Genomic DNA, 46512 nt, shown 5'->3' on the forward strand with positions numbered 1-46512 from the left:
CCGATGCCGATCGAGAACAGCTCGAAGACGCTCACCGTCACCGCTGCTCACCCCAGTCCTGGGTAGAGCGGGTGGGCACGGGCGAGCGACCGGACCTGGTCGCGCAACCCGCTGATCGCCTCGTCGTGGACGGGGAGGTCGGCGGGCAGCAGCAGGGCGCGGGCGATCACGTCGGCGACTGCTGTGAACGCCTCGGTGCCGAACCTGCGGGTGGCGAGCGCGGCTGTCCCGATCCGCAAGCCGGACGTCACCATCGGCGGGCGGGTGTCGAACGGCACCGCGTTGCGGTTCACGGTGATCTCGACTGCCGCGAGCCGGTCCTCGGCCTGGCGGCCGTCCATGCCCTCGGCACCCAGGTCGACCAGCACGAGATGGACGTCGGTGCCGCCGCTGACGACGCCGATACCTGCCTCGGCGACGTCGGGGCGGGTGAGCCGCTCGGCCAGGATGCGCGCGCCCTCGAGTGTGCGCCGCTGGCGGTCGGCGAACTCCGCGGTGGCAGCCATCTTGAACGCGGCCGCCTTGGCGGCGATGACGTGTTCGAGCGGCCCGCCCTGCTGTCCGGGGAACACCGCCGAGTTGATCCTCTTGGCGATCGCGGGGTCGTTGGTGAGGATGAGGCCACCGCGCGGTCCGCCGAGGGTCTTGTGTGTTGTCGACGTCGTGACGTGCGCGTGCGGCACCGGTGAGGGGTGGAGTCCGGTGGCGACGAGCCCGGCGAAGTGCGCCATGTCGACCATGAGGTAGGCGCCGGCCTCGTCGGCGATCTCGCGGAACCGGGCGAAGTCCAGGTGCCGCGGGTAGGCAGACCAGCCCGCGATGATCAGCTGGGGTCGGTGCTCCTCGGCCAGCCGCGCGACCTCGTCCAGGTCGATCCGGAAGTCGTACGGGGAGACCTCGTAAGCGGCGGCGTCGTAGAGCAGGCCGGAGAAGTTGATCCGCATGCCGTGGGTCAAGTGCCCGCCGTGGGCCAGCGAAAGCCCGAGGATGGTGTCGCCCGGCTTGATCAGGGCCTGCATGGCTGCCGCGTTGGCCTGCGCGCCGGAGTGCGGCTGCACGTTGGCGAACCCGGCGCCGAACAGGGTCTTGACGCGGTCCAGCGCGAGCGTCTCGATCTCGTCGACGAACTCGCAGCCGCCGTAGTACCGGCGACCCGGGTACCCCTCGGCGTACTTGTTGGTCAGGACCGACCCTTGGGCCTGCATCACCGCGAGCGGGGCGTGGTTCTCCGATGCGATCATTTCCAGCCCGTCCTGCTGGCGGGAGAGCTCGCGGCCGATCAGCGCGGCAACCTCGGGGTCGAACTCCGCGAGGGGCTGGTCGAGGACGGTCTCGGACACGTCGGTCACCCCTCGTTCCGGGCGCGGTATGCGGCCGCATCGAGGACCTCGCCCAGCGACGCGACCTCGACGGTGAACAGCCAGCCCTCGCCGTAGGGGTCCTCGCCCACGAGCGCGGGGTTGTCGGCGAGCGCCTCGTTGACCGAGACGACCGTGCCGTCGGCCGGGCTGACCAGCTCGGAGACGGACTTGGTCGACTCGATCTCGCCACAGGCCTCGCCCGCGGTCAGCTCGGTGCCGACGGCCGGCAGGTCGACGAACACGATCTCGCCGAGCGCCTCGGTGGCGATGGCAGACAGGCCGACCCGGACCTCGCCGGACGCGGTGGCGCCCGGCTCGACGGCGATCCACTCGTGGTCGGAGGTGTAGCTGAGGTTCGCGGGGACGAGATCGGGAGAAGTCATCGGGGGGTCCTCTCGGGACTGATGTCGGACGGTTCAGGCGCGCTGGTAGAAGGGCAGAGACGAGACGGTGTAGGGCTGGCTGCGGCCGCGGACGTCGACGCGTAGCTCGGTGCCCACCTCCGACAGCCCGCGGTCGATGTAGGCCAGCGCGATCGGCACGCCCAGCGTGGGGGACAGGACACCGGAGGTGACGACGCCGACGGGCGCGTCGTCCGCGCCGAGCACCGTCGCCCCCGCCCGGCCCGCGCGGCGGCCAGTGCCGGTGAGGCCGGCGAGGACCCGGGCGGGCTCGTCCTCGGCCAGAGCGGCGAGCGTGTCGCGACCGACGAACTCCTTGTCGAGGGCGACGACGCGGCGCAGCCCGGCGGCGAACGGGTTGGTCCCGGCGGTGAGCTCGTGGCCGTAGAGGGCCATCCCGGCCTCCAGCCGCAGGGTGTCGCGGCAGGCGAGGCCTGCGGGGTGCAGTGCGTGCTGTCCCCCCGCGGCGAGCAGGGTGTTCCACAGGGCCGGCGCGTGTTCGTCGGCGACGTAGAGCTCGAAACCGTCCTCACCGGTGTACCCGGTGCGGGCGAGCAGGACGTCGATGCCGGCGATCGTCGCGGGCTCCGACGCGTAGTAGCGCAGGCTCTCGAGGATCGACGCGACGCCGGGCTCGGCGCTGCGCAGCACGTCGGGCGAGCGCGGGCCCTGCACGGCGATCAGCGCGGTCTCGGCCGAGTGGTCGGTGACGTCGACGTCGAAACCCTTGGCGCGCGAGATCAGCTCGGCGGCGTCCTGCGCGGCGTTGGACGCGTTGACGACGACGAGGAAGCGGTCGTCGGCGAGGCGGTAGACGACGAGGTCGTCGAGCACGCCGCCGTCGGGCGCGCAGAGCAGCGAGTACTTGGCGCGGCCGACCGTCACCGCCGACAGCTTCCCGGCGAGCGCGTGGTCGAGCGCCTCGGCGGCCTGCGGGCCGACGAACTCCACCTCACCCATGTGGGACAGGTCGAACAGGCCGGCCGAGTTGCGGACGGCGTGGTGCTCGGCGAGGTCGCTGTCGTAGCGGACCGGCATCCGCCAACCGGCGAAGTCGGTGAACGTCGCTCCCAGGCGCTCGTGCTCGGCGTCCAGCGGGGTGCGGACGAGGTCGTCGTTCGCGGTCATGACGTCTCCAGGGCAGGCGCGGCGAAGGCCTCGGGCAAGGGGCAGGAGCAGACCAGGTTGCGGTCGCCCTTGGCGCCGTCGATGCGGCCGATCGGCGGCCAGTACTTCGCGCGGCGCAGCTCGGGAACCGGGAACACCGCTTGCTCACGGGTGTACGGACGGGTCCAGTTCTCGACGAGGACCACGTCGGCGGTGTGCGGCGCGTTGCGCAGCGGGCTGTCCTCGAGCGGCCAGGTGCCGTCGCCGACCTCGTCGATCTCGCCCTTGATGGCGATCATCGCGTCGATGAAGCGGTCGATCTCGGCCAGCGACTCCGACTCCGTCGGCTCGATCATCAGCGCGCCCGCGACGGGGAACGACAGCGTCGGCGCGTGGAAGCCGTAGTCGATGAGGCGCTTGGCGACGTCCTCGGCGGTGACGCCGGTCTGCTTGGTGATCGCGCGCAGGTCGAGGATGCACTCGTGCGCGACCAGCCCGCCCGGGCCGGTGTAGAGCACGGGGTAGTGCTCGTCGAGGCGCCGCGCCAGGTAGTTGGCCGACAGGACGGCCGACGCGGTCGCCTTCGTGAGGCCGTCCGGGCCCATCATCGCGATGTAGGCGTAGGTGATCGGCAGGATGCCGGCCGAGCCGTACGCGGCCGCGGAGACGGCGCCGCGCTTCGGGTCGAGCGGGTCACCGGGCAGGAACGGCGCGAGGTGCGAGCGCACCGCGACCGGGCCGACGCCGGGGCCGCCACCACCGTGCGGGATGCAGAACGTCTTGTGGAGGTTCAGGTGCGAGACGTCGCCGCCGAACTCGCCCGGCTTGGCCAGCCCGACGAGCGCGTTGAGGTTGGCGCCGTCGATGTAGACCTGGCCGCCGGCCTGGTGGACCAGCTCGCAGACGGTGCGGACCTCGGTCTCGTAGACGCCGTGCGTCGACGGGTAGGTCAGCATGATCGCGGCGACGCGGCCGCTGTTGGCCCCGAGCTTGGCGCGCAGGTCGTCGAGCTCGATGCTGCCGTCGGGCGCGGTGGCCACGACGACGACGCTCATCCCCGCGAGGACGGCCGACGCGGCGTTGGTGCCGTGTGCCGACGACGGGATGACGCAGACGGTGCGCTGGTCGTCGCCACGGCTGCGGTGGTAGTCGCGGATGGCGAGCAGACCGGCGAGCTCACCCTGCGAGCCGGCGTTGGGCTGCAGCGACACCTTGGCGTAGCCGGTGATCTCGGCGAGCCAGTTCTCGAGCGTGTCGGTCAGCTCGGCGTAGCCGCGGGTCTGGTCGGCCGGGGCGAACGGGTGCAGCGAGGCGAAGCCGGGCTTGCTGATCGGCTCCATCTCAGCGGTCGCGTTCAGCTTCATGGTGCAGGAGCCGAGCGGGATCATCGTGCGGTCGAGCGCGAGGTCGCGGTCGGACAGCAGCCGCAGGTAGCGCAGCATCGAGGTCTCGGAGCGGTGCGCCGAGAAGACCGGGTGCGACAGGTACGGGCTGGTGCGCTTCTCCGAGGCGGGCAGCGCGGCCGCCGCGTCCGCGACGGCCGAGGCGCCGAACGCGGCGAGCACGCGGGCGACGATCGCGTCGGTGGTGACCTCGTCGCAGGCGACCGCGACGTGGTCGGAGTCGGTGTGGCGCAGGTTGATCCCGTCGGCGGCGGCGGCCTCGACGACCGCGAGCGCGCGGCCGGGGACCTTCGCGGTGACGGTGTCGAAGAACTCGCCGTGTACGACCTCGACGCCCGCGGCGCGCAGACCGGCGGCGACCGCGGCGGCGTGCGCGTGGACGCGCTCGGCGATCTCCCGCAGGCCCTCGGGGCCGTGGTAGACGGCGTACATCGACGCGACGTTGGCCAGCAGCGCCTGTACGGTGCAGATGTTGCTCGTCGCCTTCTCGCGACGGATGTGCTGCTCACGGGTCTGCAGCGCCAGGCGGTAGCCGGGGCGGCCCGCGGCGTCCTGCGAGACACCGACGAGGCGGCCGGGCAGCATCCGCTCGAGTCCACTGCGGACGGACATGTAGCCGGCGTGCGGGCCGCCGAAGAACAGCGGGACGCCGAAGCGCTGGGTCGAACCCACCGCGATGTCCGCACCGAGCTCGCCGGGCGGGGTGAGCAGGGTCAGCGACAGCAGATCGGCGGAGACGGTGACGAGCGCGCCCTTGTCCTTGGCCGCCGCGATGATCGGGCGCAGGTCACGGACGACGCCGGAGGCGCCGGGGGCCTGCAGGACGATTCCGAACACGTCGCCCTCGGCCAGCGAGGCGAGCGCCTCGGGGCTGGAGAGGTCGACGACGTCGACCGGGATGCCGACCGGCTCGGTCCGGGTGTGCAGGACCGACAGCGTCTGCGGCAGGGTCTCGGAGTCGACGACGATCCGCGCGCCGGCCGGGGCGGCCTTGTTCGCGCGGTTCATCAGCAGCACGGCCTCGACGACGGCGGTGGCCTCGTCGAGCAGCGACGCGCCGGCGACCGGGAGGGCGGTGAGGTCCTCGACCATGGTCTGGAAGTTGATCAGCGCCTCGAGGCGGCCCTGGGAGATCTCCGGCTGGTACGGCGTGTAGGCCGTGTACCAGGCGGGCGACTCCAACATGTTGCGGCGCAACACCGGCGGGGTGACCGTGTCGCTGTGGCCCAGGCCGATCATCTGCACCATGGTGCGGTTGCGCCCGGCGATGCCGTCAAGGGCCGCGAGGGCGTCCTGCTCGCTCAGCGCAGCCGGCAGCTTCAGCGACTGGGACGCGCGGATGCCCTGCGGCACGGCGGCGTCGACGAGCGAATCCAGGTCGGCGTGACCGACCACCTCGAGCATCTTCTGCTCGGCGTCGGGGTCGGGACCGATGTGACGGTCGGCGAAGATCGACATACGCTCACTCCGAGGTCGGGGGGACAGATGGCACCTGTCGTGCACCGTCTCCCCGCTCTGTCTTCGGACCTGAGAGATTTCGTGGGGGTGACCCCACTTGCCCCGTCGGTGGTCCACCCGGAATTCCGGGAGGAACGCTTTCCAGAGTTGCCTCGTCACAGCGGTACGGCAGCCTGAGAGATTCCCGGGGAGGATTGCTCCTACGGCTCTGGAACGGACCAGATCTCCCGCTGTGATTCGAGCAGCGTATGCAGTTGTGTGGCGCACACTATACGCACACTCGGCGGAAGCCCGGCAAGAGCGTGCCTCCGGAGCGGGCACTCGAACGCCGGTCCAGGCAGGTCAGCCCTGTGCACAGGGACCCGAACGGGCGGCGTCGGGCTCAGCTCCGACATCATGCGTGACCGTCGGCCACCACCGCTGCGTCCTACCCGCGCGGCGCGTCGGGCATCCGGTGAATTGTCCCGATGAATTGTCGTGGACATGTTTCTACCGATCACCCAGAATGGTCGGAAATTGCACCCGCAACGCATGTGTCACCCGCAGCGGGTTATCGCGCTGCCCGTGGGTATTCGCCCGCGGCCGTCCCCGCCTTCCTGGCCCTTCCGCGACGCCCCCTCTCGGCTGCCGCCCCGTGCCCGACGGTCAGATGATCGCCATGCCGACCGACACCGCGGCGACAGCCGGGGCAGACAGGGCAACGACACCCGGCCCGGCGACACCCCTGTCCGGCGACGTCCGGTCCGACGACACCGGCCCGGGGAGCGCGCCGCGCCGCCCGGGCCGGGACCGCCTCATTCGGACAGGAAGCCGCCGGACTGCCGCTCCCACAGCCGCGCGTAGCCGCCGCCGCGCGCGAGGAGCTCGGCGTGCGTGCCCTCCTCGACGACACGGCCCTGGTCGAGCACGATCAGCCGGTCCATGCCTGCGACGGTGCTCAGCCGGTGTGCGACCGCGATCGCGGTCCGGCCCTCCATCAGCCGCCACAGCGCCTGCTGGATCAAGGCCTCGCTCTCCGAGTCCAGCGCACTCGTCGCCTCGTCGAGCAGCAGGATCGGCGCGTCGCGCAGGATCGCCCGCGCGATCGCGACCCGCTGCCGCTGCCCGCCGGAGAGCTTCACGCCGCGCTCGCCGACGAGCGTGTCGAACCCGTCGGGGAGTCCCTCGACGAACTCCAGCACGTGCGCCGCGCGGGCCGCGTCGTGGATCTCCCGGTCGGTCGCGTCCGGGCGGCCGAACGCGATGTTCTCCCGCAGCGTGCGGTGGAACATCACCGGGTCCTGGGGCACCGACGCGATCAGTCCGCGCAGGTCGGCCTGCGACAGCCGCGTGACGTCCTGCCCGCCGACCAGGATCCGGCCGCCCTGCACGTCCATCAGCCGCAGCAGCAGCCGCGCGATCGTCGTCTTGCCGCCGCCGGAACGGCCGACGAGCCCCACCCGCTCCCCGGGTGCGACCACCAGGTCGAGCCCGTCGAACAGCGGCGCGTCCTGGCCGGCGTGGGTGAACCGGACGCGGTCGAAGGTCACGCCCGCGGGCCCGCCCGCGACCGGTTCCGGATCGGGGTCGTCGACCACCGTCGGATCGTCGAGCAGCAGCTCGGCGAACTGGGCGGCCTCGGTCAGCGACCGTTCGAGGTGCCGGTAGGTCTGGTTGAACTCGAACAGGATCCGGGTGGTCTGGGTGAAGTACGCGACCGTCACGACGACCGCGCCGACTCCAGGACCGCCCTCGCGCAGCGCCACCAGCAGCGCCAGCACCAGGCCGGCGACGTTGGTGAGCACCGACATCGGCGCGACCAGGGTGTCGATCCGCAGGTTGTTGTAGTCCCAGGCGCGCAGCGTCAGCCGCTTGTGCTCGGCCACCCGCCGCCGGTGCTCGGCGGCCTCGCGCAGCTCGGAGGCGTAGGCGCGCACCGCGTCCATGTTGGTCAGGGTGTCGGCGACGTGCCCGGACAGCCGCGTCCACGACACCTCGCGGGCGTCGACGAGCGCCTGCCGGCGCCGGATCAGCGGCACGACGACGACCGCGGTCACGACGATCATGCCCACCAGCACCACGACCAGCCACGGGTCGTAGCGCCAGAGCACCACCGACGCGAACGTCAGCGGCAGCAGCTGCGCCACGATCTGGAAGGCCAGGGTGTCGACGAAGTCCTCGTACTGCGACGCGAAGCTCAGCACGCGCTTGGTCAGCGACCCGGAGAAGTTCTCGTGGAAGAACGCCGCGTCCCTGGCCAGCAGCGCGTCCATGCCGTCGACGTAGAGGTGCTCGATGCCCCCGGCGTCGGCCCGGTTGAGGCAGTGGACACCGACGCGCCAGAACGCCTGGCCGACGAGCAGCGACGCGAAGAAGCCGAGCACCAGCGGCAGCACGGTCGCCGTGGTGAAGGCCTCGCCCGCGGCGAGCTTGTCGACCAGGGCCGCGACGGCCAGCGGCGGGAGGTAGGACAGTGCGATGTTGCCCATCGCCGGCAGCAGGAGCGCGGAGCCGGTGAGCAACTTGTGGCGAGCGAGCTCGCGTCCATAGATTCGGGTGGCCAGGCGCAGCGCAGCCGCACGGCGCGACCGGACCTCCGGCCCGGCGGGGATGCCGGTCGGTGGTGCGGGCGCTGCCGCGGGGCGTGCTTCGGCCGGAGCGGACACAGGTCTCCTCACAGACGGTGGACGGGGGGAACCGGAAATCCTCCGCTTCCGGCGCGGCCGGGTCCACCGAGTTTCACGACGACGTCGCGGCCGGGTGCCGGACGGCGCCGAACGGACCGCGACGTCGGCGCCCGGCACGGTGTACACGACGAACGGTGGAGTCTAGGGTCATCGTTATCAGTCATTCAGTCGACGAGGACTGAAGCGAGACGCGACGAGGAGGCACCGCGTGGCTCGGATCCGGATGTTGTCCGCCGAGGAGTTCCCCGAGGACCTGCGCGACCTGGCGGAGTCGCGGACCCCGCTCGAGCTGGGCAACCTGCGGTTCTACGCACACCGCCCCGAGCTGGCCCGCGCCTACGCCACCTACATGGCCGAGCTGCGCCGGCCCGGCCTGCTGTCGCGGCGGCTGGTCGAGCTGCTGCGGCTGCGGGTGGCGTTCCACAACCAGTGCCGCAGCTGCATGGCCGTGCGCTATGCCGACGGCGCGGCCGAGGGCGTCGACGAGAACCTGGTCTGCCAGCTGGCGAGCCCCGACGACCCGACCGCCGCGCCCGACCTCACCGACGCCGAACGCGCCGCGCTGCGCTTCGCCGACCTCCTGGCGACCAACCACCTCGCCATCGACGACGCCGCGATCGCCGACCTGCGCGCGTACTTCTCCGAGGCGGAGGTCGTCGAGATCGGGATGAACGTCGCCGCGTTCGTCGGCTACGGCCGGCTGTCGATGGCCCTGCACATGGTCGACGAGCTGCCGGAACGGTTCCGGTCGGCATCGGGAGCGGTGGTCACACCGTGGAGCACCGACGGCGAGGACGACGCCGTCCTCATCGGGGGAGCAAAGGCATGAGCGCAGCGCAGATCGACCTCACCGGCCGCGTCGTCGTCGTGACCGGGGCGGGTCAGGGACTGGGGGAGTCCACGGCACACGTCTGTGCCGGGCTGGGCGCGTCGGTCGTCGTCCTCGACGTCGACGGGGCCGCGGCGAAGCGCGTCGCCGGCGAGATCGGGGACGCGGCGCTGGCCGTCGAGGCCGACGTCGCCGACGAGGACCAGATGGCCGCGGCCGCCGCCGCGACCGTCGCGCGCTTCGGGACGGTGCACGGGCTGGTCGCCAACGCGGGCGTCATCAGCTGGACGCCGATCGAGGACCTCGACGTCGCCGAGTGGGACCGGGTCATGGCCGTCAACGCGCGCGGGCTCTTCCTGGGCGCCAAGCACTTCGGCCCGCCGATGCTCGCGCAGCGCGCCGGCAGCGTCGTGACGATCAGCTCGGTCGCGGGGACCGTGCCCGAGGCCCGGGCGGGCGCGTACGCGCCGAGCAAGGCCGCCGCGATCATGTTCGCCCGCCAGCTCGCCGTCGAGTGGGGCCCGCGCGGGGTGCGCAGCAACTGCGTGAGCCCCGGGATCATGCGCACGCCGATGTCGGAGAAGTTCAACTCCGACCCCGACGCCCTGCGTCGCCGGCTGGAGATGATCGCGAGCCGGCGCATCGGGGACCCGTCCGAGGTGGCCGCCGTGATCGCGTTCCTGCTCTCGGACGCGTCGAGCTTCGTCAACGCCCAGAACCTCGAGGTCGACGGCGGGATGATGCAGATGCTCATCGACGTCCTGCCGCGGCCGGGTGTGCCGGAGACGAAGTCGTGACCGCGACGATGACCGACAGCCCGCTGTTCATCGAGGTCCGCTGCAACGAGTCGACGATGCGCGGGGCCAACCCGCACCTGCCGTACTCGACCGAGGAGATCGTCCGCGAGGCCGTCCGCGCCCACGACGCGGGAGCGGCGATCATCCACTGGCACGGCCGCGACCCTGACACGGGCGGCCCGGACAACAGCGTCGAGACCTACCGGGCGGCCAGCGAGGGCATCCGCGGCGCGACCGACCTGATCACCAAGCCGACGCTGGGCTACATCAGCCAGACCGGCGTGGAGGACCGGGTCAAGCACCTCCGCGCCCTGGCCGACGACCCGTGGCTGCGCTTCGACGCCGCCGCCGTCGACTTCGGGTCGCTCAACATCGACACCTGGGACGGGCAGCGGTTCACCCCCGGCGACGGGGTGTACGTCAACAGCCGCAACGACATCGAGGCCGTGCTGCGGATCCTCGACGACATCGACACCTACCTGACGACGGTCGTCTGGGACATCGGCCAGATCCGCACGGCGAAGTGCTTCCGGGAGATGGGGCTCGCCCAGGCACCGACGTTCTGGGAGCTCGTGTTCACCGGCGACTCCCGGCCGTCGGGCGCGGGGACGAACCTGCTGGCGCTGCAGGCGATGGTCGCGGAGCTGCCGCCGGGGGAGCCGTGGCAGCTGATGTGTTACGGCGGCGACGTGCTCCCGCTCGCCGCAGCGGCGATCGTGCTGGGCGGGCACGTCGCGATCGGGCTGGGGGACCACGACTACGCCCGCTTCGGCACCCCGCACAACGGTGAGCTGGTGGCGAAGGTGGTGGCGCTGGCGGAGACGATCGGTCGGCCGGTCGCGACCCCGGCGCAGGCCCGTGAGCTCCTGGGGATGCGCCCGCTGCCCGCACGCCCCGGAGCCGCGGCCCTGTCGCACCCCTGAAGCACTGCCGCACCCGTGAGTGGTGATGGTCGCCATGGCGACCATCACCACTCACGGGCCCGCGGGCACGTTCCCGGCGGCGCACCAGGCGCTGCCCGGGTGCGGGGACTGCCGGCTCACGCTCCGCGGTTCTCCGACGAAGCCAGCAGCACCGGGTAGCTGTCGTGGCGGCGCTGGGCCGTCGGGGCGAAGACGGGCGGGCGGTCCGGGTCGGGCCGCACGCCCAGCTCCCGCAGCCGCGCCAGGATCCGCAGGTGCACGCCCGGGGTCACGGCCGTGCCCGTCACGACGGCCCGGCCCAGGCACAGGTGCGGCCCGCTGCCGAACGTCAGCCCCCACGGCCGGGCGCGCTCCGCCACCGCGCGGCCGGGCCGGAACTCCTCGGCGTCGGCCCCGAAGACCGCAGGGTCGCGGTTGGCGGCGTGCAGGTCGACGGCGACGTGCTCGCCCGCGCGGACGAGCCTGCCGTCGCGCAGGGTCACGTCAGTGAGCGCACGGCGCAGGAGCGCGACCGTCGGCGGGTAGAGCCGCAGGGTCTCGGCGAGTGCGGCGGGGAGCACGTCGTCGGGCACCGGCCGGCGCGACAGCTCGTCGACCACGTGGACCAGCAGCGCCGCGTTGTTCAGGGTGGACGCCGCGAGGAACAGCACTACCTCGCGGACGGCCGCCTCGTCGTCCCACTCGTCGGGACGGCCGGCCATCAGCGTGGCGAGAGTGCCGGCGGCGCCGGGCAGCGCCGGGAACTGCGTGACGAGCGCGTCGCGCGCCGCCAGCCCCTCGGCGAGCACGACCGCGTGGTCGCGTGTCGACCACTCGACCGTCACCGCCTCCAGCAGCGGACCGAGCAGCGCGAGCAGCCGGGGCGTGCGCGCGCCCAGGTCACCCAGCCCGATCATCGATGCCGCGAGCTGCAGGAACACCGACCGCCCCAGCGGGACGAGGTCGTCGCCCTGCGCGCGGATGCACTCGTCGAGGGTCCTGGCGACGACGTCGTCGTAGCCCGCCAGCGCCGTCCGCGACATCAAGGGGGCCAGCAGCCGGCGTCGACGCAGGTGGGCGGGGCCGTCCATGACCAGGACGGTCCCGCCCACGAGCGGCGCGCTCTCGTGCTTGGACTCCTGCGCGAACCGGCGCGACGTCAGGATCTCGTCGGCCTCGGCGTAGGAGGTGATGCGCGCGAGTGTCACTCCTTCTCGATCACACCCAGCAGCTCGAGCATCCGGGTCGGGGTCACCGGCGTCTCGGTCACCCGCTCGCGGCCGACCTGCGCGAGCGCGTCGTCGATCGCGTTGAGCAGCGCGGCCGGGGCGAGCACCGTGCCGCCCTCGCCGACACCGCGCGAGCCGACGACCTTGTCGGACTCGAACTCCAGGTGCTCGATCTCGATCTCGGGCAGCTCCGGGGCCGAGGGCATCAGGTAGTCCATGAACGTCGCGGCGAGGTACTGCCCGTCGTCGGCGTACGCGGAGTGCTCCAGCAGCATGCCGCCGACGCCCATCGCGATCCCGCCGATGACCTGGCCCTCCACGACGGCCGGGTTGATCATCTTGCCGCAGTCCTCGACGACGAGGAAGCGCTTGATCTCGATCTTCCCGGTCTGCTGGTCCACCTCGATCCAGCACGCGTGGCTGGCCTGGGAGAACCCGCCGCCCTCGCCGTCGTAGTTGGCGACGAACTCCATCTCGGTGTTGGTGCCCGGGGGCATCTGCTCCGGCGCGAGCCAGCAGCCCATGGCGATCTGGGCGATCGGCACCGACGCGCCCGGGGCGCCCTTGACCGAGACGACGCCGTCGGCGATGTCCAGGTCGTCCACGCTGGCCTCCAGGATGTGCGAGGCGATCTCCAGCAGCCGCTTGCGCAGCTCGCGCGAGCCGTAGACGACCGCGCCGCTGGCCATCGTCGCGGCCCGGCTGCCGCCCGTGCCGAGCATGGAGAACGGCGTGGCGTCGGTGTCGCCGTAGACGATGCGGATGTCGTCGAAGCCGACGCCGAGCTCGTCGGCGATCAGCTGCGACAGCGTGGTCTCGTGGCTCTGCCCGTGCGGGGTCTGCGGGGTGAACGCGGTGACCTTGCCGTCGATCTCGATCCGGATGCGGCACGGCTCCGAGCCGAACGGGAAGCCGACGGCCGCCCAGAACTCCTGCGTGCCCGGCGCCGGCTCGATGAACGTCCCGACGCCGAAGCCGAGGAGCCGGCCCTCGGCACGGGCGGCCTCCTGCTCGCGGCGCACCGCGTCCAGGTCGACCATCTCCACCAGCTTCTGGAACGTCTCGGCCGCGGTGACGTTCTCCAGCGTCACGTTGGTGATCATCTTCGTGGGCTGGTCGTCGAGCGTGATCAGGTTGCGGTTGCGCACCTCGACGGGCGAGATCCCGCAGGTGTGCGCGATCTTGTCCATCAGCCGCTCGCGCACCAGCGTCTCGACCGCCCACGGCCCGCGCAGCGAGATGTAGGACGCCTTGTTGGTCGCGACGATGTGGTGCCGGAACTGGTAGGCGGGCAGCTTGTAGGGGCCCGGCAGGGTCGTGCGGACGAGCCCCGCGTAGACGGTCGCGGGCGGGTTGATCGGGTAGGCGCCCGCGTCGAGCTTCATGGTGACGCGCAGGCCGAGCAGGGTGCCGTCGGCCTTCACCGCGGCCTCGAGCGTCAGCTGCTCCTCGCGTGCGGCGCCTGCCGCGACGAGGTGCTCGTTGCGGTCCTCCACCCACTTGACGGTGCCGCCGATGGCCTTGGCCGCCGCACAGACGGCGACGTCCTCGCGGTACGCGGAGAACTTCAGCCCGAACCCGCCGCCGATGTTGTTCGCGGTGACCCGGAACTGGTGGATGGGGTGGCGGATCCAGCCGGCGAGCAGGAACCGCAGCGTGTGCGTGGTCTGGGTGGAGGCCTCGTAGGTGAGCTGGCCGCTGCCCGTCTCGTAGGTGGCGACGCCGCCCCGGGTCTCCATCGGGTTGCACGCCCAGCGGTGCTGGTCCAGGGACTGGGTGACGACGTGGTCGGCCTGGGCGAACGCGGCCTCGATGTCGCCGAAGAGCTGCTCGTCGGTGTGCACGACGTTGCCGGGCACGTCGTCGAACAGCTGTGTGGCACCCTCGGCGAGCCCGGCGGCGGTGCTCATGACCGGCTCGAGCAGGTCGTACTCGATCTCGATCAGCGCTGCCGCGTCCTCGGCGATGTAGCGGCTCTCGGCGACGACCAGCGCCACCGGCTCGCCGACGAACCGCACGACGTCGCGGGCGATCGCGGGGTAGGAGGGGCTGTTCAGGCCCGGGATGGGCTGGGCGAAGCTCAGGTCCTCGGTGATCGCGCTCATGTCGGCGCCGGTGAAGACCCGCACCACGCCCTCGACCTCGCGGGCCGCAGACACGTCGATCGACGTGATCCGCCCGTGCGCGACGGTGCTGCGCAGGAAGTGGCAGTGCAGCATGCCGCGTTCCTGCACGTCGTCGATGTAGCGACCGGTGCCGGTCAGGATCGTGCGGTCCTCCTTGCGGTGGACCCGCGCCCCGACGAGCCCGGAGATCGCGCTGCCGCCGGCCATCAGGCGTCCTTCCCCGTGTCGGAACCGGCGCCGGCGAGTGCGGCCTCGGCGCCGTCGACGATAGACTGGTAGCCGGTGCACCGGCAGATGTTGCCCGACAGCTCCTCGCGGATCGCGGCGCGCGAGCACGGCACGGACCGGCCGGCCTTCTTCTCCTCGCACATCCCGTAGATCGACATGACGAAACCGGGGGTGCAGAAGCCGCACTGGAACGAGTGGTTGTCGCGCAGGGCCTGCTGCACGGGGTGCAGCTCCCCGTCGGGGCCGGCGAGACCCTCGACGGTGGTGATCTCGCGGCCGTCGGCCTGGACGGCGAGCTGCGTGCACGAGCGCTCGGTGTGCCCGTCGACGACGACGGTGCACGCCCCGCACACCCCGTGCTCGCAGCCCAGGTGCGTCGCGGTCAGGCCGAGGTCCTCGCGCAGGAAGTCGGCGAGCGTACGCCGGACCTCGACGGTGACGGTGCGCTTGCGGCCGTTGACGGTGACGGTGATCTCTCGGGTTTTCATCGGGCCTCCCGGGCGCGCGCCGCCGCGGCGGCGACGGCCTTGCGGATCAGCACGCCCGCGACGTGCTTGCGGTACGCGGCGGACCCGTGCAGGTCCGACGAGGGGGACAGGTCGGCGACGGCGGCGTCGGCCGCCTCGTCGAGGATCGAGTCGTCGACGGTCCGGCCGGCCAGCGCGGCCTCGGCCTTGGTCGCCCGCACGGGTGCGAGGTCGACCCCCGAGATCGCGATCCGCGCCTCGGCGACGGTGTCGCCGTCGAGCCGGACCTGGGCGGCGACGCCGGCCATCGCGAAGTCGCCGTGCCGGCGGGCGACCTCCTCGTAGGCGGCGCCGGTGGCCGGCCCGACCGAGCGGACCCGCACCGCGGTGAGGATCTCGTCCTCGGCGAGCGCGGTGGTGAAGAACCCGGTGAAGAAGTCCGCCGCGGGGATCGTCCGCTCGCCGCCCGGACCGCGCGCGACGAGCTCGGCGTCCAGGCACGCGGCGACGGTCGGCAGCTCGGCCGCGGGGTCGGCGTGGGCGATGCTGCCGCCCACCGTCCCGCGGTTGCGGATCGCCGTGTGCCCGATCAGCGGGATCGCCTCGTGCAGCAGCGGGCACGCGGTGCGCACGACGTCGGACAGCTCGGCCTCGCGCTGCCGCACGAGCGCGCCGACGGTCAGGTATCCGGCCTCCTCGGTGATGCCGGTCAGCTCGTCGAGACCGTTGATGTCGACGATGCGGCCGGGCTGGGAGAGCCGCAGGTTGAGCAACGGGACGAGGCTCTGTCCGCCCGCCAGCACCTTGACGTCGCCGTCGTCGGGCGCGGACAGGGCCTGGATGGCCTCCTCCAGCGTCGCGGGTGACACATAGTCGAAGACGGGGGGCTTCATCGGCGCCCTCACCTCTCTGTGAGATCGACCGCTCTGAGGGGATATTGTTATCAGAGATTGGTGACGGTGGACAGCACCGGGTCCCGATTCCGACGATGCGGACCGAGCCGAGGAGGCGGTCCGCACCTGCGGGGTGTGGCGTGCCCGGCCGTCACCGGCAGGCCGTTCGTGCGAGGGGACGTGGTCGACAGTGGACGAGGTGCAGGACCTGCAGACGGTCGTCGCGGGCGACGAGTCGGGGCGGGTGGTCGCGATCGACTCCGCCTACCACGTCGACGAGCGCAACACCGGACGCGACGTCGTCGTCTCCGCCTCGTACTCCGGCGTGCTGCCGGCCCGGTTCGTGGCCGACCGCCGCCCGCGCGCCGCGATCGGGCTCGACTGCGCGATCGGCCCCGAGGGCGCCGGGATCGCGGGCCTGTGGTTCTACGAGGCCCTCGGCATCCCCGCCGCGACCGCCGACGTCCGCGACGTCCTGCTCGGCGACGGCGTCGACGTGCACCGCAACGGGGTGATCAGCCGCGTGAACGCCGTCGCGGCCGCGTGCGGCGTCGTCCCCGGGATGACGGTCGCCGACGCGGCCGCGCTGCTCCTGCGTGCCGAGCCGGTCACCCGCGCGCCCGACGAGATCACCAACCGGACCGTGATGGAGTCCGGTCCCGACGGGCGGGCCGTCGTCTGCACCGACTCGATCGCCTTCGGCACCCCGGCCGACCGCGACACGAACGTGCTGGTCACCGCCGGACACACGGGCCGGTCGAGCGTGCCATACCTGCGCGAGTTCCGGCCGTGGGGGTTCATCTGTTCCGACGGCGGCCGGGGCCGCGACGACTCCGGCATCGCCGGTCTCGCGATCGTCGAGGGCGACGGGCTCGCCGGCGCCACCGTCGACGCCCGCAGCGCGATGATGGGCGACGGGCTCTCCAGCTACCGCGACGGCGTCATCAGCGCCCGCAACGCCCTCGCCGCGGCGTGCGGCGTGGAGATCGGGATGCCCGCGCGCGAGGCCGCGCACCGGCTGCTGCACCGCGCGCCGTGATCACCCGGTTCGGGCTCGCGCCCCGCAAGGCGGGCTGCACCGTCGCGCGGTTCCAGCAGCACTGGCGCGACCGGCACGGCCCCGTCATCGGCGCCCTGCCCGGCCTGCGGCGGTACTGGCAGAACCACGCGGTCGCCGGGTCCCCGCTGCCGTGGCCGGGTTTCGATGCCTGCTCGGAGATGGACGCCGACGACGTCGCCGCGTTCGACGCGGTCTTCGCCCACCCGCACTACCTCGACGCCGGACGCGCCGACGAGCGCCGGTTCGTCGACCGTTCGCGCGGCGGGGCCGTGCTGACCGAGCGGGTGTCCGGGGCTGCGCCCGCGGCCGTCACCGGTGTGCGGGTGCTGACGTTGTTGCGCACGGCGCCGGGCGTCGGGCCCGGCGAGCTCGCCGCGGTCCTGCGCCTGCCGGGCCGCGGTGGTCACGCGACCGCGGTCGAGGCGTTCGTCCGGCTTCCCGAGCTGCCCGGGGTGGTCGACGGCGTCGAGGCGCTGTGGTTCCCCGACAGCGCCGCCGCGCTCGCCCACCTGGGCTCGGCCGCGGCGGAGGCCGACCGGCGGACTCTCGCCGGGATCGTCGTCGCCACCGAGCGCGTCCTCGCGGCGGTGCACGTGGTGGCGCTCGACGGCGGTCAGGCGCGGGCGCGCTCGTAGGCCTGCCAGGTGGGCAGCGACTCCGGGATGTCGGCCGTGGCCGGCTCCGTCCCCGGCCAGCGCCGGCGCAGGGTCCCGGCCAGCACGTCGGGCAGCTCGGCCAGGGGCGCGGCGTAGAGCTGCAGCGCCCGGCGGGACACGAACCGCCAGCACCCGTCCTCGCGGCGGTAGACGTCGAGATAGCGCAGCGCGACGACGAACGGCGTCGGCAGGATCGCGAGCTCGGCGTGGGCGGACACGACGCCCGTCGCGTCGTCGGGTCCGGTGAACTCGATCGTGTGGCTGTGCGGGTAGTGGTAGGTCATGCCGTAGCGGTCGAGCTGGCGCCGGTAGTAGTCCATCACCGCGTCCCGGCCGGTCATCGGGCCGTCGGTGGAGTCGAAGACGGCGTCGGCGGTGTAGAGCGCGGCGAGCCCGTCGACGTCGCGGTCGTCGAGCAGCCGGCCGTAGCGGGCGACGAGCTCGCCCAGCTCGGCGCGGTCCTCCAGACGCCGGATGCGTGCCTCGAGGTCCTCGTCGCGCATTGCTGCCCCGCTTTCGTTGTCCGGTCGAATCCAGGGTGATAGTAATCATTGTATGGCGGAGGATTCCGAGGATGTGACGGTCGAGCGGCGCGGCGACGTGGCGTGGGTCCGGCTCAACAGGCCGGACCGGATGAACGCCTACGACGCGGCGATGGGCCGGGCGCTCACCGACGCGGTGCGTGGCGCGGCCGACGCGGGGGTGATCGTGCTGACCGGGACCGGTCGCGCCTTCTGTGCGGGCGGCTACCTGGCCAACCTCGCCGATCCCGATCCCGAGGAGCTGCGGGGCATGTTCTTCGCCTCGCTCGAATTGTTCGACGTCATCCGCACCTCGCCGCGGCCGGTGATCGCCGCCGTCAACGGCGCCGCGGCGGGCGGCGGCAACGAGCTCGTCGTGGCCTGCGACCTCGCGATCGCCGCGCGCAGCGCCAAGCTCGGCCAGACCGGTCCGCGCGTCGGCAGCGCGCCGGTGCTGGGCGGGACGAACCTGCTCGCGATCTCGGTGGGGGAGAAGCGGGCCAAGGAGATCTCGATGATGTGCCGGCGCTACACCGCCGAGCAGGCCCTGCAGCTGGGGTGGCTCAACGCCGTCGTCGACGACGACGACCTGGAGGCGGAGGTGACCCGCTGGGCCGACGAGCTGCTCGCCCTCTCGCCGCGCTACCTGGAGATCGCGAAGATCAGCTCGAACGTGTGGTGGAACGCCTGTCGTGACAGCTACGTCTCCGGGCTCGGGATGCTGGTGCAGGCCATCGGGTCCGACGACATGCGCGAGGGCGCGGCCGCCTTCATGGAGAAGCGGGCGCCGCGGTTCCGGGACCCGCGATGAGGACCTACCGCGACCTGCGCCCGACCTTCCCCGACCGCGCGACCTGGACGCTGCCCGCGGTGCTGCGCCACCGGGCCGCGACCCACGCCGATGCCGTCTTCCTCGACGTCCCGTTCCAGGGCACGCAGCTGACCTACGCCGAGACGCTCGACGCGGCCGAACGCGTCGGCGGGGCGCTGCTCGCGGAGGGCTGCACGCAGGGCGACCGGGTCCTGATCATGGGGGCCAACAGCGTCGAGTACCTGCTCGCGTGGCTCGGTGCCTCGGTGGCCGGGCTCGTCGAGGTCCCGATCAACACCGCGTACCGCGGCACGTTCCTGGAACACCAGGTGCGCACCGTGGCGCCGCGCGCGGCGGTGGTCGACCCCGAGTTCGTCGACCACTTCCTGACGCTCGACGCCGCTCGCGCCATCAAGACCTTCTACGTCACCGGAGCCGCCGACGCGGCGATCGCGGCACTGCGCGCCGCCGGCTGGGAGGCACACCCCTTCGCGGCCCTCACCGGTGCCGACCGCCCGGGGTCGCTTCCCGACGTCGCCGCCTCCGACCTGGCGGCGATCCTGTTCACCAGCGGCACGACCGGCCTGTCCAAGGGCGTGATGATGCCGCACGCCCACTTCCACTTCTTCGCCGACGAGTGCGTCTCGCTCTGCCGGCTCACCGACGCCGACGCCCACATGGCCGTCGGCCCGCTCTTCCACGGCAACGCGCAGTTCCTCGCGTGCTATCCGGCGATGATCGTCGGCGCCCGGTTCGTGCTGCAGCAGCGCTTCAGCGCCTCACGCTGGGTCGACCAGCTGCGCGAGTCCGGCGTGACCGTCACGAACTTCATCGGCGTGATGATGGACTGGGTGTACAAGCAGCCCCGCCGTCCCGACGACGCCGACAACCCGCTGCGCTGCCTCTACGCCGTCCCGCTCGCCACGTCGATCGCCGCGGACTTCAAGGCGCGCTTCGGGATCGAGGCGTTCGTCGAGAACTTCGGGCTCACCGAGATCGCGATGCCGATCCTCACCCCCTACGGCGAGGAGCGCCCGCCGGGCGCGGCCGGCCTGCTCGTCGACGAGTACTTCGACGTGCGGCTGGTCGACCCGGAGACCGACGAGGAGGTGCCCGTCGGGGAGGTCGGCGAGCTGGTCGTGCGTGCCCACCTGCCGTTCACGATGACGACGGGCTACTACGGCATGCCCGAGCGCACCGTCGAGGCCCAGCGCAACCTGTGGTTCCACACCGGCGACGGGCTGCGCCGCGACGCCGAGGGCTGGTACTACTTCGTCGACCGGCTCAAGGACGCGTTGCGCCGGCGCGGGGAGAACATCAGCTCCTTCGAGGTCGAGCAGCCGGTCCTCGCCCACCCGGGCGTCCTGGACTGCGCGGTCGTCGGCGTCCCGGCCGACGCCGAGGCGGGTGAGGACGAGCTGCTGCTCGTCGTCGTCCCGGAGGCGGGCGTGCCGCTGACCGCGGCGGACATCTGGGAGTGGTGCGAACCGCGGCTGCCCGCCTTCGCCGTCCCGCGCTACGTCCGCATCGCCGACGCCCTGCCGATGACCCCGTCGGGCAAGGTCCGCAAGCTGGAGCTGCGCGAGACGGGTGTCGACGCCGCGACCGCCGACCGCGAGTCCCCGTGAGCGGCGATGGTCGCCATGGCGACCATCGCCGCTCACCGGGTTCCGGCGCGCGGCGGCCTCCCTATCGGGAGCTACTCACAGCCGCTCGGCCACCAACAGCCCCAGCGTGATCGCGCGGCTGAGCGAGAAGCCGCTGTTGTAGGCGGTGCCCGACGACGTGAACGCCGCCGCGGCGCCCGCCGCGTGCAGGCCGGCGACGGGTGCGCCGTCGGCGGTGAGGACCTGGCCGTCGGGGTCGACGGCGATGCCGGTGAGCCCGATCCCGGTGCTGACCATCGTCAGCCGCATCCCGAAGAACGGCGGCTCGTCGACCGCGCCGAGGTTGGGGTGCGGCTGCTGCGTGGGATCGCCCTGGAAGCGCTGCCACGTCGTGTTGGTGCCGCGGCCGAACTCGAGGTCGTGGCCGCTCGCGACGTCGGCGCTGAACCGGGCGGCGGTGGCGGCGAGGGCCTCGCCGTCGATGCCCAGCACGGTGCCCAGCTCCCGCAGCGTCGGCGCCGACGACACCACCTCCGGCGGGTAGGTGCCGCCGGGTGGGGTGGGGCCGAGCCCGTAGCGCCGGTGGTGGCGGGAGTCCCAGATCATGAAGCAGGGCAGGTGCGGGCTGCCCGGCTGCAGCGTCTTCTTGACGATCTCCCAGTACACCGCGTCGTCGCAGAACCGCCGTCCCGACCGGTCGACGACGAACGTGTGCGGCAACGAGTGCTCCCGCGCGACCTGGAACCCGGGGTAGCCGTCGACCGGGTAGCCCACCTGGACCGGCACCCGGTTCGCCGGGATCTCGACGACGGCGCCGCCGGCCTGCCGGGCCAGCCGGATGCCGTCACCGGTCAGCGTGCGGGGCGCGACGCTGCCGCGGTCGGCGGGCTTGAGGCCGAGGAAGTCGTGGGCGAGCTCGTCGTCCCAGTCGTAGCCGCTGGTCGCGATGACGACGTCGCCGTCGAGGATGCGCCGCGCCCCGTCCGGGTTCTGCGCGACGACACCGGTGACGTGACCGTCGTCGACGCAGAGCTCCACCGCCGCGTGCTCGAGCAGGATGTCGACGCCGCGCTCGACGGCCGCGGCGAGGAACCCGGCGACGACGCCGGTGCCGAAGGTGAGGCGGTCCTCGCGGGACAGATCGTCGGCCTCGCGGGCGGCGCCGAACGCCGACGCCCGCAGGCCCGCGCCGAGGATCTCGGCGTAGGTGGTGCCCACCGGGAAGTGCGGCGAGACCCGCAGCCGCTCGCGCCACGGGCCCAGCCTGCGGGCGTCGTAGGCGGCGGTGAGGTAGCGGCCGGTGGGGCGCGACCCGGGCGCGTCCTGGTAGTAGTCGGGGTAGTCCGGGATGATCTCCCAGGTCACCGCGCCGGCGTCCTCGAAGTACCGCGCGGCCCGCGGGGCCTCGGTGAGCCAGCGGTGCAGGGCGGCGTCGTCGATCAGTTCCGGGTGCGAGGCGCCGACGGCCCTGACGTAGCGCTCGGCGTCGCCGAGGTCGTCCTGGATGCCTTGCGCCGCTTCGAGATGGTTGGCCGCGACCCACACCTGGCCGCCGGAGAAGGACGCCGCGCCACCCGCGAGGTCGCCCTTCTCCAGCACGGTCACCGCGACGCCGCGGTCGGCGGCGGCGACCGCCGTCGCGAGGCCGGCGAGGCCGGCCCCGACGACGACGGCACGGCGCATGCCGCGGTGACCTACCGTCACTGGCACGTGGGATCGCCCTCGGCGCGGAACACGCCCTGGGTGACCTTCGCCAGCACGATGCAGGTGCTCGCGGTGCGGTCCTGCGCGGTCAGCGTGATCGGCGGCATGATGCCGCCCACCTGCAGGTCCTTCGTCTGCTGCAGCGCGGCGAGGAACGAGTCACGGGTGAGGTCCTTGCCCGCCCGCTGCAGCGCGTCGACGATGATCTTACCGCCGACCCAGCTGTTGAGCGCGTACATGCTCTGCGACTTCCCGGGCTCGTACTTGTCCATCGCCGCGCGGAACTCGTTGGTGCCCGGCAGGTCGCTCTGCGGCGGGGCGTACGGGTTCACGGTGATGACGCCCTCGGCGAGCGGGCCGACGAGCTTGGCGAGGTCCGGGCTCGTGTTGCCCAGCGAGCTGTACCAGGTGGGCTTGTAGCCGACCTGGTCGGCCTCCTTGAGCGCCACCGAGATCTGGTTGACGTTGCCGATGAAGACGAGGTCGCTGACGCCGTCGGCCTGCAGCTTCTGCAGCTGCGGGGCGTAGGTCGTGGCGCTGCGCTCGAAGCTGACGTTGTCGGTCAGTACCGTCTTGCCCTTCTTGAAGCCCTCGGCGACCTCCGACGACGTGCCGTCGTTCTGGTAGAGGATGCCCCACTTCCCGGCCGCCAGTTCCGGCTGCCCGGCGGCGTAGTTCGACAGCAGCTCGAACTGCGACGACAGCGGCAGCATCGAGGCGAACGACCGGTCGTAGGTGGCCAGCTGCGTGCTCAGCGCCATCGGGAACAGCAGCGGCACGCCCGCGGCCTGCAGGGTCGGCATCCCGGCGAGGGTCGTCGCCGTGCCGTTGTTGCCCCAGATCCCCAGCACCGGCTGCTGCGTGGCGAAGTAGCGCGCCCCGGCGACGGCCTGCTTCGGGTCGTACTGGTCGTCCTGGACCGAGAGCGCGAGCTTGCGGCCGTTGATGCCGCCCGCCGCATTGACGGTCTGGATGAGCGCGTCCGCGCCGGCCTGGCCGTCGACTCCCAGTGCCGCGAACGGGCCCGTCATCGGCGTCACCATCCCCAGGGTGATGGTGTCGGCCGTGATGCCCGGCGCGTCGGCGCCGCCACCACCGCCCCCCGAGTCGGACGAGGCCACCGTGGCCCCGCCACACCCTGCGATCACGGTCGCTGCAACGGCCGCGACGGCCACACCCAGAACTCGACGTGCACGACGCATCGGTCGTCCCTCCCCGGCGGCGTCGCTGCCGCCTCAGGCCAGGAATCTATGTTAATAGTAGACGTAGACTAGGAGCGCCCGAGTGGCCTGCGCAAGATGCCGGGCCGGGCTTTCGTCGCGCCCAATCCATGTATATCGTTATCAGCCGAATCGGGCGGCGTGTCTCGTCGCCGGAGGACGGGAGGTCGACGATGACCCGATGCGTCAGCCCCGGGTGGGCTCGCCGGGGGTCGCGGTGAGCACGCTGCTGCAGGCGATCGTCAACGGGCTGATGACGGGCAGTGTCTACGCCCTGCTCGCCCTGTCGATCGCGCTGATCTTCAAGACGATGGACACGGTGAACTTCGCCACGGCGTCGATGGGCGCCTTCTGCGCCTTCCTGTTCTTCCAGGTCGGCACCGTGCTCGGGCTCGGCTGGGGTGCGGGCCTCGCCGTCGCCGCGGCGGGGGCGGTCGTGCTGGGCTGGGCCGTCGAGCGCGGCATCGTCCGGCCGCTGGGCTCGGGCGACCTCTTCCGGCTCGTGCTCGCGACGATGGGACTGGACATCGTCCTCAACAACGCGACGCAGATCTTCTTCGGCTCGGGTGTGCAGAACATCAACGCGCCGCTGCCCAGCGGCGGGCTGAACGTCGCCGGGGTCAACGTCGACCTCGCCCGGCTGGTCATCCTCGGTGTCGCGGTCGCCGGGGCGGTCGTCCTCGCGCTCGTGCTGCGCTACACCAACCTCGGGGTCGGCATGCGTGCCTATGCGCAGGACCCGCAGGCGGCGACGCTCATGGGCGTCCCCGCCAGGACCGTCTCGCGCTGGACGTGGATCATCTCCAGCCTGCTCGGGCTGATCGCCGCGATCATGGTCGCGTCGGTCTCGGTGCTGTCGGTCGGCTTCCTGCAGGGCACGTTCATCTCCGCGTTCACCGCGGCCGTCCTCGGCGGGCTGTCGAGCCTGCCGGGCGCCGTCGCGGGCGGGTTCGTGCTCGGGGTGCTGGAGGCGCTCTCGATCGCCTACGCCCCGCGGGCGGTCACGATCGCCCTGCCGGTGCTGATCATCCTGGTGGTGCTGATGATCCGGCCCGCCGGACTGTTCGGCCGACTGTCGGCGACCCGGGCATGAGCGCCCCCGACACGCGGCAGGAGGCGGCGACCCGGCCCGGTGGCCGCTCGCCGATCGCGTTGCTGCGCAGGCTGCCCGGCCGTGACGTGCTCGTCGCGCTGCTCGCGATCCTCGTCGTCCTCGCGCTGTCCGGCTCGCTCACCGGGTACCAGGCCTACGTCGTGACGGTCGTCGTGATCTTCACGATCATCGGCGCCAGCCACACCCTCCTGTTCGGTGCGGCGGGCCAGCCGTCGGTCGGGCACGCGGCCCTGCTCGGGGCCGGTGTCTACGCCGGGATCGCGGTGTCGCGGCACACGACGTTCGGGATGGAGGGCGAGTTCGTCGCGGCGATCGTGGTCGGCGCGCTGATCGGGGTCGTCATCGGCCTGCCGTCGCTGCGGATCGGCAGCCTCTACCTGGCGATCGCGACGCTGGCGCTCTGCATCGTCGCCCAGCAGATCTTCTTCGAGTGGACCGACCTCACCGGCGGCGGTGCGGGGACCCAGGTGAGCCCACCGAAGCTCTTCGGCGCCGTCTACACCCCGCTCGGACTGCTCTACATCGCGCTCGTGGTCATGGGCATCGCGCTGCTGTTCGCCCGCAACCTGTTGCGCGGCAGGCAGGGCCGGGCGTGGAACGCGGTGCGCACGAGCCCGCTCGCCGCGTCGAGCCTGGGCATCTCGCTGGGCTGGCAGAAGGTCGGCGCGTTCGGCGTCTCGGGGGCGATGGTCGGTTGCGCCGGCGTGCTCTACGCGCACGCGGTCAACTACGTCTCCCCGTCGGACTTCTCCCTCGAACTCTCGATCGTCACGCTGGTCATCGCGATCATCGGCGGCCAGCGCTACCTGTGGGGCGCCGCGCTCGGGGCGATCTTCGTCGAGGGCCTGCCGGAGATGCTGCGGACGGCGGGCGAGTTCCGCTACGTCATCTACGGCGCGGTCTTCGTCATCGTGATGATCTTCTTCCCCGAGGGTTTCGCCGGCGGGATCGCCGCGCTGTGGCGGCGGTTCGGCCCGCGCCGCTCGGCCCCGCCACCGGGCCCGGTCGAGCTGGAACCCACCGCGACGCTCGTCGAGGCCGAGCTCGCGAGGAGCGTCGCCGCCGAGCCGGCGCCGGCCGCCGCGGCGGAGCGCGGCGGCGTCGGGCTGACCGTCCGGGACGTGCGGGTCGAGTTCGGCGGGGTGACGGCCGTCGACGGCGTGACCCTCGACGTCGCGCCGGGCACGGTCGTCGGGCTGGTCGGGCCCAACGGAGCGGGCAAGACGACGCTGCTCAACGCGGTGTCCGGGTTCGTCCCGGTGACCGGCGGGGAGATCCGGGTGGGGGAGCACCTGCTCGCTCCGCGCCGTCCCGCGCAGCGGCGCGCACTCGGCGTCGGGCGGACCTTCCAGAACCTCAGCCTGCACGAGGGCATGACGGTGCTCGAGCACCTGCTGATCGGGCAGCACGCGGTCGCGGGCTACGGCCCGGTCGGGCAGCTGTTCCGGATGCCGGCGTACGTGCGCGGCGAGCGGCTGCTGCGGCAGAACGCGCTGGAGACCGCCGAGCTGCTGGGCCTCGCCGACCTCGTCGACGAGCGGGTGGAGAATCTCGCCTACGGCGTGCAGAAGCGCGTCGACGTGGCGCGGGCCGTCGTCGCCCGGCCGCGGCTGCTGCTGCTCGACGAGCCCGCCGCGGGCCTCACCCCCGACGAGGGCGACGACCTCGTCGGCCGGGTGCTGGTGCACAGCCGTCACGTCGGGGCCACCGTCGTGCTCGTCGAGCACAACATCGAGCTCGTCATGCGGGTGGCAGACCGGGTCGTCGCGCTGAACTTCGGCCGGGTCATCGCCGACGACGTACCCGACGTCGTGCGGCGCCAGGACGACTTCGTGGAGGCCTACCTTGGCGGCTGACGAGAGCGGCGGCCTGTCCCTGAGGGGCGTCACCGCGGGGTACGGGCGCTCGACAGTGCTGCACGGCATCGACATCGAGGTCCGCCCCGGTCAGAAGGTCGCGATCCTCGGCCCCAACGGCGCCGGCAAGACGACGGTGCTGCGCGCGGTGTCCGGCCTGGTCGGGGTGCGTTCCGGGACGATCACGCTCGGCGGCGCCGCGCTGACCGGGCGGCGGCCCGACGAGATCGTCAAGCGTGGTGTCGCCCATGTCCCGCAGGGCCGCCGCGTGTTCCCCGACTTCACCGTCGAGGAGAACCTGCGCGCCGCGGCCTACTCCCGCGGCGGGCGCGACGTCGACGACGACGTCGCCCGGGTGCTCGACGCCTTCCCGCGGCTGCGCGACCGCTTCGGGGTGCGCGCGGGGTTCCTCTCCGGTGGCGAGCAGCAGATGCTCGCGATCGGGCGGGCCGTCGTGCAGCGGCCGCGGATCGTGCTCATCGACGAGATGTCGCTCGGCCTGGCGCCCATCCTGATCAAGGAGCTGTACGGGCGGTTCGACCGGCTCTTCGCCGACGTGCCGGCGGTGATCGTCGAGCAGAACCCCAGCGTCGCGCTGGAGCACTGCTCCTACGTCTACGTGCTGAGCAACGGCGAGGTGAAGGCGTCGGGCCCGGCGTCGGAGTTCACCTCCCACGAACGACTGATGCAGGCCTACGCGGGCGCCGCGGACTGACGGCGCGGGGCGAGGCGGACGGGCGCACCCGCGCCGCGGCCGGGCCCCGCGACACACACCGAACCGACGAGAGGGGGAACGCATGGACGAGCCGTTCGTGATCGACGCCGTGCGCTCGCCGATGGGCAGGGGCAAACCCGGTGGCGCGCTGTCGGGCGTGCACGCCGTCGACCTGCTGGCGGCGACGGTCGCGGCACTGCTGGAGCGGACCGGGGCCGACCCGGGCCGGATCGACGACGTCGTCACCGGTTGTGTGAGCCAGGCCGGCGAGCAGTCCGGCAACGTCGGGCGCATGGCGTGGCTCGCGGCCGGGTTCCCCGAGCACGTGCCGTCGGTGACGGTGGAGCGCAAGTGCGGGTCGAGCCAGCAGGCCGTGCACTTCGCCGCGCAGGGGATCCTGGCGGGCGCCTACGACCTCGTCGTCGTCGCCGGGGTGGAGTCGATGAGCCGGGTGCCGATGGGATCCGCGCGGCTGGGCGCCGACCCGTACGGTCCCTCCGTGACCGCCCGCTACGCGCCGGGACTCGTCGCGCAGGGCGTGTCGGCCGAGCTGGTCGCCGCGCGCTGGAAGCTCTCCCGCGAGCAGCTCGACGACTACGCCGCCCGCTCGCACGCGCGGGCCGCCGCCGCGGCCGACTCCGGCGGGTTCGACCGCGAGATCGTGCCGATCCCGCTGCCCGACGGCGGCGCCGTCACCGCCGACGAGTCCATCCGCCGCGGCACCACGCCGGCGAAGCTGGCCACGCTGGCCCCCGCCTTCGCCGACGACGCCACGGCGGCGCGGTTCCCCGAGATCCGCTGGTCGATCACGGCGGGCAACTCCTCGCAGATCACCGACGGGGCCTCGGCGATGCTGCTGGCGAGCGGGCGCGCCGCGGCCGAGCTGGGGCTCACCCCGCGGGCCCGGTTCCGCGGCTTCGCCGTCTGCGGCGACGACCCCGTCGAGATGCTGACCGCGCCGATCCCCGCCACGCGGCGCCTGCTCGACCGCGCCGGGCTGACGATCGCCGACGTCGACCTGTACGAGGTCAACGAGGCGTTCGCGTCGGTTCCCCTGGCGTGGCAGGCGGCGTTCGACGCCGACCCCGACCGGCTCAACGTCCGCGGCGGTGCGATCGCGCTGGGCCATCCGCTCGGGGCGTCGGGCGCCCGGGTGGCGACGACGTTGCTCGGGGCGCTGGAGGCGCGCGGCGGCGGGCTGGGCCTGCAGACGATGTGCGAGGCGGGTGGCATGGCCAACGCGATGCTGCTCGAGACGGTCTGACCGGAGGAATCACGTGGACATCGCAGGCATCTCGGCGCTCGTCACGGGCGGCGCCTCCGGGCTGGGGCTGGCCACCGCGCGGCGGCTGGTGAAGGCGGGCGCGAGCGTCGTGCTGCTCGACCTGGAGTCCTCGGGGGGTGCCGCCGCCGCGGCGGAGCTCGGGGACCAGGCCCGTTTCGTCCCCGGTGACGTGCGGACCGAGGAGGGCGTGGCTCCCGCGCTCGACGCCGCCGAGGAGCTCGGGCCGTTGCGCGCCGTCGTGCACTGCGCGGGGCGCGGGCACGCGATGCGCGTCCTCCAGCGCGACGGCAGCCCCGGATCGCTCGCGGACTACTCCGCGATCATCGAGCTCAACCTGATCGGCTCGTTCAACGTGCTGCGACTCGCCGCCGCGCGGATCGCCACGACCGAGCCCGTCGACGGCGAGCGCGGCGCGATCGTGCTGACGGCGTCGGTCGCGGCGTGGGAGGGCCAGATCGGCCAGATCCCGTACGCGTCGTCGAAGGCGGGCATCGTCGGCATGACGATCGTCGCGGCCCGCGACCTCGCGTCCAAGCAGATCCGGGTGGCGACGATCGCGCCCGGCATCTTCGACACGCCGCTGCTCGGGCGCCTTCCCCAGGAGGTGCGCGACTCGCTCGGCAAGATGGTGCCGCACCCCAGCCGGCTCGGGGTCCCCGACGAGTTCGGCGCCCTCGCGACGCACATCCTGGAGAACCCGATGATCAACGGCGAGACCATCCGCCTCGACGGCGGCATCCGGATGGCGCCCAGATGACCGGCGTGCACCCGAACGGAGCCGCTCCCACGCCGACCGCGCCGGGGCTGCTCGTCGAGCGCGACGGGCCGGTGCTGGTGCTGACGATCGACCGGCCCCGGCGGCGCAACGCCGTCGACCTCGCGACGGCCCGGCTGATCAGCGCGGCGCTCGACGAGCTCGACTCCGACCCGGAGCTGCGGGTCGGCGTGCTGACCGGGTCGTCGGGCTTCTTCTCGGCGGGCATGGACCTCGCCGCGTACTCGGCCACGGGCGAGCGGCCCGTCGACGAGCGGCGCGGCGGGTTCGGGATCGTCGGCAGGCCGCCGGAGAAGCCGATCGTCGCCGCGGTCGAGGGCCCCGCGCTGGGCGGCGGGTTCGAGATCGCGCTCGCCTGCGACCTGGTCGTGGCGGGGGAGGGCGCGACGTTCGGGCTGCCCGAGGTCAAGCGCGGGCTCGTCGCCGCGGGCGGCGGGGTGCTGCGGCTGCCGCGGCTCGTGCCGCGCAACCTCGCGAACGAGGCCGTGCTGACCGGTCGCCCGTTGACCGCGGCCCGCTGCGCCGAGCTGGGCCTGGTCAGCCGTGTCGTCGCCGACGGCGGTGCGCTGGCGGCCGCCCGCGAGCTCGCCGCCGAGATCGCGGGGAACGCCCCGCTGGCGGTACGGGCGTCGAAGGCCGTGATGACGGAGTCGGCCCTGTGGCCGCACGACGAGCTGTTCACCCGCCAGGAGCCGCTGCTCGCAACGGTCCGGACGTCGGAGGACGCCAAGGAGGGAGCGCGCGCGTTCGTCGAGAAGCGGGCGCCGCGCTGGACCGGCCGCTGACCCCGTGGGCGGCGATGGTCGCCCCGGCGACCATCGCCGCCCACGAGGAGGGTCAGACCTCGTCGCAGAGCGTCTTCGCGATCCCGAGCTTGAGGACCTCCGACGCGCCCTCGTACACGCGCATCGGGCGGGCCTGCCGGTAGTAGCGCTCGATCGGGCTGTTCGCGATCAGCCCCCAGCGGCCCATGACCTGCACGCACCGGTCGACGACGCGGCTCGCCGCCTCGGTCGCGGCGACCTTGGCCATCGACGAGCGGTTGAGCGCGGCCGCCGCGTCGGACCGCGCCGCCGCGGCGGCCTGGTAGGTGAGCAGGCGCGCCATCTCGACGTCGTTCCACGAGTCCGCGAGCAGCTGCGCGACGGGCCCGTGCTTGAGCAGCGGGCGCCCGAACTGCTCGCGGGTGCGCGCGTGCCGGGCGGCCTCGGTGAGAGCGCCGGCGGCGAGCCCACACGCGGCCCCGGCGACCGACACACGGAACACCGCGAGGGTGGACAGGACCAGCCGCATCGCCTTGCCGGGGGCACCGAGCCTGGCCTCCGGCGGGAGCGCGACGTCGTCGAACGTGACCTCGCCCAGCACGTGCGGGGCGATCAGCTCGGGACTCGGGGCGACCGAGACGCCGGGGGCGTCGGCCGGGACGAGCACCAGCGACAGCCCCGCGTCCTCGGTGACGAGCGTGACGTAGAAGTCGGCGGCGCCGGCGTTGGAGATGAACGACTTGGCGCCGCGCAGCAGGAGCCCACCGTCCTTCTCCACGACGGTCGTCGCGACGTTCTTGAGGTCGGACCCGGCCTGCTCCTCGGTCAGCGCGAGCGCGGCGAGCACCTCCAGCGACGCGACCCGCGGCAGCCACTGCGCACGCTGCTCGTCGGTGCCGCCCACGGTGATCGCGTAGCTGCCGATGCCCTGCAGCGCGAACATCGAGTCCAGGTGCGACGAGGCGCGCATGAACACCTCGCGGACCAGGCAGACGGCCAGCGGATCGACGCTCTCGGCGCGGCCGCCGTATGCGGCGGGGACCATGAGCGCGGACAGCCCGCTGGCCCGCAACGCCTCGCGGATGCCGGGATGGATCTCGCTCATCGCGTCGGCCTCGGCGGCGATGTCGGCTACCGACGCGGCGACCGCGCGTGCCTCCTCCTGCAGCGCGCGCTCCGCCGGGCCGAGGCCGAACCACATCTCGGGGGAGTCCATGAATACTATGATACTTTATTGCAGAGCTGTTCGACAGCGGCCCCGGTCCGATGGTCGCCCGGGGCGCCGATGTCGGCAGCGTCGACGGATCATGACTCGACGGGGAGCTGGTCACATGGCGGACACGGTCACGACGTCGGGCGGTCGGCGGACCGCCGAGCTGATCCCGGAGCCGGCATGGCTCCCGCGGCTGGAGGTGTCGACGCCGAAGTTCGTCGAGGGCCTCGCCCGCGTCGCCGACGTGATCACCACCGACGGCGAGCTGCCCGCCGGACTGAAGTACGTCTTCGCCGCCGCGATCTGCGCGGTCAAGCGCGACGCCCCGCTCGTCGACCACTTCCTCGCCGCCGCGGCCAAGGCCGGTGTCGCGCGCGAGCACGTCGAGGGCGCGTCCGTCGGGTTGCTGATCTCGCGCGGTGTCGTCCCGCACGGGCTGTTCGTCGCCGCGACCGACGCGGCCTACGGGCCGGCCGACGGGGCGCCCGCGGACGCCGGCGCCACCGACGGCTTCACCGCCGACGTGCCCGGTGCCTACGCCTACTTCGAACGCTACTTCGGCTTCGTGCCCGACTACGTCGAGCTGCTCGGCGACCGCGTCGGGGCGGGGCTGGAGGGCTACTTCCTGATGCGCGAGTCGTCGCTGGGAGAGACCCCGCTGCCGCCGCGCGACATGGAGCTGCTGCTCTGCGCGGTCAACGCCGCCGAGTACCAGCCGCGCTTCGTCGCCATCCACGCCCGCGGCGCCCGGCGCGCGGGAGCCACCGAGGAACAGCTCGTCGAGGCGACGCTCGTCGCGATGCCGCTCGCGGGCGTCGCGAGCTGGCTCCCGGCGGCGCAGGGGGTCATCGACTCGCGCGACGTGCTCGACGGCTGAGGTGCGCGCCGCCGTCGTCGACGACCTGCGGGATACGTGGTCACCCGACGGCGCCGGGTGGGTGCGCGGCCGGGGACCGAGTGGCCGGCGAGGTGCCAGGTAGCGTCTGCCGGACCGCCCGGGGCCACAAGGTCGGTGCGGGTGTTTTGCTGAGTATGATCGTCACGAAATCGCCGGTGGTCAGCTGCCGGCCCGGTGTTCGCCGTAGGGGGTCGCATGTCCGTCGCGCGCAGGGACGTGACGCCGCGTTCGGTGCCGTCCGGCATGCCTCCCAAGCGGGCCACCGTGATCGCGCAGCGCATCGTCAAGGAGATCAAGGACCGCAACCTGCAGCCGGGCAGCCACCTGCCGCCCGAGCGGGAGATGCTCGAGACCTACAACGTCGGTCGCAACACGCTGCGCGAGGCGCTGCGGGTGCTGGAGCTGCAGGGCGTGCTGACCATCCGGCCGGGTCCCGGCGGCGGGCCCGTCATCACCTCGCCGGACTCGCGGCACCTGGCCAGCACGCTCGCGCTGCTCATGCAGTTCGCCGACACCCCGTTCCGGGCGGTGATCGAGACCCGTCAGCTGCTCGAGCCGCTGACCGCGCGGCTGTGCGCCGAGCGCGGCGACGCGGGCCTGCTCGCCGACCTGCGGGCCTCGGTCGACCGGATGGGCTCGAGCCTCGACGACCGCGACGCGTTCCTCGACGAGAACCGCCGCTTCCACGACCTCGTGGCGTGGGGCTCGGAGAACCCGCTGTTCGGCTACTGCATCAACTCGCTGCACTGGATCACCGACGGCACGGTCCTCGGCGTCGACTACCCGCGCCGGTTCCGCAAGCTCGTCTGGCAGGCCCACGACGAGGTCTGCGTCGGCATCGAGTCCGGCGAGGGCGAGAAGGCCGAGCTCGCCATGCGCAAGCACATGGACGACACGCTCGCCTACTTCGAGCGCCACTACCAGCGGCAGATGGACGAGGTCCTCAGCTGGGAGATGTACGGGACCTGAGCCGTCCCCCGAGACCGGCCGCACGGCGCCGCCACCCGCCTCCCGGGTCGCGGCGCCGTCTCGTCACGGGCCCGGCCGCGGGTGTGGCCCTGGTCTCCCCGTCCGGCGGCCGACGCTCTCTGGCGATGCGCCGCATTGCCGGATAGGATCGTGCCACCTGTTAATCATATCCAGAGATTCGTACCGTCACCCGGTACCGACGACGACGTCAGGATCGCGCATGGATGGCAAGACGCTGCTGGAGCGGGAGCAGGACCACCCGCAGGAGATCGTGGTCGAACGCGATGGCAGGCGCATCTGCACGATGGACTCCGCCCGCTACGTCGATGCCCGCAACACGGGGAAGGACGTCGTCGTCCCGGCGTCCTACGTCGGCGTCCTGCCCGCGCGGATGATGGCGATCCACCGCCCGCGCGGCGTGATCGGGCACGACGCGTGCGTCGGCAAGGACGGGGCCGGGATCGCGGGGCTCTGGTACCTGGAGGCGCTCGGCATCGCCGCCGCCACCGCCGACGGGCTGACCGCCGAGATGGGCAACGGCGAGGACCTGTACCGCAACGGCGTCGTCAAGCACGTCAACTACGTGGCCGAGACCTGTGGCGTCAAGCCCGGCATGCCCGTGTCCGAGGCCGCCGAGATCCTGCTGCTCAACGACCCGACCGACGTCGAGGTCGGCAACAAGGTCCGCCGCGAGATCGCCGAGACCCACCCCAGCGGGCGGCGCGTCGTCGTCACCGACTCGATCGTGTGGGCCTACCCCGAGGACGAGAACACCAGCGTCCTCGTCACCGCCGGGCACACCGGGCGCAGCGGCGCCAAATTCCTCCTCGAGGCCAAGCCGTGGGGCTTCATCTGCCACGACGGGGGCATGAGCAAGAACCGCTCCGGCATCTCCGGGCTCGTCACCGCCGACGAGGCGGGGCTGGCCGGGGCCTGTATCGACGGCACCACGGCCCCGATCGGCGACGCGTTCCTCGGCTACTCCCAGGGGCTGATCAGCGCGCACAACGAGGCCGCCGCGGCGCGGGGCGTCGCGGTCGGGATGACGGTCAAGGAGGCCGCGCACCGGCTGCTCGTCGGCGGGGAGTGAGGGTGTGGGTGTCGACGCCGCGCTGACCGGTCCGGCCGCCGGGCTGACCGACGCCTTCTGGGCGGCGGCCGGCCGTCGTGAGCTGGTCCGCCCGGTCTGCCGCGACTGCGGGCGCAGCTTCTTCACCCCGCAGATCGCCTGCCCCGGCTGCCTGTCGGAGAACTGGGCCTACGAGCCCAGCACCGGCCGCGGCCGCGTCTACAGCGCGACGGTCGTCCACAAGCCGCCGAGCCCGGGGTTCGTGGTGCCGTTCCGGCTGGGGATCGTCGACCTCGACGAGGGCTGGAGCATGCTCGCCGAGCTGGTCGGCGGTCCGGATGGCAGGCTGCCCGCGATCGACGCCCCGGTCCGCGTCACCTGGACCGAGCGCGACGGCCGGGTCCTGCCCGCGTTCACCGAGGACGGGGTCACGTCATGAGGCTCGACGAGATCGCGATCGTCGGGGTCGGGGTCACCTCGCAGCTCAAGCGGTCCGACCGCAACTCGCTGCAGGTCGCCCTCGACGCGGCCAAGCTCGCGCTGGCCGACGCCGGGCTGGCCCACACCGATGTCGACGGCATCGCCGCGCGCTGGCCCGGCCCCGGCGGAACGGTCCTCGCGCCCGGCTCGGCCGACTGGTCGACACTGCTCGGCATCCCGCTCGGCTGGATCGGCGACTCCTATCCGCAGGGCATCCCCGCGCTGGTCGACGCCGCCGGCGCGATCCTGACCGGCCAGGCGACGACGGTGCTGATCACGGGCGGGCAGGCGGGGGTGCTGGGCGGGGGCCGCGTCGCCGCGTACACCCAGCCCGGCAACGAGTTCGTCGAGCCGTTCGGGGCGTTCACCGCGGCGCACTTCGCGCTGGTGGCGCAGCGTCACCTCGCGCGGTATCCGCATGCGCGGCAGGGGATGGCCGAGATCGCGGCCACGATCCGCACCGTCGGATCGGCCAACCCCGACGCCGTCATGGCCGGGCGGGGCCCCTACACCGCCCAGGACGTCCTCGACGCGCCGCCCGTCGTCGACCCGTTCACGTTGCTCGACCTGTGCCTGGCGTCCGAGGGCGGTGCCGCCGTCGTGGTGACGACGCTGGAACGGGCCCGCGACCTGCCGCACCCGCCGGTCGTGCTACTCGGCGCGGGCATGGAGTGGATGCGCCAGCAGTACGTCGACCCCGCCCGCTACGAGCAGGTCTGGGACATCGGGGCGGTCGCGGCGCGCAAGGCGTTCGCGCAGGCGGGCATCGGGCCGTCGGACGTCGACACCGCGCAGCTCTACGACGTCAACTCCCTCGAGGTGGCCCGGCAGTTCGAGGCGCTGGGGTTCTGCGGCCCCGGCGAGGGCACCGACTTCGCCCTCGCCACCGGGATCGGCCTCGACGGCAAGCTCCCCACCTGCACCGACGGGGGGCTGCTCGCGTTCAGCCACATCGGTTGGGGCGCACCGACGCTCAAGCTCGCCGAGGCCGTGCGCCAGCTGCGCGGACAGTGCGGCGACCGGCAGGTGGCGGGGGCCGAGGTCGCGATCGCCGCGGGCGCCGGGTCCGGCGCCCAGTACTACAACCTCGCGCTGCTCGGCCGGGCGCGGTAGGTCGAGAGGAGAAGATCATGACGACCATCGAGGCACCGCGGGACGCGGAACGCAGCGACCCGAAGAAGACCGGGATCATCGACTCCGACGTGCACCCCAACTTCGTCAACGGCATCCGGGATCTCACGCCGTACATGACGGAGACGTGGCGCAACCGCCTCGGCGTGAGCGGCGACGACTGGGCGAAGGGCATGGCCGCGGCCCAGTTCACCCTCCCGTTGGACTACCTCTACATCAACGCGGCCGGCGCCTACCGCGAGGACGCGGCCCGCCCGGGCATGCCGCCCGCGACCGACCCCGACTTCACCGCGCGCCACCTGCTCGACCAGCACGGCATCTACCGCGCCGTGCTGCTCGCCGGGCAGTGCCTCGGCATCGGCGCGATGCCCGACGGGATGGTCGCGGCGACGATCGCGTCCGCCTACAACGAGTGGATGTGCGAGCGCTGGCTGCAGAACGACGTCCGCTGGCGCGGCGCGCTCGTCATCGCCCCGCAGGACCCGGAGGCGGCGGTCGCCGAGATCGACCGGGTGGCACGGCGCGACGGGATCGTCGCCGTCTTCATGCCGCTCGGCGAGATCCTGATGGGGGAGAAGCACTACTGGCCCATCTACGAGGCCTGCTCCCGCCACGAGCTGCCCCTGATCGTGCACCCGTCGGGCTGCGAGAACGTCTTCGCCAAGGCCCCGAAGATGGCCGGCACCCCGACGTTCTACCTGGAGTGGCACACCGCGCTCGGCCAGATCCACCAGTCGAACACGCTCTCGATGATCTGCCACGGCGTGTTCGAGAAGTTCCCGAAGCTGAAGTACATCATCGCCGAGGGCGGCTTCCTCTGGGCGCTCGAGGTCATGTGGAAGCTCGACCGTGACTGGAAGGGGCTGCGCAACGAGGTCCCGTGGCTGGTCAAGCCCCCGTCGGAGTACCTGCTCGAGCACATCCGCTTCACGACGCAGCCGTTCATCGAGCCGCACGACCCGAAGCACATCGCGCCGCTGATGGAGATGCTGCACGCCGACCGGACGCTGATGTTCAGCTCCGACTACCCGCACTGGGACTTCGACAACCCGGACCGCTCGCTGCAGGCCGTCTCCAAGGAGCTGCGGCACAAGATCCTCGTCGAGACCCCGCGCGCCGTCTACGGAGACCGCCTTGACTGAGACCCTTCCGGACGCGAACCCCGGGACGAACCGTGGCACCCGCGTCGTCGTCGAGAAGCTGGCGGACTTCGCCTGGGGCGAGCGGCGGGTCGTGACCGTCGACGGCCGGTCGATCGGGGTGATCAACGTCGGCGGCACGTTCTACGCCCTGCGCAACAGCTGTCCGCACCACGGCGCGCCCCTGTGCGAGGGTGTGGTCAAGGGGACGATGGACGACACCCCTGCGCACGAGTACTCCTACGTGCGGCACAACGAGTTCATCGTCTGCCCGTGGCACGGGTACGAGTTCACCCTGGCCACCGGCCGCTCGATCGTCGAACCCGAGAAGCTGCGCGTGCGCACCTACGAGGTCGCGGTCGAGGACGGCGACGTCGTCGTCTACGTCTGAACCGGGGGAACGCAGATGGACATCGGCGTCGCCGTCGCCGCCCACGCCCGCAAGACCCCGGACGCCGACGCGGCGTTCGAGGGCGACCGCACCCTCAGCTACCGCGAGCTCGACGAGCGCACCAACCGGCTGGCCAACCTCCTGACGGGGCGCTACGGCGTCGCGCCCGGCGACCGGGTCGCGGTGCTGCTGCGCAACAGGCTGGAGGTCGCCGAGGCGATCGTCGGCGTCACCAAGGCGGGCGCGGTCTACTGCGGGCTCAACTTCCGGATGAGCCTGGAGGAGTACCGGTCGATCCTGGCCAACGCGGGTGCCCGGGTGCTCGTGACCGAGGGCCCGTTCCGGGACATGGCGGCCACGCTCGCCGACGAGTTCGGACTTGCCGTCGTCGATGTCGACGACCCCTCCGAGGCCGGCTGGGGCGGCCTCGCGTCGGCCTCGGCGGCGGCTCCGCCCACGCTGCACGCGCGGGCACCGTCCGACGAGTTCTGCATCGTCTACACCAGCGGGACGACCGGCGCCCCGAAGGGGATCCTGTTCGACGCGCAGGCCGTCGCGACGCACGCGATGGTCGCCGGGCTGGAGTACGGGATGTCGCGGCACAGCCGCTGGCTCACGACCATCCCGCACAACTCCAGCGTGCAGATCACGTTGGCGCCCACGTTCTTCCTGGGTGGCGCGGTCGGCTTCCTCGACGGCCGCGGCTTCGACCCGCACCAGTTCGCCGCCGAGGCCACGACACAGGCCGCGACGCACACCTACCTCGTCCCGACGCAGCTCTACCGGGTGCTGGAGGCCGGGCTCGGTCACGACGACGTCGCCACGCTGACGTCGATCGGCTACGGCGCCGCCCCGATCGCGCACGACCGCGTCGGCGAGCTCGTCGGCCGGTTCGGGCCGGTGTTCAGCCAGCTCTACGGCATGGCCGAGATCGCCTCGATCGCGACGATGCTCACCCAGGACGACCACCGGCTGATCGCCTCGGGCCGCAGCGAGCTGATGGCGTCGGCGGGCCGGGCGTCGTTCCTGGCCGACGTGCGCGTCGTCGACGCCGACGGCAGGGACTGCCCGCCCGGCGAGCGCGGCGAGGTCCGCTTCCACACCCCGTACACGATGCGCGGCTACCACCGGAACCCGGAGAAGACGGCGGAGACGCTGGTCGACGGCTGGGTCCGGTCCGGCGACGTGGGCATGTTCGACGACGAGGGCTACCTCTACATCGTCGACCGGATGAAGGACCTCATCATCCGGGGCGGCTACAACATCACCCCGTCGGAGATCGAGCACGTCCTCTACTCGCACCCGGCGGTCATCGAGGCAGCCGTCGTCGGGGTGCCGGACACGGAGTGGGGTGAGGCGGTGCTGGCCGCGGTCGCCCTCCGGGAAGGATCGGGCGTCGACGAGGCCGAGCTCCGGGCACACTGCAAGGCGGCCGGGCTGCCGAGCATCAAGATCCCGGAACGGGTGCTCACGATGGACTCGCTGCCGAAGAACGCGGTCGGCAAGATCGCCAAGCGGGCGGTCGCCGAGATCGCCACGACGTCGTCGAAGCCCGGAGGGAACTGATGGATCTCGGTCTCGACGGCCGGGTCGCGGTCGTCACCGGCGCGAGCCGCGGGCTCGGGAAGGCGGCGGTGGAGGCGCTGGTGGCGGAGGGCGCGTCGGTGCTCGCCGCCGCCCGGTCCACCGCCGACCTCGAAAAGCTGCAGGCCACCGACCCCGAGCACATCGCGATCGCCACCGTCGACATGCGTGACGCCGACGCCGTCGCCGCGCTCGCCGACCTGGCCGTCGACCGCTTCGGGCGCCTCGACGTCGTCGTCAACAACGCCGGCATCGCGCCCGCGGGGAAGTTCTCCGCGCAGCCGCAGGCGGAGTGGGAGGAGGTCTTCGCGGTCAACGTGCACGCGCCCGCGGTCCTCGCCCGCGCCGCCGGGAAGCACTTCCTCGCCCAGCGCTCGGGCAAGGTCATCAACGTGGCGAGCACGTCGGGGATCAACGGGAAGCCGATCCTCGTGTCGTACTCGGCCTCGAAGGGCGCGCTGGTGCAGTTCACGAAGGCACTCGGCGCGGAGTGGGCCCCCTTCGGCATCCAGGTCAACGCCATCGCCCCCGGCGCGTTCACGACGGACGCGCAGGCGGCGGTGACGGGTGACCCCACGATGCTGGAACGTCGGCTGCGCAAGATCCCGGCCGGGCGGATGGCCGACCCCGCCGAGTTCGGGCCGCTCGTCTGCTACCTGGCGTCGCCGCTGTCGGACTTCGTCAACGGGTCCGTCCTGGTCATCGACGGGGGAGAGGTCACGAAGCTGTGATCATCGACGGACATACCCACGTCTATCCGGATGCGGTGGCCCGCAAGGCGATCGCGGGTTCCCCGGCCGACCTGAAGCGCTTCGGCGACGGCACCGTCTCGTCGTTGACCGAGGTCATGGCGGCGTCGGGCGTCGACCGCTCCGTCTGCCTGGGCATCGCCAACACCCCCGACCGCGTCGACAACGCCAACCGCTTCGCCGGCTCGCTGGACCCCTCCCGGTTCATCGGGTTCGGCTCGGTGCACCCGGGCCTGTCCCCGGAGCAGAACGTCGCGAGCCTGCGCGCCCACGGGCTGCGCGGGGCCAAGGTGCACCCGATGTTCCAGCAGCTCACGCTCGACGACCCGCGGCTGCTCGCCACGCTCGACGCGATGTCGGGCGAGTTCGCCGTGATCGTGCACGTCGGCGGCGCGGGGGAGGACCCGGGCGACCGGTGCAGCCCCGCGATGCTGGCCGAGCTGGTCCGGCAGTTCCCGCGGCTCGACCTCATCGCCTGCCACTTCGGCGGCTACAAGCGGTTCGAGGAGGCCGCGGAGATCGTCATCGGGCTGCCGGTGCACCTCGACACCTCGTGGCCGCCGAGCCTCGCGACCCTCGACCCCCGCCGCGTGCGGGAGATCATCGAGAAGCACGGACCCGAACGGATCTGCTTCGCCTCCGACTGGCCCATGGCCGACCCGGGCGCCGAGATCGCGACCATCCGCGACCTCGGGTTCTCCGACGACGACACCGCGGCGATCCTCGGCGGGAACCTCGCGCGGCTGCTCGGGCTCTGACCGTGGGCGAGCGGCGGGTGGCACTCGTGACCGGCAGCGCGCGCGGGATCGGCCGGGCGATCACCGAACGTCTCGCCGACGACCACGACTGCGTCGTGCACGGCCGTCGTGACGCCCGCGCCGCCGCGGAGGTGGCCCGCGCGGTCGAGGCGCGCGGCGCGCGGGCGCTCGTCGTCACCGCCGACCTCGCCGATCCCGCCCAGGTCACGGCTCTGGCCGATGCCGTGCTCGACCGGTACGGCCGCGTCGACACCCTCGTCGCCAACGCCGCGGCCACCGCGTTCCGGCCGCTCGTCGAGGTCACCGGGCGGCACAGCCGGCTCACGTTCGCGACGGTCGTCGACTCGCTGGTGGAGCTCGTGCACCGGCTCGCGCCCGCGATGGGCGAGGGCGGGCGGCTGCTGACGATCAGCGGTCTCGACGCCCGGTTCGCGCAGTCGGGGCACGGTCTGCTCGGCGGGGCCAAGGCCGCGTCGGAAGCGCTGACCCGGTCGTGGGCCGTCGAACTGGGGCCGCGCGGGGTCACCGCCAACGCGATCGTCCCGGGCCCGGTGCTGACCGACTCGTTGGAGACCTACCTCGACGGCCGCGAGGACGTCCGCACGCTGCTCGTCGACCACACGCCGGTGGGGCGGCTGTGCACGCCGTCCGACATCGCCGAGGTGGCCGCGTTCCTCGTGTCCCCCGCGGCCGCGATGATCTCCGGGCAGGTGATCACCGTCGACGGCGGGATCAGTGCGCAGGGCGGGCCGTGGGGGGCGATGCGGGACCTGTGGTGACGGGCCCGTCGGGCGCCGTCGGACGCCGACCCACGCCCCGGCACCACAGGAAGCACGCCGCGGCCGCCGTCGTCAGGACCGCGCCCGAGACCCAGGCGACCGGATAGCCGCCGGTGACGTCGACGAGCAGACCGAACAGCGGCGCCGCGAACAGCGCTCCGAGGTAGAAGCCCGCCATCGCCGCGCCCGACCCGCGGCCGACCGCGTGCGGGGCCGCCGCGACGACGGAGGCGTGCATGAGCGACACCGCGCCCAGCTGCGCCCCGGTCGCGACGACGAGGGCGACGGCCGCGGCGGCCAGGCCCCACCCGGTGGCGAGGACGACCTCGGCGACGGCGAGCGTCGCGCACAGGGCCGCGGCCAGCGGGAGCCGGCGCGTCGTGCCGAGCCGGTCGGCCAGCCGCGCGGCGCCGATCATCGGGGCGAGCGCGACCAGCGAGGCGACGGCCGTCAGTACCCCGGCGACCGGCAGGGTCGCCCCCGCGCCCTCGTGCAGGAACGGGACGGCCCACGAGTAGATCGCCTGCGAGCCCCCGATGAGCAGCGTCGCGGCGAGCGTGAACCGCCAGAACCCGGACGGGAGCCTGCCCCCGCTGTCTGCACGAACGTCCCGTTCGTGCAGCGGGGTTGCGCCAATGTGCCGTTCGTGCAGGTCGGCGGGGGAGGGGGGCGGGTCATCCGCGGTTGTGGTGTCGAGCGCCGGGGTGATGCGGCCGCGCGCGTCGGGCAGCACCGCGGCGGCGAGGACGCCGACCGCCACGACGACCGGGACCGACCACAGCAGGACCGGCTGCCAGCCGTAGGCGGCACCGAGCCCGGGCACGACGAACGAGGTCACCGCCACCGCCCCGGGCACGCCCGCCGTCTTCACCGCGAGTCCGACCGCATGCCGCGCCACGGGCAGCGCGGCCGTGACCGAGACGTTCGTGCCCACGTTGGCCAGCGCGTAGCCGACGCCGGACACCAGGGCGCAGCCGACGAGCGCGGGATAGCCGGGGGAGAGCAGCGGCGCGCACAGGGCGACGACGAGCAGCACGGTGGAGAGCACGACGGTCCAGCGGGCGCCGATGCGCTCGGTGACCCGGCCCGCGAGCAGGCAGCCGATGCCGGTGAGCCCGAACATCAGCCCGACGAGCAGCCCGATCCGGGTCCGCGAGAGTCCGAGGTCGTCCTGCAGGACCGGCCCGAGGAAGCCGAACAGGAACGCCGGAGCGGTCCCCAGCCCGACGGCGACGGTGCTGACGGCCACGATCGCCCGCGAGGACCCCATCCGGCGTCCCCTCCTCGCGTCGGACTGCAATCAAGGGTCATGGTATGCATCGAAGGGGCCCTTGAGAAGGGGTGCCAGATGCTGTTGACTATGACCCTGGATTCACCACCCGCTGGATCGACGACGACCCCGGGAGACACCTCATGCGCGAGTGGACGCCACCGCCGCACATCGCGACGATGACCCAGATCTCGGACTTCCGTGAGATCGACGAGATCTTGCGCTCCAAGGACTTCCGACAGGGCTCGCACACCGAGAGCCGCCCGCTGTTCGCGGACTCGCTGCTCCTGCTCGACGGGCCCGACCACCGCGAGCGGCGCCGGCTGGAGAACCCGCTGTTCGACCGGACCGCGCTCATGTCCTACGACCACGAGGCTCTCAACCCCGTCGTCGAGCAGATGGTGCGCGACTGCCTCGCCGAGGCGGGCGAGGACGGCACCGTCACCGTCGACCTGGTCCCGCTCGTGCGCGCGATGCTGCACCGCATCGCCGCGGCCACGACCGGGATCGACGGCGTCGACACCCCGGAGGCCACCGAGCGGTTCCGCCGGTTCCTCGAGGACCTGGGCGCCGCCGCGACGGTCGAGTGGTCGACGAAGGACCACGACGAGGTGCTCGCGTACGGGCTGGCCCGCCGCGCCGAGTTCGTCGAGGAGTTCTTCGGCCCCTCGCAGGAGCGGCGCAAGCGGATCGTCGAGGAGTTCCGGGCGGGCCGGATCGCCCGCGAGGACGTGCCCGTCGACCTGCTGACGCTGCTGCACCTGCACTGGGACGACTCGTGGGACGAGGAGTTCCCGCTGCGGGAGGCGACGCTCTTCCTCGTCGCCGCCACCCAGACGACGACGCACACCCTCCCGCACGTGATCGTGCACATGGAGGAGTGGCTGCGCGACCATCCCGAGGACGCCGACAAGCGCAGCGATCCGGACTTCCTGCGGCTCATGGTCAACGAGTCGCTGCGCCTGCACCAGCCCGCGCCGACGCTGCTGCGCTACGCCACGGCCGCCGTCACGCTCGCGACCGGCCGGGAGATCGCCGAGGGGGAGCGCGTCGCCCTGCTGTTCACGCCGGCCAACCGGGACCCGGGGGTGTTCGGCGAGGACGCGGGGAGCTTCAACCCCTACCGCGGGGCGCCGGAGCTGTCCGGGGTGCGCCCGTGGGGGCTCACGTTCGGCGGCGGAGCGCACGTCTGCGTCGGCCGGCCGCTGGTCACGGGCCTGGCCAAGCGCGACGGGCAGGCGCCCACCGAGGGCACGATGATGCGGATCCTGCGTGCCCTCTACGCCGCCGACGTGCGGCTGGACCCGGCGAACCCGCCCGTCGCGGCCGCGTCGAGCAGCCACGACATGTACGACAGCATGCCCGTGATCCTGACACGGCGTTAGATTTATAGCTACTATCGCTCCGGGCCGACGCCGACGTCGGACCCGGTCCGGGAGGCTTCATGACCGCGACGGCGCCGACGGCGCTCGCCGAGCTGGAGGCGTTCGCCGCCGGGGCGAGCACGCCCGACCCCTACCCGATCTACGCCCGGCTGCGCGCCGAGTCGCCCGTCGTGTGGAGCGCGCCGCTGCAGGCCTGGCTCGTCACCGGCTGGGCCGAGGTCACCCGCGCGTTCAAGGACGCCGCGACGTTCGGCCCGCTCTCGTCCGGGGCCGGCAGCAGTGCGATCTACGGCCGGACGATCCTGCACATGAGCGGCGACGAGCACCGTCGCAAGGCCGCCATCGTCGCCCGGCGGATCCGCAACCGCCGCGAGCTGCGCGGCACCCTGCGCGAGCGGATCAGCGCGCTCGTCTCCGCGCTGGGGGACGAGCTGCCCGCGGCCCCGGGTGTCGCCGACATCCGCGCCGGGCTCACGACCCCGTTGCCGCTCACCGTGATCGCCGAGCTGACGACGATGCACGAGGCCGTCAACTTCCCGCAGTGGTATCACGACCTCGCGGGCGCGAGCGTCTCCAACGTCTCGCGTGACCCTGCGGTGCACGCCCGCGGCGTGGCCGCCCGCGAGGAGATCGACGCCTGGCTCGACCCGGCGATCGCCCGCAAGCGCGCCGACCCCGGCGACGACCTGCTGTCGGACCTGTGCACCGTCGAGTACGAGGGCCAGCGGCTCTCCGACACCGAGATCAAGTCCAACACCGCGTTCTTCCTCGCCGCGGGTATCGAGACCACCGACCGCGCACTGGTCAACCTCCTCGGTGGGCTCGTCCGCCATCCCGAGCAGTGGGAGCGGCTGCGCGCCGCCCCCGACCTGGTGCCGTCGGCCGTCGCCGAGGTCCTGCGCTGGAAGGCGCCGGTGCAGGGCTCGGTACGCCAGGCCCTCGTCGACGCGTCGCTGGGCGGGGCCTCGATCGCCGCCGGGGAGAAGCTGATCCTGCTGCTCGGCGCGGCCAACCGTGACCCCGCCGTCTTCCCCGACCCGGACACGTTCGACGTCGGGCGCTTCGCCGACAACGCCGATCCGCAGTTCACGCCCGTCGGGCCGTTGCGCGCCTTCGGCGGCGGCGAGCACACGTGCTCGGGATCGCTGCTGGCGAAGCTGGAGATGGAGCTGGCCATGGAGCACCTGCTGGACCGCTACCGGCGGCTGTCGTTCGCGGGCGAACCACCGGTCGACGCGGGCTTCATGCTGCGGTCGGCGCCCGACCTGCACCTGCTTCTGCACCCCTGACCGTCGAGGAGGACACCGTGACCCGCTTGTCGGGCAAGAGGGCCGTGATCACCGGGGCCGGCTCCGGCATCGGGCGGGGGACCGCGCTGCGGTTCGCCGCGGAGGGCGCGTCGGTCGTGTGCGTCGACCGTGACCTCGCCGGGGCCCAGGAGACAGTCACGATGATCACCGAGAAGGGCGGCACCGCGCTCGCGCACGCCGCCGACGTCGCCGTCGAGGCCGACGCGGAGGCGATGGTCGCGGCCTGCGTCGACGCCTACGGCGGGCTCGACGTGCTGTACGCCAACGCCGGCATCCCGGGCGTCGGCACCGGCGCGGACACGACGCTGGAGGCCTGGCAGCGCGTCATCGACGTCAACCTCACCGGGGTCTTCCTGTCCGACAAGTACGCGCTGCGCAGGCTGCTGGCCCAGGGGACCGGCGGGTCGATCGTGAACCAGGCCAGCGTCGGCGGGCTCGTCGGCGTCGCCGGGATCGCGCCCTACGCCGCGGCGAAGGCAGGCGTGATCGGGCTGACCCGCCAGCTCGCCGTCGAGTACGGTCCGCAGCAGATCCGGGTCAACGCCCTGTGTCCGGGGACGGTCCCGACGCCGCTGGTCAGGGCCACCTACGAGGCGCGCGGCGGGTTCGGCACCGACACGGGCGAGTCCGTCGACGAGACGCTGGAGATGCAGCGCACGCTCCGGTTCCCGTTGGGACGCCTCGGTACCGAGGAGGACGTCGCGATGGCGGCGGTCTACCTCGGCAGCGACGAGTCGACATGGATCACCGGCCAGGTCTGGGCCGTCGACGGCGGGCAGACGGCGGCATGAGCGGCACCCCGGTGAGCGCCGATGGTCGCCATGGCGACGATTCCCGCTCACGACCTGGGGACGGGTCCGCCGCCGGATCGACAGGCGGCACCGCCGCCGGGTCGAGAGGCGGCCCCGCAGCCGACGGCATCGTCCGGATGCACCACGTCGGGATCCAGGTCGCCGACCTCGACCGGTCACTGGCCTTCTACGAGGGCATCCTCGGGTTCGAGGTGATCACCCGGCAGGTCCGCGGCGAGGCCTACGCGGGCGAGATCGTCGGGTACCCCGGCGTCGAGCTGCACCTCGCGCACCTGCGGCCGCCGAACTCGTCGGTCGTCGTGGAGCTGACCGAGTACCGCGGCGTCGAGCGGACACCGGTCGACACCTCGACGGCCAACCCCGGCACCGCCCACACCTGCTACGTCGTCGACGACGTCGAGGCCGTGCACGCCGCGCTGCTCGCCGCGGGCGTGCGGCCGGTGTCGCGCACCATCGTCGCGCCCGACGCGGGGATCGCCAAGGGCGGCAAGGTCGTCTACGTCCAGGACCCCGACGGCGTGCGCGTCGAGCTGCTGCAGCCACCACCATCGCAGACCTAGACGAGTAAGTCCTAACGGCGTGCCGGGCCCGGGACGTGACAGGAGGGTGTTGAAGATCAG

At 72.7% G+C, this 46512-nt stretch carries 43 protein-coding genes and 1 riboswitch (1 of these 44 running past the window's edge); of the genes, 28 read left to right on the plus strand and 15 right to left on the minus strand.

Annotation, left to right across the window (positions count from 1 at the left end; genetic code table 11):
- The 6 genes from PSD17_RS01190 to PSD17_RS01215 all read right to left on the minus strand — a co-directional run.
- A protein-coding gene (locus tag PSD17_RS01190; protein ID WP_339121007.1) for an L-serine ammonia-lyase crosses the window boundary here: on the minus strand, positions 1-41 show its 5' portion. The gene continues 1342 nt to the left of window position 1, outside the view; 41 of the gene's 1383 nt are visible here — the first part of the coding sequence; the start codon lies at positions 39-41; its stop codon lies off the left edge, out of view.
- A gap of 6 nt (positions 42-47) precedes the next feature.
- Positions 48-1340, minus strand: coding sequence for a serine hydroxymethyltransferase (gene glyA / locus PSD17_RS01195; RefSeq protein WP_339121008.1), 1293 nt, complete (start codon positions 1338-1340; stop codon positions 48-50).
- A 5-nt stretch (positions 1341-1345) separates the two neighbouring features.
- Positions 1346-1744 carry a glycine cleavage system protein GcvH gene (gene gcvH / locus PSD17_RS01200; protein WP_339121009.1) on the minus strand — a complete coding sequence of 133 codons (399 nt, stop codon included), beginning with the start codon at positions 1742-1744 and terminating at the stop codon, positions 1346-1348.
- A 33-nt stretch (positions 1745-1777) separates the two neighbouring features.
- The gene (gene gcvT, locus PSD17_RS01205) at positions 1778-2890 is read right to left on the minus strand and encodes a glycine cleavage system aminomethyltransferase GcvT (RefSeq protein WP_339121010.1); all 1113 of its coding nucleotides are present in this window, start codon (positions 2888-2890) and stop codon (positions 1778-1780) included.
- A complete protein-coding gene (gene gcvP, locus PSD17_RS01210) occupies positions 2887-5730 on the minus strand; it encodes an aminomethyl-transferring glycine dehydrogenase (protein WP_339121011.1) in 2844 nt (947 codons plus the stop codon). The genes gcvT and gcvP overlap by 4 nt, the downstream gene beginning before the upstream one ends.
- 151 nt (positions 5731-5881) lie before the next feature.
- Positions 5882-5970, minus strand: a riboswitch (glycine riboswitch).
- Positions 5971-6524: 554 nt separating this feature from the next.
- Entirely contained in the window at positions 6525-8375 is a 1851-nt protein-coding gene (locus PSD17_RS01215) for an ABC transporter ATP-binding protein (RefSeq protein ID WP_013674681.1), read from the minus strand.
- A gap of 229 nt (positions 8376-8604) precedes the next feature.
- On the opposite strand from PSD17_RS01215, the gene PSD17_RS01220 reads away from it, so the two are divergent.
- The 3 genes from PSD17_RS01220 to PSD17_RS01230 are packed head-to-tail and all read left to right on the plus strand — an operon-like array spanning position 8605 to position 10945.
- Positions 8605-9225 carry a carboxymuconolactone decarboxylase family protein gene (locus tag PSD17_RS01220; RefSeq protein WP_339121012.1) on the plus strand — a complete coding sequence of 207 codons (621 nt, stop codon included), beginning with the start codon at positions 8605-8607 and terminating at the stop codon, positions 9223-9225.
- Positions 9222-10022 (plus strand): SDR family NAD(P)-dependent oxidoreductase, encoded by an 801-nt coding sequence (locus PSD17_RS01225; protein WP_103380621.1) that lies wholly within the window; start codon positions 9222-9224, stop codon positions 10020-10022. The genes PSD17_RS01220 and PSD17_RS01225 overlap by 4 nt, the downstream gene beginning before the upstream one ends.
- A complete protein-coding gene (locus tag PSD17_RS01230; protein ID WP_339121013.1) occupies positions 10019-10945 on the plus strand; it encodes a 3-keto-5-aminohexanoate cleavage protein in 927 nt (308 codons plus the stop codon). Before PSD17_RS01225 ends, PSD17_RS01230 begins: the two co-directional genes overlap by 4 nt.
- 116 nt (positions 10946-11061) lie before the next feature.
- On the opposite strand, the gene PSD17_RS01235 is transcribed toward PSD17_RS01230, so the two are convergent.
- From PSD17_RS01235 to PSD17_RS01250, 4 genes are read right to left on the minus strand one after another with little or no spacing between them, the layout of a single operon-like run.
- On the minus strand, positions 11062-12132 hold the full coding sequence (locus PSD17_RS01235) for a cytochrome P450 (RefSeq protein ID WP_339121014.1): 1071 nt from the start codon (positions 12130-12132) through the stop codon (positions 11062-11064).
- Positions 12129-14486, minus strand: a complete 2358-nt coding sequence (locus PSD17_RS01240; RefSeq protein WP_013674686.1) for a xanthine dehydrogenase family protein molybdopterin-binding subunit — start codon at positions 14484-14486, stop codon at positions 12129-12131. The genes PSD17_RS01235 and PSD17_RS01240 overlap by 4 nt, the downstream gene beginning before the upstream one ends.
- Positions 14486-14995, minus strand: a complete 510-nt coding sequence (locus tag PSD17_RS01245) for a (2Fe-2S)-binding protein (protein WP_013674687.1) — start codon at positions 14993-14995, stop codon at positions 14486-14488. Before PSD17_RS01245 ends, PSD17_RS01240 begins: the two co-directional genes overlap by 1 nt.
- On the minus strand, positions 14992-15867 hold the full coding sequence (locus PSD17_RS01250) for an FAD binding domain-containing protein (protein ID WP_339121015.1): 876 nt from the start codon (positions 15865-15867) through the stop codon (positions 14992-14994). The genes PSD17_RS01245 and PSD17_RS01250 overlap by 4 nt, the downstream gene beginning before the upstream one ends.
- A 190-nt stretch (positions 15868-16057) precedes the next feature.
- Here PSD17_RS01250 and PSD17_RS01255 point away from each other — a divergent pair, with 190 nt between their 5' ends.
- Together PSD17_RS01255 and PSD17_RS01260 are read left to right on the plus strand one after the other, a co-directional pair.
- The gene (locus PSD17_RS01255) at positions 16058-16906 is read left to right on the plus strand and encodes a hypothetical protein (protein WP_158703387.1); all 849 of its coding nucleotides are present in this window, start codon (positions 16058-16060) and stop codon (positions 16904-16906) included.
- Complete coding sequence (locus tag PSD17_RS01260) at positions 16903-17562, plus strand: EthD domain-containing protein (RefSeq protein WP_339121016.1); 660 nt, start codon at positions 16903-16905, stop codon at positions 17560-17562. The genes PSD17_RS01255 and PSD17_RS01260 overlap by 4 nt, the downstream gene beginning before the upstream one ends.
- Here PSD17_RS01260 and PSD17_RS01265 read toward each other — a convergent pair.
- Complete coding sequence (locus PSD17_RS01265; RefSeq protein ID WP_339121017.1) at positions 17541-18086, minus strand: nuclear transport factor 2 family protein; 546 nt, start codon at positions 18084-18086, stop codon at positions 17541-17543. The genes PSD17_RS01260 and PSD17_RS01265 overlap by 22 nt on opposite strands.
- Before the next feature lie 52 nt (positions 18087-18138).
- On the opposite strand from PSD17_RS01265, the gene PSD17_RS01270 reads away from it, so the two are divergent.
- Positions 18139-18915, plus strand: a complete 777-nt coding sequence (locus PSD17_RS01270; RefSeq protein ID WP_049803388.1) for an enoyl-CoA hydratase/isomerase family protein — start codon at positions 18139-18141, stop codon at positions 18913-18915.
- A complete protein-coding gene (locus PSD17_RS01275) occupies positions 18912-20543 on the plus strand; it encodes an AMP-binding protein (RefSeq protein ID WP_339121018.1) in 1632 nt (543 codons plus the stop codon). The genes PSD17_RS01270 and PSD17_RS01275 overlap by 4 nt, the downstream gene beginning before the upstream one ends.
- Before the next feature lie 75 nt (positions 20544-20618).
- Here PSD17_RS01275 and PSD17_RS01280 read toward each other — a convergent pair whose 3' ends face one another.
- Both PSD17_RS01280 and PSD17_RS01285 read right to left on the minus strand, forming a co-directional pair.
- The gene (locus PSD17_RS01280) at positions 20619-22205 is read right to left on the minus strand and encodes an FAD-dependent oxidoreductase (protein WP_339121019.1); all 1587 of its coding nucleotides are present in this window, start codon (positions 22203-22205) and stop codon (positions 20619-20621) included.
- 17 nt (positions 22206-22222) lie between these two features.
- On the minus strand, positions 22223-23347 hold the full coding sequence (locus PSD17_RS01285; protein ID WP_158511309.1) for an ABC transporter substrate-binding protein: 1125 nt from the start codon (positions 23345-23347) through the stop codon (positions 22223-22225).
- 280 nt (positions 23348-23627) lie between these two features.
- Here PSD17_RS01285 and PSD17_RS01290 point away from each other — a divergent pair, with 280 nt between their 5' ends.
- The 6 genes from PSD17_RS01290 (at position 23628) to PSD17_RS01315 (ending at position 29976) form a co-directional block, all read left to right on the plus strand.
- The gene (locus PSD17_RS01290; RefSeq protein WP_103380630.1) at positions 23628-24539 is read left to right on the plus strand and encodes a branched-chain amino acid ABC transporter permease; all 912 of its coding nucleotides are present in this window, start codon (positions 23628-23630) and stop codon (positions 24537-24539) included.
- The gene (locus tag PSD17_RS01295) at positions 24536-26416 is read left to right on the plus strand and encodes a branched-chain amino acid ABC transporter ATP-binding protein/permease (protein ID WP_339121020.1); all 1881 of its coding nucleotides are present in this window, start codon (positions 24536-24538) and stop codon (positions 26414-26416) included. Before PSD17_RS01290 ends, PSD17_RS01295 begins: the two co-directional genes overlap by 4 nt.
- A complete protein-coding gene (locus PSD17_RS01300) occupies positions 26406-27131 on the plus strand; it encodes an ABC transporter ATP-binding protein (RefSeq protein ID WP_013674698.1) in 726 nt (241 codons plus the stop codon). Before PSD17_RS01295 ends, PSD17_RS01300 begins: the two co-directional genes overlap by 11 nt.
- An 82-nt stretch (positions 27132-27213) precedes the next feature.
- Positions 27214-28395, plus strand: coding sequence for a thiolase family protein (locus tag PSD17_RS01305; protein WP_339121021.1), 1182 nt, complete (start codon positions 27214-27216; stop codon positions 28393-28395).
- A 13-nt stretch (positions 28396-28408) separates the two neighbouring features.
- Complete coding sequence (locus PSD17_RS01310; protein WP_013674700.1) at positions 28409-29173, plus strand: SDR family NAD(P)-dependent oxidoreductase; 765 nt, start codon at positions 28409-28411, stop codon at positions 29171-29173.
- Positions 29170-29976, plus strand: a complete 807-nt coding sequence (locus PSD17_RS01315; protein ID WP_339121022.1) for a crotonase/enoyl-CoA hydratase family protein — start codon at positions 29170-29172, stop codon at positions 29974-29976. Before PSD17_RS01310 ends, PSD17_RS01315 begins: the two co-directional genes overlap by 4 nt.
- Before the next feature lie 52 nt (positions 29977-30028).
- Here PSD17_RS01315 and PSD17_RS01320 read toward each other — a convergent pair whose 3' ends face one another.
- Positions 30029-31171 (minus strand): acyl-CoA dehydrogenase family protein, encoded by a 1143-nt coding sequence (locus PSD17_RS01320; protein ID WP_339121023.1) that lies wholly within the window; start codon positions 31169-31171, stop codon positions 30029-30031.
- Between the two features lie 115 nt (positions 31172-31286).
- On the opposite strand from PSD17_RS01320, the gene PSD17_RS01325 reads away from it, so the two are divergent.
- The 11 genes from PSD17_RS01325 to PSD17_RS01375 all read left to right on the plus strand — a co-directional run bounded on the left by PSD17_RS01325 (position 31287) and on the right by PSD17_RS01375 (position 41115).
- A complete protein-coding gene (locus tag PSD17_RS01325; protein WP_103380633.1) occupies positions 31287-32045 on the plus strand; it encodes a carboxymuconolactone decarboxylase family protein in 759 nt (252 codons plus the stop codon).
- Between the two features lie 264 nt (positions 32046-32309).
- Positions 32310-33035, plus strand: coding sequence for a FadR/GntR family transcriptional regulator (locus tag PSD17_RS01330; RefSeq protein ID WP_041761117.1), 726 nt, complete (start codon positions 32310-32312; stop codon positions 33033-33035).
- Positions 33036-33255: 220 nt separating this feature from the next.
- Positions 33256-34125, plus strand: a complete 870-nt coding sequence (locus PSD17_RS01335; protein WP_013674705.1) for a hypothetical protein — start codon at positions 33256-33258, stop codon at positions 34123-34125.
- 4 nt (positions 34126-34129) lie between these two features.
- Complete coding sequence (locus tag PSD17_RS01340) at positions 34130-34543, plus strand: Zn-ribbon domain-containing OB-fold protein (RefSeq protein WP_234027831.1); 414 nt, start codon at positions 34130-34132, stop codon at positions 34541-34543.
- Positions 34540-35697 carry a thiolase family protein gene (locus PSD17_RS01345; protein WP_339121024.1) on the plus strand — a complete coding sequence of 386 codons (1158 nt, stop codon included), beginning with the start codon at positions 34540-34542 and terminating at the stop codon, positions 35695-35697. Before PSD17_RS01340 ends, PSD17_RS01345 begins: the two co-directional genes overlap by 4 nt.
- Positions 35698-35714: 17 nt before the next feature.
- Positions 35715-36857 carry an amidohydrolase family protein gene (locus PSD17_RS01350; protein ID WP_013674708.1) on the plus strand — a complete coding sequence of 381 codons (1143 nt, stop codon included), beginning with the start codon at positions 35715-35717 and terminating at the stop codon, positions 36855-36857.
- Positions 36850-37245 carry a Rieske (2Fe-2S) protein gene (locus tag PSD17_RS01355; RefSeq protein ID WP_013674709.1) on the plus strand — a complete coding sequence of 132 codons (396 nt, stop codon included), beginning with the start codon at positions 36850-36852 and terminating at the stop codon, positions 37243-37245. Before PSD17_RS01350 ends, PSD17_RS01355 begins: the two co-directional genes overlap by 8 nt.
- 15 nt (positions 37246-37260) lie before the next feature.
- Complete coding sequence (locus PSD17_RS01360; protein ID WP_013674710.1) at positions 37261-38811, plus strand: class I adenylate-forming enzyme family protein; 1551 nt, start codon at positions 37261-37263, stop codon at positions 38809-38811.
- On the plus strand, positions 38811-39560 hold the full coding sequence (locus PSD17_RS01365; protein WP_339121025.1) for an SDR family NAD(P)-dependent oxidoreductase: 750 nt from the start codon (positions 38811-38813) through the stop codon (positions 39558-39560). Before PSD17_RS01360 ends, PSD17_RS01365 begins: the two co-directional genes overlap by 1 nt.
- Positions 39557-40336 carry an amidohydrolase family protein gene (locus tag PSD17_RS01370; protein ID WP_013674712.1) on the plus strand — a complete coding sequence of 260 codons (780 nt, stop codon included), beginning with the start codon at positions 39557-39559 and terminating at the stop codon, positions 40334-40336. Before PSD17_RS01365 ends, PSD17_RS01370 begins: the two co-directional genes overlap by 4 nt.
- Before the next feature lie 17 nt (positions 40337-40353).
- Positions 40354-41115, plus strand: coding sequence for an SDR family NAD(P)-dependent oxidoreductase (locus PSD17_RS01375; protein ID WP_013674713.1), 762 nt, complete (start codon positions 40354-40356; stop codon positions 41113-41115).
- Here PSD17_RS01375 and PSD17_RS01380 read toward each other — a convergent pair.
- Positions 41069-42385 carry an MFS transporter gene (locus PSD17_RS01380; protein WP_339121026.1) on the minus strand — a complete coding sequence of 439 codons (1317 nt, stop codon included), beginning with the start codon at positions 42383-42385 and terminating at the stop codon, positions 41069-41071. The two genes, PSD17_RS01375 and PSD17_RS01380, sit on opposite strands and share 47 nt — an antisense overlap.
- A gap of 143 nt (positions 42386-42528) precedes the next feature.
- Between PSD17_RS01380 and PSD17_RS01385 the strand changes: the two genes are divergently transcribed.
- The 4 genes from PSD17_RS01385 (at position 42529) to PSD17_RS01400 (ending at position 46452) form a co-directional block, all read left to right on the plus strand.
- A complete protein-coding gene (locus tag PSD17_RS01385) occupies positions 42529-43770 on the plus strand; it encodes a cytochrome P450 (RefSeq protein ID WP_013674715.1) in 1242 nt (413 codons plus the stop codon).
- Positions 43771-43829: 59 nt separating this feature from the next.
- Complete coding sequence (locus PSD17_RS01390; protein ID WP_103381321.1) at positions 43830-45059, plus strand: cytochrome P450; 1230 nt, start codon at positions 43830-43832, stop codon at positions 45057-45059.
- Positions 45060-45076: 17 nt separating this feature from the next.
- Entirely contained in the window at positions 45077-45871 is a 795-nt protein-coding gene (locus PSD17_RS01395; protein ID WP_013674717.1) for an SDR family NAD(P)-dependent oxidoreductase, read from the plus strand.
- Between the two features lie 137 nt (positions 45872-46008).
- A complete protein-coding gene (locus PSD17_RS01400; protein ID WP_013674718.1) occupies positions 46009-46452 on the plus strand; it encodes a VOC family protein in 444 nt (147 codons plus the stop codon).
- Positions 46453-46512 lie beyond the last annotated feature (60 nt).

Origin of the sequence: Pseudonocardia sp. D17, assembly GCF_036984265.1 — a bacterium.
Taxonomy (GTDB): domain Bacteria; phylum Actinomycetota; class Actinomycetes; order Mycobacteriales; family Pseudonocardiaceae; genus Pseudonocardia; species Pseudonocardia benzenivorans.

Bases quoted from the DNA above. Each gene is read 5' to 3' on its own strand.
- PSD17_RS01360 (WP_013674710.1), top strand. From the start codon at position 37,261: ATGGACATCGGCGTCGCCGTCGCCGCCCACGCCCGCAAGACCCCGGAC.
- PSD17_RS01275 (WP_339121018.1), top strand. From the start codon at position 18,912: ATGAGGACCTACCGCGACCTGCGCCCGACCTTCCCCGACCGCGCGACC.
- PSD17_RS01330 (WP_041761117.1), top strand. From the start codon at position 32,310: ATGCCTCCCAAGCGGGCCACCGTGATCGCGCAGCGCATCGTCAAGGAG.
- PSD17_RS01390 (WP_103381321.1), top strand. From the start codon at position 43,830: ATGACCGCGACGGCGCCGACGGCGCTCGCCGAGCTGGAGGCGTTCGCC.
- PSD17_RS01345 (WP_339121024.1), top strand. From the start codon at position 34,540: ATGAGGCTCGACGAGATCGCGATCGTCGGGGTCGGGGTCACCTCGCAG.
- PSD17_RS01265 (WP_339121017.1), bottom strand. From the start codon at position 18,086: ATGCGCGACGAGGACCTCGAGGCACGCATCCGGCGTCTGGAGGACCGC.
- PSD17_RS01295 (WP_339121020.1), top strand. From the start codon at position 24,536: ATGAGCGCCCCCGACACGCGGCAGGAGGCGGCGACCCGGCCCGGTGGC.
- gcvT (WP_339121010.1), bottom strand. From the start codon at position 2,890: ATGACCGCGAACGACGACCTCGTCCGCACCCCGCTGGACGCCGAGCAC.
- PSD17_RS01280 (WP_339121019.1), bottom strand. From the start codon at position 22,205: ATGCGCCGTGCCGTCGTCGTCGGGGCCGGCCTCGCCGGCCTCGCGACG.
- PSD17_RS01225 (WP_103380621.1), top strand. From the start codon at position 9,222: ATGAGCGCAGCGCAGATCGACCTCACCGGCCGCGTCGTCGTCGTGACC.
- gcvH (WP_339121009.1), bottom strand. From the start codon at position 1,744: ATGACTTCTCCCGATCTCGTCCCCGCGAACCTCAGCTACACCTCCGAC.
- PSD17_RS01315 (WP_339121022.1), top strand. From the start codon at position 29,170: ATGACCGGCGTGCACCCGAACGGAGCCGCTCCCACGCCGACCGCGCCG.
- PSD17_RS01240 (WP_013674686.1), bottom strand. From the start codon at position 14,486: ATGGCCGGCGGCAGCGCGATCTCCGGGCTCGTCGGGGCGCGGGTCCAC.
- PSD17_RS01325 (WP_103380633.1), top strand. From the start codon at position 31,287: ATGGCGGACACGGTCACGACGTCGGGCGGTCGGCGGACCGCCGAGCTG.
- PSD17_RS01380 (WP_339121026.1), bottom strand. From the start codon at position 42,385: ATGGGGTCCTCGCGGGCGATCGTGGCCGTCAGCACCGTCGCCGTCGGG.
- PSD17_RS01305 (WP_339121021.1), top strand. From the start codon at position 27,214: ATGGACGAGCCGTTCGTGATCGACGCCGTGCGCTCGCCGATGGGCAGG.
- gcvP (WP_339121011.1), bottom strand. From the start codon at position 5,730: ATGTCGATCTTCGCCGACCGTCACATCGGTCCCGACCCCGACGCCGAG.
- PSD17_RS01385 (WP_013674715.1), top strand. From the start codon at position 42,529: ATGCGCGAGTGGACGCCACCGCCGCACATCGCGACGATGACCCAGATC.
- PSD17_RS01350 (WP_013674708.1), top strand. From the start codon at position 35,715: ATGACGACCATCGAGGCACCGCGGGACGCGGAACGCAGCGACCCGAAG.
- PSD17_RS01365 (WP_339121025.1), top strand. From the start codon at position 38,811: ATGGATCTCGGTCTCGACGGCCGGGTCGCGGTCGTCACCGGCGCGAGC.
- PSD17_RS01335 (WP_013674705.1), top strand. From the start codon at position 33,256: ATGGATGGCAAGACGCTGCTGGAGCGGGAGCAGGACCACCCGCAGGAG.
- PSD17_RS01250 (WP_339121015.1), bottom strand. From the start codon at position 15,867: ATGAAGCCCCCCGTCTTCGACTATGTGTCACCCGCGACGCTGGAGGAG.
- PSD17_RS01320 (WP_339121023.1), bottom strand. From the start codon at position 31,171: ATGGACTCCCCCGAGATGTGGTTCGGCCTCGGCCCGGCGGAGCGCGCG.
- PSD17_RS01400 (WP_013674718.1), top strand. From the start codon at position 46,009: ATGCACCACGTCGGGATCCAGGTCGCCGACCTCGACCGGTCACTGGCC.
- PSD17_RS01270 (WP_049803388.1), top strand. From the start codon at position 18,139: ATGGCGGAGGATTCCGAGGATGTGACGGTCGAGCGGCGCGGCGACGTG.
- PSD17_RS01290 (WP_103380630.1), top strand. From the start codon at position 23,628: ATGCGTCAGCCCCGGGTGGGCTCGCCGGGGGTCGCGGTGAGCACGCTG.
- PSD17_RS01245 (WP_013674687.1), bottom strand. From the start codon at position 14,995: ATGAAAACCCGAGAGATCACCGTCACCGTCAACGGCCGCAAGCGCACC.